This is a genomic window from Amycolatopsis sp. NPDC043889 (assembly GCF_056435645.1).
Map to the genome: position 1 here is coordinate 1 of NZ_JBWKEC010000040.1, position 55,411 is coordinate 55,411.

The window sequence follows — 55,411 nt, forward strand, 5'->3', positions numbered from 1 at the left end:
ACCCTGAGGGTAGTGAAGGAGGCCTTCACTACCTTCAGGCGGGCACGGGCACCGGTACCGAGTGGGTCACCGGGGTCGTGAGTGGCGATTCGGGTGAGAACCCGAATCGCCACTCACGACCACCTGTACCGACGCACTCCTGGAGACTTCTCCAACCATGCTGCTTGATCATGGAGACTCCTCCATAGCGAGCCATCGGCCCGCCCCTGTTTGCTGAAGGCATGAGCAGAACGGAAGTGCCACCGGGGACCGCCAAGGCCGTCCGGGTGGCCGCGGGGGATCTGGTGCGGGTGATCGACGTCGACGGCGGTCAGGTCGGCGACGTGTTCGCCTTCGCGGGCAACGGGACCGAACTGTCCGAGCACCACAGCGCGGCGCACACCCGCGCCGGGATCGACAGGCTGTTCCCCGCCGTCGGCGAGTCCTTCGTGACCGACCTGCGCCGCCCGATCCTGACGCTGGTCGACGACACCTCACCCGGCGAGCACGACATGCTCATCCCGGCGTGCGACCCAGCCCGATACGGGGCGCTGGGCGCTCCGGGCCACCGGTCCTGCGCCGCGAACCTGCGTGAGGCGCTGGCGGACGAAGGCCTCGGCTTCACGGGCCCGACGCCGCAGCCGATCAACGTCTTCATGCGCGTCCCTGTCGGCGAGAGCGGGCGGCTGACGTGGCTGACCGCGAACTCGCGGCCCGGCGACGCGGTGACCCTGCGCGCCGAGATGGACTGCGTCGTCGTGGTCTCCGCCTGCCCGCAGGATCTGGTGCGCATCAGCGACGCCGGACTCTCCCCGCTCGCCATCGAAACCATCCACAATGGAGGAACTCGGTCATGACGACCACCGTCGAACACCCCGCACTGGCCCCGATCGCGCTCGGCGGCCTCGCCCTGCGCAACCGCTACGCCGTCGCCCCGATGTCCCGCGTCTCGGCCGGCCCCGGCGGCACCCCGACCGGCGAGATGGCCGACTACTACGCCGAATTCGCCCGCGGCGGCTTCGGGCTCGTGTTCAGCGAGGGCACCTACCCCGACACCGCGGCCAGCCAGGGCTACCTCAACCAGCCGGGCCTCGCGCGGGACGAGCACGTCGCGGGCTGGCGAGTCGTCACCGCCGGAGTCCGCGCGGCGGGTGGCCGGATGATCGCCCAGCTCATGCATGCCGGGGCGATCTCCCAGGGCAATCCGCACCAGGACCACACCGTCGCTCCTTCGGCCGTCCAGCCGCGAGGGGAGATGATGCGCGCGTACGGCGGCTCCGGGCCGTGGCCGGTCCCCCGCGAACTCACCACCGCCGAGATCGACGACGTCGTCGACGGTTTCGCGGCCGCGGCCGTGCGGGCCCGTCAGGCCGGGTTCGACGGCGTCGAGGTGCACGCGGCGAACGGGTACCTCCTCGACCAGTTCCTCACCGATTACACCAATCGGCGCACCGACTCCTACGGCGGACCGGTCGCGAACCGGATCCGGCTGACCGCCCGCGTCGTGACCGCCGTCGCGGAGTCGGTGCCGGCACTGGTGACCGGGGTGCGACTGTCGCAGACGAAGGTCAACGACTTCACCTACCGCTGGCCCGGGGGCCGCGATGACGCCGAGGTGATCTTCGCCGCGGTCGCCGAGGCGGGCGCGCAGTACCTCCACATCGCCAGCGAGGGCCGGAACTGGCTCGAGACGGCGAAGCTGGCTGACGGCGGCACCATCACCGCCCTCGCCCGGCAGGTCACCGGGCTGCCGGTGATCGCCAACGGCGGGATGCACGACCTCACGCAGGCGCAGGAGGTGCTCACCGGCGGGCACGCGGACCTGCTCTCACTCGGGCACGGCGCGCTGGCCAACCCCGATCTGCCCGCCCGCGTCGCCGCGGCGGAACCCCTGGCCGAGTTCGACCGGGCGATGGTCTCCCCGACGGTCACGGTGGCGAACGCGCGCCGCTGGCGGGAGAGTCGGCAAGCGTGACTGAACCCAGCTGGCACGGCGGCGCGGCCGCGGTGGCGACCCTGACCTTCGACGTGGACGCGGAGTCCCCGATCCTCGCGCGAGGACGGGGCTACGCCGACCACCTCTCGACCATGTCCCATCAGGCGTACGGACCCCGGGTCGGGGTGCCGCGCATCCTCGACCTGCTCGACGAACTCGCCGTACCCGCGACGTTCTTCGTGCCGGGCTGGGTCGCCGAACAGCGGCCCGGCCTCGCCGCCACGATCGTGGAACGCGGGCACGAGGTGGCCCACCACTCCTACAGCCACCGTCCGCCGACCACGATGACCGCTGCCGAGCACCGTGCCGATTTCGAGCGGGGCATGGCGGTCTTCGCGGCACAAGGCATCGAGATCAGCGGACATCGTGCGGCGGGCTGGGAGTCCACTTGGGACACTCCGGCGCTGGTGGCCGAGCACGGGCTGAGCTACGACTCGTCGCTGATGGCCGACGACCGGCCGTACCTGATCGACACCGGGGCCGGCCGGATCGCGGAGCTGCCGGTGCACTGGTCGCTCGACGACTGGGAGCAGTACGCGTTCCTTCCCGCGCCGCAAGTGGGCTCGGTGATCACGTCCCCGGTGCGGGTGCTGGAGATGTGGCGCGCGGAGCTGGACGCGATGCGCCGCTACCGATGCCTGTTCAACCTGTGCCTGCACCCGTTCCTCTCGGGCAGGCCGGGACGGCTCGCGGCGGTGCGCTCGCTCATCGAGTTCGGGCTCGGCCTCGGCGACGTCCGGTTCGCCCGGTGCCGAGACGTGGCCGCCGCGGCGCTGGCCGACCCCGCCTTGCCCGCGGAACCCTTGCGGCGCCTCGAAATCGACCCGGCGGTCTACCCGGACTGAGCCGCCTCCAGTGCCAGGAACAGGTCGACCCGGTCCGCGGTCCGGCCGACGTCGCGGCCGGTCAGCTCGGTGACCTTGGCCAGCCGGTTGCGCAACGTGTTGACGTGCACGTACAGCGCCGCGGCGGTGGCCGCCCACTGGCCGTCGTGGTCGAGGAACGCCCGCAGGGTCGTCTCCAGGTCGCCGTCGCGGACGCGGTCGTGCTCGCGCAGCGGGCCGAGCAGGGCGTCGGCGAAGGTCTGCCGCCACTGCTCGTCGTGCGACTCCAGCAGCAGGCGATAGCTGCCCAGCTCCGCGAAACTCGCCGCGACCGGGCCGCTACGCCTGCCCCTGAGCGCGCGGCAGGCTTCGCGGCTGCGTGACAGCGGCACCCGCAGTTCGGCCGCGCCGGGCACGGGATCGGCGAGCCCGACGACCACGCGCCCTCCGGCGAGGCGGTGCGACACCGCCGCCGCCAGCCGGGGCGCGAAGGCGGCGGGCGACTGCCGTCCCGAACGGAACGGCAGCACCGCGACGACGTCCTGGCTGCCCGCCGCCACGACCGCGGGCAGCCCGTCCGCGAGCAGGAAGTCCGTCACGGCCTCCGCCATCCCCGGCGGGGTCGCGGCGTCGTCACCGGCGAACGCCAGCGCGATCACCGCCAGCGGCCCGTCAGGGTCGACGCCGAAGGCACGCAGCCTGCCGGGTACCTCCGCGGCGCGCTGCGCGCCGGACAGCACCATGTCCAGCAGTTCGACGGCGAACCGCATCTCGATCGCCTGCACCGCCTGATGCCGGGCCACCTCCAGGCTGAGGTAGCGGGCGGTCTGCTCCAGCGCGTCCCGCTCCTCGCGCGTCAGGTCGGCCACGGGCCGCAGGCACAGCAGCGCGGCGTCCGCGTCGCCGATCGCGCCCACGGGGAACAACGCCACCCGCGTCCCCGCGCCGAGATCCGCCTCCAATGGCGGTGGATGCCCGGCCAGCGCCTCCGCCGCGGCGCGCGACTGCCCGGCGTCCAGCCCGGCACCGGCCGACGCGAGTTCCCGGCCCATCCGGTCCACGACGGCCAGCGGAAGCTCGTGCTCACGACGGAGGACCGCGAGCACCCCGGACGCGCCCGCGCCTCGCGACAGCGCCGAGGTCAGCTCGTCCCCTCTGCGTACCAGAGACAGCAAAGCGTTCTGCCGGTCAGTGGCCTGGATCGCCGCCGCGGCACGGGTGACCGCCGTGAACGGCACCGCCACCGAGATCTCCAGCAGGGGCAACCCGGCTTTCCGGCAGGCGTCGGCGAGCTTCGGAGGAGTGTCGCGTTGCTCCACCCGCAGGCCGAAGATGATCCCCGCCGCTCCGGCGCCGGCCACTCGCGCGACGAACTCCGCCGGCTCGACGCGGTCCAGCCACAGGCCGTTGGTCAGCACGACCTCGTGTTCGCGCACGTACGGCCCGGGGTCGGGAAGCTCGGTGTTGTGCACCCACAGCACCTGTTCGGCCAGTGCCCCGTCGCGGCCGGGGACGACCACCCGCAGTTCGAGCGCCGGGTCGTCGGCCAGGGCCGCCAAGGTCAGCATGACTGTGAATATATCCAGCCGGGTACGTCCTTTATGGATGAACGGCCATTTCATCGTTTTGTCATGAGCGCTGGTTAGCGTCCCTCGAAGCCCCTTCAGGATTCGAGGAGAACCACTGTGACGGCTGTTTCCCGCACGATCGCCGAGCGCTACACCCTGCTCGAGGAGCTGGGTCGCGACGGGACGGCCGTGCTGTGGCGTGCCGAGGACGGGCCGGAGGGCGACCGGGTCGCGATCAAGGAGCTGCGGCTTCCCAGCCACGAGCCCGCCCTCGTCGAGCGGCTCCAGCGCGAAGCCCGTGTCGCGGTTGGTCACCCGTCGGTGGTGCCCGTCCACGACGTCGTGGTGACGGACGGGACGGCGTTCATCGTGATGGGCCCCGTGGAAGGGCGGACTCTGGAGGACGTCGCGTCCGCGGGTCCGCTACCGCCGCGGTTCGTGGCGGACATCGGCGGACAGGTACTGGGCGCGCTCGCCGCCGCGCATACGGCGGGCGTCGTGCACGGGGACGTGCGGCCCGCGAACATCCTGGTGGCTCCCGACGGCACCGTGAAACTGACCGGTTTCGGGATCGCCAAGGCCCTCGACCCGGCCGGCACCCCCGCGTTCCTCGCCCCCGAAACGATCGCGGGGCACGAAGCCGCTCCCCATTCCGATCTCTGGTCGCTCGGCGTGACGCTGCTCAGCGCGAGCGAGGGCGGGAACTTCTTCCAGCGGGCGAACGTCGCGGCCACGCTGTACGCCGTCGTCAACGAGCAGCCGCCCTTCAACCGGACCCCCGCGCCGCTCGCGGACGTCCTCCGCGGGCTGCTGGCGAAAGCGCCGCAGGCACGCATGCTGCCGGACCAAGCGCTCCCGCTGCTGGCACTGGCCGCGAGCGGGGTCGAAACCCCGGTGCCGCAGCCGCCTTCTCCCGGGCTCGAAACGCCTTCGATGCCCGCGATCCTGGCCGGCGTGGCGAGCATCCTGTTCGGCTTCTACGTCCTGACCGACGCGATGATGATCCACCAGGCGTACCTGTTCGACGTGTTCTGGCCGCCGATGCTGCTCGCCCGCGTCGGCATCGTCCTGGCGGGCGTGTTTTCGATCGTCGGTGGCGGTCTCCTGTTCGCCCGCGTCCGCCGCGGGCAGGTCATGACCGCCGTCGGCGCGGGGCTGACGTTACTCAGCCTGCTCCTGCTTCAGACGTTGGACGAACGGGAATACCTGGGCATTCCCCTGTATCCGGGGCTCGCTCTCGATCTCGTCGCCCTCGTCTTCGCCGCCGTGCTGGTCATCGGCGTGTGGCTGGTTCCGGCCAAGCGCCCTGCTGTGGGCTGATCCGCTCACAGCAGAGAAACCGGCGGACGGCCGGGCCCCGGCGGCATGGTCGGGGCATGACCGACTACGAGAAACAGCCACTCTTCGACCAACGGCTCCGGGAACGGTTCTTCAGCCAGCGTGTGCTGGTCCTCGACGGCGCGCTCGACGACGACAACGGCACGGTCCTCACCACCCAGCTCCTGTCACTGGCGAGCGAGGACCCGCGCAAGGACATCGCGTTGTGGATCCATTCGCCGGGCGGTTCGGTCCCCTCGATGCTGGCCATCCGCGACGTGATGCGGCTCGTACCGTGCGACGTCGCCACCCTCGCGCTGGGACTCGCGTGCAGTGCCGGGCAGTTCCTGCTTTCCGCGGGCACCCCGGGCAAACGGTTCGCCTTGCCGCACGCGCGGATCCTGATGCACCAGGGTTCGGCGGGCATCGGCGGTTCGGCCGTCGAGGTGGAGGTGCAGGCGGACGACCTGCGCTACACGCGGGACACGGTGCTCGGCCTCATCGCCGACGACACCGGGCAGCCCATCGACCGGATCTTCGCCGACTCGCTCCACGATCGCTGGTTCACCACCGAGCAGGCGCGCGAATACGGCTTCATCGACCACATCGTCGAGAGTCTCGACCAGGTCGTCCCCGTCCGCACGCACAAACTCGGCCTCGGCACGGAAAGGGGTGCGGGCGCATGAGCACCTACACCATCCCCAACGTCATCTCCCGCAGTCCCGCCGGCGAGCGGATCATGGACGTCTACTCGCATCTGCTGTCGGAGCGGATCATCTACCTCGGCACCGCGATCGACTCCGGGGTCGCCAACGCGCTGATCACCCAGCTGCTGTACCTGGAGGCGGACAACCCCGAGCAGGAGATCAACCTCTACATCAACACCGAGGGCGGCGACCCGTCGGCGATGCTCGCGTTGTACGACACCATGCGCTTCATCAAGGCGCCGGTGGCCACGACCTGTGTCGGCCAGGCCGTCGCGGCGGGCGCGATCCTGCTGGCCGCGGGCGAGGCGGGGCACCGGTTCGTGCTGCCCCACACCCGGGTGGTGCTGCACCAGCCCGCCGCGCAGGGCCGCGGCACCATCCCGGACCTCATCCTCCAGGCCGACGAGGTCGTGCGGGTGCGGACGCAGCTTGAGGAAATCCTTTCCGCGCACACCGGCCGCGCCGTCTCCGATCTCCGGCACGACACCGACCGGGACCGCGTGTTCGACGCTGCGGGCGCGGTCGCGTACGGGCTCGCGGACCGCGTTCTCGACGAGCGAGCTTAGGCGCTGTCCGGTAAGTCTGTCCGATGGGCTTCGTGACTTGCCGGACAGCACCTAGGCGGCCATGAGCACGGGCCCTCGCGGACGGCGGCCGACCGCGAGACCCGTGCTGCCGCCACGGCTGATCGTGCCCGCGATACCGAAGAGCAGATCCGCCAGGTCGATCCCGAGCGCGCCGGTGACCGCGGCGATCATCTCGCTGGACGGTTCCTTGCGGCCGCGTTCGATCTCGGACAGGTACTGCGGCGAGATCCCGGCGCGTTCCGCGACGTCGACGAGGCGGCCGCCCTGGTCCTCCCTCGCGGCGCGCAGGCTCTTCCCCAGCACGTCACGCCACAGCGGCTCCGGTTCGGGACGCTTCTGGTGGAAAGGGAGGATGTCCGCCATACGATCATCGTGACATTCCGCCAGGGCGCGCGTGCGCCGTTCCGCTCAAGGCGAAACCGAGCCCCGGAAGGCGCGCCGGTACGCGCCCGGCGTCGTGCCCACCTGATCGCGGAAACGCCGCCGGAGGTTCACGGCCGACGTCAACCCGACTCGGGTCGCGATCACCTCCACCGGCAAGCCGGTCTCCTCCAGCAGGGTGCGCGCCTCGGTCACGCGCCGCGTCAGCAGCCATGCCCCCGGTGTGGTCCCCAACTGGTCGGCGAAACGCCGGGCGAGCGTGCGGGGCGAGACATTCAGGTGCGCGGCCAGATCGCCCACCGACAACGGTGTCCCGAGGCGTTCGCCCGCCCACTCGAGGAGGCCGTCCAGTTCGTCGCCGGGCGGCGGCGCCGGGACGAACTGCGCCTGACCACCGTCGCGGTGCGGCGGCATCACCATGTGCCGGGCGACGAGGGCGGCGTGCGCGGCCCCGTGGTCACGCCGGACGAGGTGCAGGCAGAGATCGATCCCCGCGCCCGCCCCGGCACTCGTGGCGACGTCGCCGTGGTCCACGTAGAGCACATCCGGTTCCACGCGTACCCGCGGGAACTCTTCCCGCAGCCGGGAAGCACGCGCCCAGTGCGTGGTCGCCGCCCTGCCGTCCAGCAGTCCGGTGCGGGCCAGCGCGAAAACGCCGGAGCAGATCGTGACGAGCCGCGCTCCCCTGGCGTGCGCGCGCAGGAGCGCCCTGCGCACGGGGGCCGTCAAGGGTGCCTCCACCGGCGACCAGCCGGGGATGAGCACCGTGTCGGCGCCGGCGAGCGCGGACAGGCCCCGGGTCACGGACATCGCGTACCCGGCCGTGGTGGGCACCGGGCCGGGTTTCTCCGTGCAGACGTCGAATTCGTAGTACCGCGGCACCCCCGGGCGCTCCGTGCCGAAGACCTCGGCGGCGATCCCGAGTTCGAAGGTCGACTGCACGGGCCGCACCAGTGCCATCACGCGATGCATGGCAGGAAAGTACCCCATGGTGTCTTCCCTGACACTGTCCGGCGGCAGGGCGGTCGCGGCACGATGAAGTCATGCACCCCGAGATCCTAGCCCAAGAGGGCTACACTTCCTTCCCCGTCAAGGAATCCCCGGTTCGCGAGCTGTTCCCCGGGATCCGTCTTCGTCCACTGTGGACAGGAGCCGACGGCGCGCACGCCAACGTACTGGAAATGGATCCCGGCACCTCGTGGCCGCACCGCGACGTCCACGAACCGGGCCCCGAAGAGGTGTTCGTCGTCTCCGGCACCTTCAACGACGGTGCTCGCGACTATCCGGCAGGGACCTTCCTGCACGCTCCGGCCGGTTCGTGGCACGTGCCCGCGTCGGCGACCGGGTGCACGCTCTTCCTCTTCTACCCGGAGGGCTGAATCTCCAGGAACTCCAGAACCCGTTGCCAGGTCAGGGTCGCCGCGTCGAGCCAGCCGGGGAGCGCGCGGGTGGCGACGGTGGACCACTCGATCCGGTCCTTCAGCGTGAAACCGTCTTCGAGCGTGGACGCGGTCTCGCCGCGGTAGAGGTCCGGGGTGGTGACCTCGTGTCCGGCGGCGCGCAGCCGCTCCGCCGCGTCCAGCTCCGCCTGCCGTAACCCCAGTACCGAGTGGAACAGCACGACGTGGGTCATCCGACGACCGACAATCCACTCTCGGTCGCCAGGATCCCCGCGACCGAGACGGCTTGTTCGCCGGTGATCTTCGCGCCGCGCAGGGTCACCAACCCACGGACACCGGACAATCGCGAGCCGCGGAGATCGCAGTCCAGCGCGCCGGTCGCGGCGAATTCCGTGTCCGTGAACTCACAGTCCACAAAGGTCAGCAGGGACAGGTCGCCGGAGAACACCGTCTCCCGGAACGAACAGCCGGAGAACACGACCGAACCCTTCACCCGCTCGACCGTCACCGACGCGTAGTCGAACCGCGCGTTTTCGACGTAGAGATCGACGGCCGACGTGATCGCCACCCCCAGCCCGATCGCCCGGCAACGAAGGATTTCGACCCGGCGCGCGGTCAGTTCGCGGATCGCCGCGTTCGACAGGTCGACCCCTTCGAGGATCACGTCGGAGAGCGCCAACCTGTCGAGGCGCGCGTTCGCCAGGCTCACGTCGGAGACGAGGGAATGCGCGATCTCGCCGCCGCCACGGACCCCGTCCTGGTCGCCGCCGTCGAGACGGACCGAGTCGAAGTCGAACTCGCCCCGGAACACGGCGGGTTCGCTGTCGAGGCCGTCGCCTTCGACGGAAGGGCGCCGCACCTTGATGCCGTCGAAATCCCGGAAGTCCATGATCCGGACCGTACCGCAGCCCAGCGCGTGAAGGCCCCTTCCCTTCGCTGAGCCGAGGGAAGGGGCCTTCACGTGCTGGGCAGGCCGTAGGTCAGTCCCGGACACCCTTTACGGCGTCCTTGATCTTCTCGCCGGCCTGCTTGACGTTGGCCTTGCCCTGCTCGGTCTTGCCTTCCGCCTGCCACTGCTCGTTGTCCGTGGCGTCCCCGGCGGCTTCCTTGGCCTTGCCTTTGAGCTCTTCGACCTTGTTCTCGGCCTTGTCGTTCATCAGGGCCTCCCTTCGTTGTCCGCCGTCTCCGGATACCCCGCTTCCGCCTCCGGAAACGGCGGATCCGCTGTTCACCGGCCGTTCGCGACGGCCCCAGTAGGGGCGAACCGCTCCGCAGAGGGCGATGACCCGCTCACCGAGGCCGGGGTCCGGATTGCAGACAGGACAGCAGGCGTGGGCCGCCCGTTCGATTTCGGCCGTCATCCGCCACCTCCAGGTTCGGCTTGGTGTCCGGCCCTGTAGGTCGTTATACATACTTTCAGTCCTTTTCGCCGCAGGGCGGTACGGCATCGGATCCGAGTGCGACGCGTCCGCCGTCCCGAATCCTCCGCAAAGGGTTCACGAGGACGAATACCGCGCCACAGCAGATGATCCCTGCCGACAGCACCAGTCCGGGCAGCGTGCCGAAGACCGTGCCGACGAAGCCGGCGGCAAGGCCACCCAGGGTTCCGGTGCCGAAGACCACGGAGAGCGCGGTCCCGTTGACCCTGCCCATCAGTTCCGGTGGCGTGATGCGCTGAACCAGGCTCAGCACGTGGATGTTGAAGACCGAGTCGGCGAAACCGATGAGGAACTGGCTCACGATCAGCGTGGTCAACGCGGCTTCGTTTCCACCGATCGGCAACAGCAGGAAGCCCGATCCGGTCAGCAGGATCGAGGTGGCCAGCGTCCGGCCGAGGGTGATCCTGCGGGCGATCGCACCGGACGACACCGCGCCGAAGATCAGGCCGACCGTGCCGATCGCGAACGCGAGACCGACGGCCCCCGGGCTCAGCTTTCCGTCCCCGTAGGCGAAGACCAGTACCAGGGTGTTCCCCGTCGCCACGCCGAGATTCACCGTCGTGCTCGCGAACATCAGATTGCGCAGCCGGGCGTCCGACAACAGCATCGCCAGGCCCTCCCCGGCCTCTCTCAACGCCGATCGCGGCTCCCCGGCCCTCGCCGGGGGCGGCTCGCGGTGGCGCATCAGCGTCAGTGTCAGCAACGAAGCGAGAAAGGACAGGGCGTCGGCCAGGATCGCCAACGCGGTGCCGAGGATCTGCATCAGCCCGCCCGCGGCGCCCGCACCGCCGACCTCGGCGACCGCGCGAGAGGTTTGCAGCCGTTCGTTCCCCGCCACGATGCCCTCAGGTCCGGCGAGTACCGGCAGATAGGACTGGACGGCGATCTCGAAGAAGACCGTCAGGACGCCGACCACGCCGGCGACCACGAACAATTGGGTGAGGGTGAGAACGTCGAACAGGTAGGCGACCGGGATCGACCCCATCGCCACCAACCTGCCGGCGTCGGCCCCGATCATGGTCTCGCGAAGCGGCAGCCGGTCGACCCACACACCCGCCAGGGTGCCGATCAGCACGAACGGCAGAAATCTCAGCGCGGCCAGCAGTCCGACGTCCCATGCGGTCCCGCCGAGCCCGAGCAAGGCGGCGGTCGGCAACGCGATCCGCGAAACCTTGTCGCCGAACGCGCTGATCGTCTGGCCGATCCACAGGCGCCGGAAGTCGCCGGGGAACGCGAAAGATGAAGGCATCGAAATCCGATCACTGGAAGGAAAATCGAGCCTAAGATCCAATAGACGTCAAAGCCGGGTCGGTTATTCGAAGTCGAGGAGAGCGGGAAATGCCCCAGCGGCCGGTCGGTTCCGGGGGAATCGCGGGAATGATCCAGCTGCACCAGGCGGCGCCCCTGATCGAGCGACAGCACGCGATCATCGAGCTCCTGCGGGTTCGGGCGCCGCGCCGGGTGACGGGCGCGAGGCTCGCGGAGGGCACCGGGGTGAGCCTGCGGACCGTGGAACGCGACATCGCCCGTCTGCGCGAAGCGGGCGTTCCCATCACCATTCACCGCGGGCCGCGCGGCGGCTACGGCATCGACGCACGACCCGTGCTGCCGCCGATCTCTCTGACGCCGGGCGAAGCCTCGGCGCTCATAGCCTCCTTGGTCGCCGTCGGTCCGTACACCTCGGCGGTGGCACAGTCCGCGCTGGGCAAGATCCTCGAAGCGCTCACCGGAAATGACCTCCGGTAACGAGTGAACGGCCATCCCCCGATCGTGGCTCACCGGGCCCTGAATGGCCGATGTGCCTCTACGGTGTCCGGTTCCATCGTTCCGACGCATGGCTAGCGACTTGCAACGGCGCAAGATCTCGGGCGTCTTCGCCGCGATGGACGCCGACGGCGACGGTTTCCTTCAGGAGCAGGACTTCCAGGCGTTGGCCGAGCGCTGGGCACGGCTGCGCGGCCCGGGTGACGAGCGGCGCCTGACCGGCATCATGCTGAGCTGATGGGCGACGTTGCTGGCGGCCTCGGATCTGAACCGCGACGACAAGGTGACCCTGGACGAGGTCCTGCTGGTGGTGGACAAGCTCCCGGACATGCCCGAGGCCGTGACCGCGACCGCCGACGCGATCGACGAGAACGGGGACGGCCTGATCTCCGCGGCGGAGTACCGCCAGTTGATCGAGGTCTGGAACGGCCGCCCCGCCGACACCGACGCCACCTTCCCGCTGCTGGATTCCGATGGCGACGGAATGCTGTCCCGGGACGAGTTCGCCGCGCTGTGGCTGGATTTCTGGGCGGGTGACGACGCTGAGGCGCCGGGCACCCTGGTCTTCGGACCACTCGCGGCCTGACCCGTCGCGGCTTTCGGGCCGACCCGGCGTCCATACGGGCCAGACCCCGCCGGGTACCACGTCATGAACGCCCTGCCGGCTCACGATGGCGGACGTGGACGCCGTACGGGAAACCGGCTCGATGGTCTCGAGCGCCATCGCGCTGTGTCTGCGGGACCGGTGGACGGAAGCGACCGAACTGTTGGCGGAAAACGATTCCTGGCGCACGGAATCGGCGGTTTCCGCCATGTTGGGTGAACTCTTCGGCGGCCTGGCCGAGCTCTGGGACGGCCGTTGCGCGCGGTTCGGCGCGAATCTGACCGAGCGCGAGCGGTGGCCGTTGAGGACGGTGCCGCGGCACCGGAACGACCAAGTCACCTCGTACGTCACCGCGTTGCTGGTGCTGGGCGAACGAGCCCGCGCGGAAAAACTGCTCGCCGACGAGGCCTTTCCCGAAACCGGTCTGCGTGACAGCGATCGTTCGATACTCGCGGCCATGCGCGGCCGGCCCGCCCGCGCGATCGACTTCGCCCGCCGCTCCGTCGCCGACCGTTCGCGGCGCGGCTACGACATCGGCTCGGCCGCGGCGCACCTGTCGACCGTGTCGGTCCTGCTGTCACAGGGACGGTCCACCGAGGCACGGGGATTGCTGGCCGCCGCCCGCGCCACGGCGCCGACGCTGGCGCATCTGCTCGACATCGCGGAAGCCCGCGTCGACGTCGCGTCGGGCGAAACCGACCGCGCCGTCCGGCGCCTGCACGCGGCCACCCGCGGACTCGCCGTCGGCACGGACATCGCCTGGGCCGAACTCGCCGAGCTCGCGTTGCGAAGGAACGACCGCGCATCGGCGAAGCAGGCACTCGACGCGCTGGAGGACCTCGCCACCGCGATGCCGACGGGCCGGGTGTTGCTGCATCGCCATCTGGTCCGGGCCTGCCTCGGTGAGGAGCCCGCCGATGAATGCCTCTGGCTGGCCCGCGAACGCGACCAGCCGCTCGAACTGGCCGTCGTCACCGAACGCCTGGCCCGGCACCGCGCGTAAGACACGTGCGTGAAGCCGGATCTCGCGTGTTTCCAGCCGGAAGACGCGGTGCGGCCTCCGATCACGCGAGTTCCGTCTCCAGACACGCGAGTTCGGGTTCCGGTCAGATCACCCCGGCCCGCACCGCGTACGCGACGGCGTGCGGCCGGTTGCGCAGCTTCAGCCGTCCGGTGATGCCCTGGATGATGTGCTTCACGCTGCGTTCCGAGTAGCTGAGCTCGCAGGCGATCTCGACGGTGTCCTTGCCCTCGGCCATCAGCCGCAGGACGTCGATCTCCCGGGTGGTGAGCCCGGCGGTGTTGACGCCCATCGGGTCGAGCACCTCGCGTTGCAGCCGCTCGACGTGCTTGAGCAGTTCGCCGAGCAGGCTCGGCGGGAGCACTCCGCCGCCCGTGGCCGCCGCGCGGACGGCGTGCGCCAGCCGTTCGCCGGTCGTGGCCGACCGCGGCAGGACCGCCACCACCCGGCATTCGATGGCGGGCACGAGTTCCGCCTCGCTGATCTGGCTCACCACGAGTACCACCGGCTTGCCGTCCTCGGCGGCGAGCCGCCGCAGCCAGAGCACGATCTCCGGCGTCAGGCATTCGGCGGCGAACACCAGTACGTCGGTCTCGGCGCGCCGCTCCCAGTCCCTGATGTCGATCCCCTGCTGCGTGCCCAGCTGGCTGGCCAGGCCGGCAGTGGTGATCGGGTCGGGCGCGTGCACCGCCACGGTGATCTGTCGGGTTTCCGTGTCCACTTCGTCCCCTCCGCTTGTCCGCGGCCCCAGTCGGATGGGACACAGTCTGCGAAGGAGCTCTTCACGAAGTCTCCACGAGTTCTCAACGAGGCGTGAAGGACTTCGTGGCCTGCTGAAACGCGTCGACGTACTTGGGAAGCTCGTCCAGGATCTCGCGGAGCCTGCCCTCGGGTCCGGTGTAGTCCGGGTCGGCGAGAAGGGCGTAGCCGAAGGCCAGCGTCCGCCGAAGCTCGGTGATGCGGGCTTCGGCCTCATCTGCGTCGAGGACCAGCCTGCCGTTCCGGGCGAGGCTGAGCAGGACATCGCCGGCGAAGTGTTCCTGATCCTGGCTCACTGTCACAGCATGCACAGCCGCGCATGCCTTCGAACAGCGCCGGAGGACATTCTGCCCCTGGGAACGCCCGGCTTTGCCCGGTCGCCCCTCGCCTGAACGGGGTCTGAAACCCACATGAACGGACATCCGACTGTCCACGAACCGGCATGATCCGGGCTCAAGGGCCGAAACCCACACGGTGAGTGCCCGATTGATTGCGAAACCCACATCGCCGCCACTAGGCTTTCCGCTGAGCAGGACACTCTTTTTCGGCAGTCGGACGCACAGGCGGCAGGTCATGGACGAGGTTTCCTCGCTGACGGTGCGGCTGCTGGGCGGTTCCCCCGCCCGCCACGGCGGAGGCGAGATCGCGCTGGGTCCCGCCCAGCGTCAGGCGGTGTTCGCCACGCTCGCCCTGCGCGCCGGCCAGTTCGTCTCCCGCAAGGAGATCATCGACGCCGTCTGGGGCGAGCGGCCCCCGGACAGCGCCACCGGCATCGTGTACACCTACGTCTCCGCGCTGCGCCGCGCGCTGGAGCCAGCGGGCGAACCGCTCGTCGCCAGCCGTGCCGGCTACAGCCTCGACCTGCCGAAGCAGCAGGTCGACGTCCATGTCTTCGAAGCGGAGCTGGAGCGGGCCCGCGCGCACCGGCTCGCCGGCTCGCACGAACGGGAGCTGGAATCGCTTCGCTCCGCGCTCGGGCAATGGCGGGGTTCCGCGCTCGGCGGGATCCCCGGGCCGTTCGCCGAGACCCAGCGCACCCGGCTGAACGAGCTGCGGATGAGCGCGCTCGAACGCCAGGCCGAGGTCGCGCTGCGCCTTGGCGGCTACCGCGAGCTCGTGGGCGAGCTCGCCGTGCTGGTCGAGCGCCATCCGTTGCGCGAAGGCCTGCACCGGATGCTGATCACCGCGTTGTTCCGGTCAGGCAGGCAGGCCGAGGCGCTGGCCGCGTTCGACCGCGCCCGCGAGACGATCATCGAGCAGTCCGGTCTCGAACCCGGGCCGGAACTGCTCATCCTGCGGCAGCGGGTCCTGGACGACGATCCGGCACTGCACCAGCAGGACCGGCCGGCACGGCATCGGCAGGCCCATGCCGTGCCCGAACGACCGTCCACCCTCGTCGGCCGGGAGTTCGAACTCCGCCGGGTGCGCCGTCACCTGGCCGCACTGCTGGACGAAGGCCGCGGCGGGACGATCTGGCTGGACGGCGAGGCGGGCGGCGGCAAGAGCGCGTTCCTGGCGGAGGCCCTCGCCGACGCGAGGAGCCGCACGCGCTGGGTCGAAGCCGACGAGCTGACCGGCGCGGTCCCGCTGAGCCTCATCGCCGACAGCCTCGGCGGCGAAGCACTCGAAGATCTCGGCAAAACGGTCACCGAACTGTGCGAAGAAGGGCCGCGGGTGCTCGTCTTCGAAGACCTGCACTGGGCCGACGAGGAAAGCCTGCTCGCCTGGCAGCGGCTGCACCGGTTCACCGCGCACCTGCCACTGCTGCTGATCGGCTCGGCGCGGCCCCTCCCCCGGCGCCGCACCCTCGAAGTCCTCCGCTCGCGGCTCGACGGGGACGTCATCTCACTGCCGCCGTTCGACGGCCCGGCCGTCGCCGCGCTCGCCGAGGAAACCTTGGCCAGGGACCCGGGCGAAGACTTCCTCGGGTTCGCCGCCGGCTACAGCGCCGGGAACGTCGGCTACCTGTGCGAGCTGTTCGCCGGATTCGCCGACGGGCGCGAGCCCGACGTCACGCCGCACAGCAGGCTCGCCGCCGTGGTCGAAGATCATCTCGCCGCGCTTTCCGTGCCGTGCAAGCGAACGCTGAACTCGGCGGCACTGCTCGGCTCGTCGTTCACGGTCGCCGACCTGACGGGTGTCACCGGCCGCGAGCTGCGGGCGCTCATCGGAGCGGTCGAAGAGGCGCTCGCCGCGCGCGTGCTGGAAACCGAGGGAGAACGGCTGCGGTTCCGTGTCCCGCTGGTGCGGGAGGTGTTCGCCGCGAACACCCCGCCCGCCATCCGCGCCGTGCTGCACCAGGAGATCGCCGCGACCATGGCGGGCTCCGGCGCGCCCGCGGACCGCGTCGCCGAGCAGCTGCTCCAGGTCGGCGACGAGCTGACGGCCCGTTGGATCCCGCAGTGGCTGCTCGACAACGTCCGCGCGCTGCCAACCGGACCGGCGGCCGAACTGCTCCATTTGCTTTCCCACCAAAGAGATCTGACCGAGGATCAGCACCGGAGCCTGGCGGGCGAGCTCGCCGCGCTCCTTTTGCCCGAAACAGGGGCCACGCCCTCCTGGTCCGCGCGGCCCTGGTGCGCGCCGCTGCACACACTCGCCCGGGTGCGCGACCGAACCGCACCGAGGACGTCCTAAACTGCGGGGACACAGTAGTGATCCGGCCACTTTCGGTGCATGACGAGAAATGGAGCCGGCGTGACGAACGGGCTGCGCGTCGAGCTGCTCGGGCCGCCTCGTGCCTGGCTCGACGACGTCGAGCTGAAGCTCGGGCCCGCCCGGCAGCGCGCGGTCTTCGCCACCCTGGCGGCGCGCCGCGGCCAGGCGATCTCCCTCGGCGAACTGATCTCGGACGTCTGGGGCGAGTCGGCGCCCGCCAGCGCCACCGGCAGCGTCCACACCTACGTCTCCGGCCTGCGCGGCGCGATCCGCAAGGCAGGCGGTGAGGCGCACGAGGTCCTGAGTTCGTCCGGGTCGAGTTACGTACTGCGGCTGGACAGGGAAGCGCTCGACGTCAGCCGGTTCGAACAGGACGCGGCGGCCGCCCGGCGGCTGCTCGCCCACACCGATCAGCAGGGCGCGGCCGCCCGGCTCACCACCGCGCTCGATCTCTGGCGCGGCGAGGCCTACTCCGGCGTGCCGGGCCCGTTCGCCGAAGCGGAACGCGTCCGGCTCACCGAACTCCAGCTCACCGCCACCGAACTGCGCGCCACGGCCCTGCTCGGCATCGGTGACCACCGCGAAGTGGTGGCCGAACTGACCGCGCTGGTGCAGCGGCACCCGTTACGCGAGTCGTTGCACGAAACGCTCATGCGCGCCCTGCACGCCAGCGGGCGGCAGATCGAAGCGCTCAGCGCGTATCGCGAGGCCAGGCGAATACTGCGGGACGAACTCGGCGTCGAACCCGGTGCCCCGCTGCGTGAGCTGCACCAGCGCATCCTGGACGGCAGCGAAAAACCTGTCACCCGACCGAAACCGGTTCCGGTCCGCGTCGTGCCGCCGCCGGTCGCCAAGGCGATCGAACGTGGCGGCCAGGGCCGCCTGCCCGGCCGCGCCCGGCAGGTCGAGCGGCTGGACGGCTTCGTCACCGACGTGCTCGCCGGCCGCGGCCGCCCGGTCTGGCTCGAAGGCGAACCGGGCATCGGCAAATCGGAACTGCTGATCGCCGGGCTGGCGGGCGCCGCGGCGCGTGGCTGCCAGCTCGCCTGGACCGCGGCCGACGAGCTGCGGCAACGGTTCCCGCTGCAGGTGATCATGGAATGCCTCGGGGTGCACCACGGCGCGGCCGATCCGGCCAAGGCCAAGCTGGCAGGCGAGCTGCACGCCGAACCCGCGCACGGGAACTGGGGTCCCGCCGACCCGATCTTGTCCACTGTGGACAAATTGCTGGCGCTGGTCGACGAGACCTGCGCGGCGGGCCCGCTGGTGCTGGTGATCGACGACCTCCACTGGGCGGACGAGGCGAGTGTGCTGCTGTGGCAGCGGCTGGCCGCCGCCACCCGTCAGCTGCCGCTTCTGCTGGTCGCCGCCACGCGCACCGGGCACGGCCGCCGCGACCTCGCCCAGCTCCGTCGCGGGGTCGAGGCGAGGGACGGCGAGATCATGCCGGTCGAAGTGCTGACCGACGACGACATCGCCGCCGTGTTCGAGGTGGTCCTCGAAGCCAAGCTCGGGCCGAGCCTGCGCCCGCTGGTCCGGCGCGCGGCAGGGAACCCGCTTTACGCCAGGGAGATCGCGCACGACCTGGTCCGCACCGGCTCTCTGCGGATCAAGGACGGCGTGGCCGAGGTGACGCTGGACGGCACCGAGAACGCGCCGCGGTCGCTGCTGGCGGCGGTGGCCAGGACGCTGGAATGCCTCGACCCCGGCACAACCGAGATCCTGCGGACGGCCTCACTGCTCGGCGCGGAGTTCGCCGTCGAGGACCTCGCCGCGCTGGCGGACAAGGGCCCGCTGGAGGTCCTGCGGGAGCTGGAGCCCGCCACCACCGCGGGCGTCATCGAGTACGCCGGCGACAAACTCGCCTTCCACCATCCGTTCCAGCGTCAGGCGCTCTACGGCGCCATCGCGGAACCGATCCGTGCCGCGTTGCACCGGCGCGCCGCCGAGTCGCTCGCGCGCGCGGGCGCGCCGATCAAACGGGTCGCCGAGCAGCTGGCGGCCGGGCCGGTGCCGTTCGATCCGTGGCTGGCGGGCTGGCTCACCGCCAACCACGTCGCGGTGTCCAACCGCGCGCCGCATATCGCGGCCGACCTGCTCCGCGGCGCGCTCGACAGCACGGTGCCCACCCGCGAGCAGCGGGAGACGCTGATCGCGGCGCTGGTGCGCGTGCTGTTCCGGCTCGAACTGGCGCCCGAGGCGGAAGCCGAGCAAGCGGTGAAGACCGTCACCGACAAGGCGGATCTGGCGCAGATGCGGCATTTCCTCGCCGCGCTGCGGTACCGGCGGGGCGACACGCCTGGCGCGATCGAGGCACTCGCCGACACCGCGGACGACCCGTCGATGCCGGAGCTGTGGCGCACCAGCACCCGGACACTGCTCGCCAACTTCCGGCGCGGCACGCTCGCCGATCTCGACGAGACCGAGCGGATCGCGCGGGGGCTGCACGCCGAGGCGGCGGAGGCGGGCGAACGCTATCCCGCCGCGCACGCGCAGCAGACGTTGTGGCTCGTGCACTCGATCCGCCGCGAGCACGACCGGGCGCTGACCGCGATCGACGCGGCGCTCGAGACCACCGGCGACGAGTCCGACCTGGCGACCCTGCGGTTCGACCTCCTCGACAACCGCCTGTTCACCCTGCAGAACCTCGACCGGCTCGCCGAGGCCGACGCCACGCTGCACGCCGGGTACGAGACGGCCGCGCGGCACGGCCTGCCGACCGGTCCGCAGGTCTCGGCGGCCGTGCACTACTACTGGACCGGCCGCTGGGACGAGGCGCTGGCCGAATTGGACTCGGTCACCGAGGACGGCCCGGCGATCACCTTCTACGGTGTCCGCGAGCCGGGCGCCGCCGCCCTGCTGTTGCACGGGGTCGCCGCCCTCATCGCGGGCCATCGCGACGAACGCGTCGCCGTCCGCGCCCATCTGGAAGCGGCCGAGGCGCACTCTCCGTCGAACTCGTCCGAGCGCGAGAGCTGCGACTTCTACCTGGCGGCACAGGCGATGGCCGCCGAGCAACGCGGCGAACTCGACGACGCGCTGCGGCTGTTCGCGCCGGTGCTGCGCCCCGACTACGCCCGGATGATGCTGCGCCACCAATGGCTTCCCGACGTCGTCCGCGTCGCGCTCGCCGCCGGGAACGACGCCGTCGCACAGGACGCGCTCGCCGTCTGCGCCGAGGAGGCGAGCCAGGAGACCGTTCCCGCCAGGGCCACCGCGGCCGCTCTCCGGTGCCGGTCGCTGATCGACGGCGACCCCGAAGGCATGCTGGCCGCGGCCGATCACTACCGCGAGGTCCACCGCCCGATCGAACTCGCGGCCGCGCTCGAGGACGCCGCCGAACTGCTCGGCCGCGCCGGTTACCTCGAAGCGGCGACCCGTTCGCTCACCGAAGCGTGCGAGGTGCTCGGCGAGGTCGGGGCCACCTGGAGCATCCGCCGGGCGGAAAGCAGGCTGCGCCGCTACGGCGTGCTGAGCCGCGCCGAGCGGAGTCCCCGGCACAGCGGGGCGCTCTCGCCGCTGGAACTGCGGGTCGCGCGGCTGGTGGCGGCGAAGCTGTCGAACCCGGAGATCGCCGCCGAGCTGAGCCTGCCGCGGCGGACGGTGCAGTCGCTGGTGTCCAGGGTCCTGACCAAACTGCACGCCGATTCCCGGCTCACCGTCGGCGACCAGCTGCCGAGACGACTCGCGTGACCGCACGACCGAGGAGAACCATGACCCGCGTACTGGCCGGCTTGACGGCCCTTGTGCTGCTGCTCGCCGGCTGTTCGAGCACGCCGGAATCCGGCGGCCCGATCAAGCTCACCGTCGCCACCTTCGGCGAGTTCGGGTACGAAAAACTCTTCGACGACTACGAGAGGTCCCATCCAGGGATCACCGTCGAGGGCCGGGTCGCCGACTTCGAGACGCATCACCGCCAGCTCGCCACCGGACTCGGCGCCGGGCGCGGCAGCGCGGACGTGGTGGCGATCGAGGAGCAGTACCTCCCCAAGTTCCGCCAGTCGACGGACAAGTTCACCGATCTCTCCGAGTTCGGCGCGCAGGGCCTCCGCGAGCAGTGGCCTGCCTGGAAATGGGACCAGGGCACCGCCGAAAACGGGAAGTTCGTGATGGGCCTCGGCACCGACATGGGCAGCCTCGCGCTCTGCTACCGGCGCGACCTGTTCGCGAACGCGGGCCTGCCGTCCGACCGCGACCAGGTGGCCGCGCTGTGGCCGACCTGGGAGAAGTTCGCCGAAACCGGCGAGCGGTTCAGCGCGAAGGCACCGGACGACGTAAAATTCGCCGACTCGGCGGGCACCGTCTACACGGCGATGCTCAACCAGGCACAGGAAAACTACTTCTCCAAGGACGAGCGGTTCATCGCCGACACGAACCCGAACGTGCGCAAGGCCTTCGAGCTGGCGGGCGGGATGGCGCTGAAGAAGGAGACGGCCGCGGTCACCACCTTCACCCAGCCGTGGACGGTGGCGATCAAGCAGAGCCGGTTCGCCGCCATCACCTGTCCCGCGTGGATGCTCACCCAGATCGAAGAGGCGGGCGGACCGGAGCTCGCGGGTAAATGGGACGTCACCTCGGTTCCGGGCAAGGCCGGCAACTGGGGCGGCTCGTTCCTGACCGTCCCGAAGCAGGGCGCGCACCGCAAGGAAGCCTACGACCTCGCCGTCTGGCTCACCGCGCCCGAACAGCAAAAGCGGATCTTCCTGGAAAGCGGGCTGCTGCCGAGCGCGCTGGGCGCGTACCAGGACACCGCCGTGCTTTCCCACACCAGTCAGTACTTCAGCGGCGCGCCGATCGGCAAGATCTTCGCGGCCTCCGCCGAGGCCCTGCGGCCGAACTACCGCGGGCTGCGCGACGGCGAGGTGCGGCCGGTGTACGGGCACGCGCTCGGCCGCGTCGAAGAGGGGAAGCAATCGCTCGACCAGGCGTGGAGCCAGGCGGCGACCGAAGGCCGCGCCGCGGCCGCCAACTGAGCGGGGACGGCGTGACACGCAGGTTTCCGGCCGGGTTCCGCTGGGGCACGGCCACCGCGGCGTACCAGATCGAGGGATCGACGACGGTGGACGGCCGCGGACCGTCCATTTGGGACACTTTCACCGCACAGCCCGGCCTGGTGCTCGACGGCGCCACCGGAGACCCGGCCTGCGACCACTACCGGCGCTACCGTGAGGACATCGGACTGCTGAACGGCCTCGGCGTGCCCTACTACCGGTTCTCAATCGCGTGGTCGCGGATCATGCCGGACGGCCGCGCGGTCGAACCACGCGGCCTCGCCTTCTACGATCGCCTTGTCGACACCGTTCTGGAACACGGGATCACCCCGATGGTGACGCTCTACCACTGGGATCTCCCGGAAGCGCTGCAGGCGGAAGGCGGCTGGCCGCACCGTGACCTCGCGAGCCTTTTCGCCGACTACGCACTGACCGTCCACAATGTACTCGGTGACCGGGTGCGGCAGTGGACCACGATCAACGAGCCGTTCTGCGCCGCCTTCATCGGCTATGGCAACGGCGATCACGCGCCGGGCATCCGCGACGAGGGCGCGGCACTGGTCGCCGGGCACAACCTCCTGCTCGCGCACGGCAAGGCCGTGCAGGCGTTGCGGGCGAACGGCAGTGGGCAGGAAGTGTCCATCGTGCTCAACTTCGCCCCGGTGCTGACCGATGTGGACGACGCAGCGCACCGTGAGGCCGCACGCAAGTTCGACTTCCTGCACAACAGGTTCTTCCTCGATCCGCTACTGGGCCGCGGCTATCCGCCCGAGCTGCTGGCGGATCTGGCGCATCTCGGCACGCTGGAACCGGCGATCGCCGACGGCGATCTGGAGATCATCGCGCAGCCGCTGGACGTCCTCGGCGTCAACTACTACGCGCCCGCCCGCGCGGTCCCGCTCGAAGACCCCGAGGCCGACAGCAACTGCCCGCTGCCCGGTCTGCGCGGAATGGACGTCCAGCCGCCCCGCGGCGACCTGACCTCGCTCGGCTGGGAACAGCGGCCGGAGTGCTTCACCGAACTGTTGCTGTGGCTGCACGAACACTGCCCCGGCCTGCCGCTCGTGATCGCCGAGAACGGTGCCGCGTTCGAGGACGAGGTCGTCGACGGGCGGGTGCACGACGAGAAACGCGTGCGGTACTTCGCCGAACACCTCGCCGCCGTGCACGACGCGATCCAACGCGGCGCCGACGTCCGCGGCTACATGGCCTGGTCGCTGCTGGACAACTTCGAGTGGGCGATGGGCTACACCCAGCGGTTCGGCCTCGTGCACGTCGACTTCGAAACACAGGAACGGGTACTCAAGGACAGCGCCCGGTTCTACGCGGACGTGGTGGCGCGCAACGGGCTGTGACGGCGTTGTTGCCGGAAAACGGCGACGCACCGGTGGCTGCCGGTGGCCGGGCGCATGCCCTGTGGTCACACACTGCGGTTCGGCCTCAACCACTCAAAGACAGCACCCGGTTCAATGCGGATGCGGTGGCGCGCAACAACCTTCCGTCGTCGCCGAAAACGGCGACGCACTGGAATCGAAAACTGTCGGTGGTCGGTTGTAGCTTCTGTGTGTGGACACACGCAACGCCACTGTGGCGCTACTCAAGGAAATCACTGCTTCTGATGTGTTGAAGGAGGTCAATGCCGGGCTGGATTCGTTGGAGGACAAGGATGCTGTCGACGCGGCTGTCGCGGCGTCGGAGGGGATCGCACGGTTGGAGGCGGTCCGGTTCCGTGCGTTGGCTCAGCTGAATCGTCACCGTGGCGGGGCGTCGAGTGTGGTGCAGGAGGTCGCGTTCGCTCTGTCCGTTGTGGACGGTCATGCGGCCGGTCTGGTGTCGACTGCGGCGGCGTTGACCACCCGCCTGCCCCGGACACTCGGGCTGCTGGATCGCGGCGAGGTGGGTGGTTATGGGGCGATGAAGGTCGCCACCGCGACGGCGTGGCTGTCGGACGAGGATGCCCGCGCGGTGGACGAGGTGTTGGAGGACCGCCTGCCGGGTAGGAATTCGGATCAGATCCGGAAGGCGGCGAATCATGCGGCGGTGATGGCCGACCGTGACGGCGCGGCTCGACGGGCGGAGCGGCACCGTGGCGGGCGGCGGTTGTCGATCCGCCACGGCGAGACCGGGGTCGCCTCGATCGAGGTCGAAGACGGCCCGGTGGAGAAGGTCGCCGCGGCCTACACGCGGATCGATCGTGAGGCGCGGGCGCTCAAGACCGGGGACGAGACCCGCACCCTGGATCAGCTGCGCGCCGACATCGCCCTCGATCTGATGTTGGGCGGCCAGGGTGGCAAGGGGGAACGGTCCGAAGTGTTCCTGTACATGGACCTGAATACCTACCTGGGATTGAACGAGGATCCCGCCGAGTTGGCCGGACACGGCCACATCCCCGCCTCACTGGCCCGGCACATCGCGTCCGGGCCGGACACGGTGTTGCGGCGGATCATCACCGACCCCTTGTCGGGGCAGGTCCTGGATTTGGGCCGCGATCGGTATCGGCCGACGGCGGGACTGGGCGAGTTCGTTCGGGTCCGGGACCGGGAATGCCGAAGACCCGGCTGCCACCGTGTCGCCCAAGCCTGCGACCTCGACCACTCCGTGCCCTGGCAGCACGGCGGCCACACCGCCAACACCGAACTCGTCGACCTCTGCCGCCGCGACCACCGCCTGAAAGACGAACCCGACTGGATCTACCACCTCACCGAAGACGGCACCCTCACCATCACCACACCCACCGGACGCAGCTACCACAGCACACCACCACCACTGCACGAACCCCGCGCCGAAGAGCCACCGTTCTGAACCGTCACCGAAAAACGGCAACGTGTCCACAACCAGCGGCGCCGACCTGGTCGCCGGAATACGGCTACGGCCCGATCGGGCTGGACTCCGCTCGTGATCACGCCGTGGGCCTTCCTGACGCCGAAAACGGCCATGGCCCAGCCACTCGACACAACCGCGGCCGCACCAAGCGACAACACAACACCCTGCCCTCGCCGAAAAACGGCAACCACCCGGCCACGAGAACAGGGCCCAAACCCGACCGCGGTCGTCAGGCCCGCGGCGCCCCCCGCATCACGCCGTCGACCACCTTCCTGGCCAGCAGGATGAACAGCACGATCACCGGAAGCACACCGATGGTTGCTGCGGTGAGCATCAGCGAGTAGTCGGTGAAGTAGCCGCTCGCCAGCCGCGACAACGCCACCTGGACGGTCGGATGCGCGTTGGGGTCGAGCACGATCAGCGGCCAGAAGAAGTCGTTCCACGCGGTCATGAACGTCAGCATCGCGAGCACGGCGGCCTGAGGGCGGATGGCGGGCATGGCGACGTGCCAGAACAGCCGCGCCGCCGAACAGCCGTCGACGCGTCCGGCGTCGAGCAGTTCGCCGGGGATCGCCTCCTCGCACGCCTGCCGCATCCAGAACACGCTGAACGCGCCGATCAGCCCGGGCACGATCACCGCCTCCAGCCGTCCGTACCAGCCGAGTTCGCCGACCACGAGGTAGAGCGGGATGACGCCCAGCTGGGCAGGCACCATGGCGGTACCGATGACCACCAGGAAGAGCGAGTCGCGGCCCGGGAAGCGCAGTCGCGCGAAGGCGAAGCCGGCCATGCTGGAGAGCAGCACGTTCGACACGGTCACCGTGCCGGCGACGATCAGCGAGTTTTGCATCGCCAGCCAGAAGTCGACGGTCCCGAAGACCCTGCCCACGTTCTCGATCAGGTTGCCGCCAGGCAGCAATGGCGGCGTGGTCTCGCCGAGGGCGGAGTTGTCCTTCGAGGACACCACGAACGACCAGTACAACGGGAAGATCGACGCGACGGCGACGGCGAGCAGCAGCCCGTAGACGACGAAACCGGTCCGTTCCCTGGCCGCCACGGTCACTCACCGCCCCGCATCCGGCGCACGAGCGAGAAGTTGACCAGCGCGAACACGGCCGAGCACAGGAACAGCAACCACGCGATGGCCGCCGCGTATCCGGCGTCGAACTCGCCGAACCCCTTTTCGTACAGGTACATGGCGAGGGTCTGGAACTGCCGGTCGGCGCCGCCCGTCCCGTTGACGCCGGTGTCGTCGAACAGCTGCGGCTCCGCGAACAGCTGCAACCCGCCGATCGTCGAGACGACGACGGTGAAGGCGATGGTCGGCCGGATCGCGGGCACGGTGATGGACCAGAAGGTCCGCCAGCGCGAGGCACCGTCGAGCATCGCGGCGTCGTAGCGTTCCTGCGGCACGGATTGCATGGCCGCCAGGTAGAGCAGCGCGTTGTAGCCGGTCCAGCGCCACATCACCATCGTGCTCACCGCGACGTGCGAGGCGAACCGGTCCGAACGCCAGTCCACCGGGTCGAGCCCCACCAGGCCCAGCGCCCAGTTGACGACGCCGTAGTCTTCGGCGAACAGCTGACTGAACACCAGCGCCACCGCGACCACCGAGACGACGTTGGGCAACAGCGCACTCGCCCGCCACAGGGTCCGCGCCCGCAGGGGACGGTCGAGGAGCGCCGCGAGACCGAGCGCGGCCAGCAGTTGCGGGACCGTCGAAAGGACGAAGATGCTGACCGTGTTGAAGAGCGCGTTGTAGAAGTACTGATCCTGGAGCAGCACGGCGAAGTTGCCGAGCCCTGCGAATCCGGTGTCACCGTTGACCAGATGCCAATGGTGCAGCGCCACCCAGGCGGTGTAGAGCAACGGGAAAAGACCGAACACGCCGAAGAGGACGTAGAACGGCGCTGTCATCAGGTATCCGGCGAGCCGCTCGCCCGTACGCTTCAAACGATGATCACCTTGACGCCTGCCCGGCTGATGTCGTCGATCTCCTCCGGTTCGACGCCGCTGTCGGTGATCAGGGTGTCGACGTCGCAAAGGCCCCCGAACCGGGCGAAATGGTCGTCGCCGATCTTCGTGTGATCGGCCAGCAGCACCGTCCGCCGGGCGGACGCGATGGCCGCGCGCTTCACCATCGCCTCGGCGGTGTCCGGGGTTGTGAGCCCTCGCTCGACGGAAAGACCGTTGGTACCCAGGAAAGCGACGTCGACGTACGTGTCCTTGAGAGCGTCGAGCGCCCAGCCGTCGACAGACGCCATGGTGTGGCCGCGCAGTCGTCCCCCGACCAGCATCAGCGTGACGCCGGGCCGGTTGGCGAGGGTGAACGCGTTCGGCAGCGAAGGGGTGACCACGGTCAGCCCACGGTCGGCGGGGACGAGGTTCGCCAGCCGGGCCACCGTGGTGCCCGAGTCCAGCAGGATCGCGCCCCCGTCGGGGATCTGCTCCAGCGCCGCGGCGGCGATGCGGTCCTTTTCCGCGCTCATCACCGCGTCGCGGGCGTCGAGCCCAGGCTCGATGCCCAGCCGCTCGACGGGGATCGCGCCGCCGTGCACCCGTCGCACCGCTCCGCTGCGTTCCAGCGCCGTCAGGTCACGGCGGACGGTCTCGCTGGTGATCTCGAAAGCCGCCGCGAGCGTCGACACGTCGACCCGGCCCTTCTGCCGGGCCTGCTTGAGGATGGCGCGCTGCCGCTCTTCGGCGTACAACGGTCACCTCCTGCCTGGCGGATGAGCGGTCATGGCGACAATAGTTGGTTTCTCACCGGTCCGACAACGGAACCCCTCATCCGGAACACGACGCTCTGTCCATTGAGGACACAACGGGCGCGGCGTTTTCGTCGACGGTTGCCCGAAACTACGACAGGACTGCCCGTTTGGCCCGCAGGAAAGCCCGTTCCGTGTCGTTGGTGGCCAAGGCGATCGCCTCGTCGTAGGCGGCGACGGCGTCCGAGGTCCGGCCGAGGCGGGACAGCAGGTTCGCCCGTGTGGCGGGCAGATGGTGATACCCGGGCAGGTCCAGTCCCTCGATCGCGGCCAGTGCCGCCGCCGGGCCGTGCACCTCGGCGACGGCGACCGCGCGGTTGAGCGCGACGACCGGCGTCGGGGTGAGCCGCCACAGCTGGTCGTAGAGCGCCAGCACCTGTGTCCAGTCGGTCGACTCGCCGTCCGTGTGCACGGCGTTGATCGCGGCCTGCACCTGGTATGGGCCAGGACGGCCGAGGCGCAGGCATCGCCGCACCAGTTCGTGGCCCTCGGCGATCAGTTCCCGGTTCCACGACGACCGGTCCTGCTCCGCGAGCACCACCAGCTCACCTGAAGGCCCCACCCGCGCGGGGCGCCGGGCTTCGGTGAGCAGGAGCAGTGCCAGCAGCCCGATCACCTCCGGCTCGCCGGGCATCAGATCGGCGAGCGCCCTCGTCAGGCGCACCGCCTCCACGCACAGGTCCGTCCGCAGCAGGTCGCCCGACGTGGACGCGTACCCCTCGTTGAAGATCAGGTAGAGCACGGTGAGCACGGAGTCCAGCCGATCCGGCAGTTCACCGCTCCCCGGCACCCGGTACGGGATGCCCGCGTCGCGGATCTTCTTCTTGGCGCGGACGATCCGCTGGGCCACGGTCGGTTCCGGGACGAGGTACGCCCGCGCGATCTCCCCCACCTCCAGCCCGCCGATCAGGCGCAGGGTGAGCGCGGTCCGCGCGAGCGGCGAAAGCGCCGGATGGCAACAGGTGAAGATCATGCGGAGCTGGTCGTCGCGGACCGGCCCCTCCTCCCGCGGCTCGTCCTGGGGGTGCAGGAGCAGCGCCTGGGCGTGCCGGGCCTCGCGGGAGGATTCCCGGCGAAGGCGGTCGATCGCGCGGTTGCGAGCGGTGGTCACGATCCACGCGCCCGGATTGGGCGGCGTCTCCGCCCACTTCTCCACCGCCGTCGCGAACGCGTCCTGAACCGCCTCCTCGGCGAGCGAGATGTCGCCGAGGAGGCGGGTCAGGGTGGCCACACACCGGCCGTACTCCGCCCGGTAGATCCCGTCGAGATCCATCGGCGTCACCGAGACGGGTCGCCGAACGGCCGCACTTCGATCGGCTGCCCGCAGGCGAGCGCGCATTTCTCGGCCCAGGCCAGCGCCTGGTCGAGGTCGTCGACCTGGATCACCCAGAACCCGCCGAGCTGTTCCTTCGTCTCGGCGAACGGCCCGTCGGTGATCGTGATCGTGCCGCCTTCGGGGCGGACGACCGTGGAGACGTCCGAGTGCTCCAGACCGCCCACGAAGACCCAGGACCCGGCGGCCTTCATCTCGTCGGTGACCTTGCCCGTCCTGGCCAGCATCGCCCGGACCTCTTCCTCGGGCGCGTCCCGTTCGCTCTCGTCGAGCTGGACGGCGAGCAGGTACTGCCTCATGTCGGACCCCTTCGACGGCTCAGGAGATCATTCCACGGTGACGGACTTCGCGAGGTTACGCGGCTTGTCGATGTCGTGACCGAGGATCAGCGCCGCGTGGTAGGCCAGCAGTTGCAGCGGAATGGTGAGCAGGATCGGGTCGAGTTCCGGCTCCGATCGCGGGACCACGAACCGCGGCACGTCGAGATCGCCGAAGTCCACGTCGTCGTGGGTGATCGCCAGCACCTGCCCCTTGCGCGCCTTGATCTGCTGCATCGCGGCCAGGTTGCGGTCGGCGAGGTCGTCGGACGGCACGATCGCGACCGTCGGCAGCTCCTCGTCGATCAGCGCGAGCGGGCCGTGCTTGAGCTCCGAGGTCTGGTATGCCTCCGCGTGCCGGTACGAGATCTCCTTGAACTTCTGCGCGCCCTCCCGTGCCACTGGGAAGCCGCGGACCCGGCCGATGAAGAACAGGCTCCGCGCGTCCGCGCAGATCTTGGCGTGCTCGGCGATCCGGTCCTCCGCCTCGACGATGGCCGCGACCTGCTTCGGCAGCGCGCGGAGTGCCGCGACGATGCGCTGTCCGTCCGCGTTGGACAGATCGCGGACGCGGCCCAGCGCCAGCGCGATCATCGCGAACCCGACGGCCATGTTGGTGAGCGCCTTGGTCGACGCGACGGCGATCTCCGGGCCGGCGTGCAGGTACAGGCCACCGTCGCAGGCCCGCGCGATCGTCGATCCCACGACGTTCACGAGGCCGACCACCCGGCCGCCCTTGCGCTTGACCTCTTCGACGGCGAACGCGGTGTCCGCCGTCTCGCCGGACTGGCTGACCGCGATGTAGAGGGTGTCCGCTTCGATGATGGGGTTGCGGTAACGGAACTCGGACGCGGCCTCCGCGTCGGCCGGGACCCGCGCCAGGTCCTCGATCATGGTGGCACCGATCTGGCCCGCGTAGTACGCCGAACCGCAGCCGAGGATCTTCACCCTCGCGAAGCCGCGCAGATCACGGGGAGTCAGGTTCAGACCGTCCAAACGGGACACTCCGAACCGGTCGTCCAGCCGTCCGCGGATCATCCGCTCCAGGCATTCCGGCTGTTCCTGGATCTCCTTGTACATGTAGTGCCGGTGCCCGCCGAGGTCGAGGTCGTCGGCCTGGATGTCGATCGCCGTCGCGGCCTTGCCGGTGTCACTCTCGTCGACGGTGAAGGTGCGGTAGCCGGTGGCCGAGACGCTGGCGAACTCGCCGTCGTCGAGGTGCACCACCTGCGAGGTGTGCCGGACCAGCGCGGACAGGTCACTGGCCACGAACATCTCCCGGTCGCCGACGCCGATGATCAGCGGCGAACCGTTCCGCGCGACCACGACCCGGTCGGGGTGCCCGGTGTCGGTCACGGCGATGGCGTAAGTACCGGTGACGCGGGAGACGGCCTCGACGACCGCGTCTTCCAGTGTCTTGGCGCTCGACCGCGCGATCAGGTGGGCGAGCACCTCGGTGTCGGTCTCGGACGACAGCGTCACCCCGGCCTGGGTGAGCTGCTCGCGCAGCGCGTCGGCGTTGTCGATGATCCCGTTGTGCACCACGGAGATCCGGCCGTCCTCGGAGACGTGCGGATGGGCGTTCGCCTCGGTCGCCGGGCCGTGCGTCGCCCACCTCGTGTGCCCGATGCCGACCTTGCCCGCGAGCCGCTTGGGCAGCGCGGCCGTCAGATTCCGCACTCGCCCCACGATCCGGTGCACCTGGGCGCCTTTACCGCCCAGGACGGAGATCCCGGCCGAGTCGTAGCCGCGGTACTCCAGCCGCGTCAGCCCCTCGATCAGGATCGGGGCGGCGTTCTGGCCGCCGATGTAGCCGACGATTCCGCACATGACGAGTCAACCTCACAAAAGAAAACGGACGGGCGTGTTCCGTCAGCCGTAGACGATGCGGCGCAGTTGCCGCTCGGACAGGTCGGGAGGCGCGACGAGACGACGGCTCAACTCGCCGGCGATACGGGGGAAGATCTCCGGGTTCTTCCTGCCATCGGCCTGCAACCGGGCATGCCGCTCACGGACGTACTGCTCGACCGGCTGCCGGTAGAACGCCAGGACGTCCTCGACGACACGGGCGGCGATGGCCGTCGACAGACCCGTCGACAAGGCCACCTGCTCGACGATGTCCGCGTCCTCCACGGAGCCCATCATGCACATCGGGCTATCGAAACGCCAGTTCTTGCCCGAAATCGGGCAAGAACTGGCGAGTCACCCCTCGCGCTTAGTCGACTGAATGCGGCGGTGGGATGCCCGGCCAGTCCGTGAAGGCCTCCTTCACTACCCTGAGGGTAGGAAACTCGACCTTCATCCCTTGCCGCCCGCGAGACCGAAGTCCCGCAGTCAGTCGACTGAATGCGCGGCGATCAGTGGCCCCGGATCGCCTTCACCAGCCCGGCGGCCAGCTCTGCCCGTTCCACCATCGACTCGACCAGCAGGTACTCGTGATCGGCGTGCGCGCCGCCGCCGACGGCGCCGAGCCCGTCGAGGGTCGGGACGCCGATCGCGGCCGTGAGGTTGCCGTCGCTCCCGCCGCCGACGGCCACCCCGGCGACTCCGGGCAGCAGCCGTCGCGCGACGGCGAAGAGGTCCGCGGCCGCCGACTCGGGCATCGGCGGCCGGTGGATCCCGCCCCGCACCACGAGTTCCGCCCCTCGCAGGCGCGGGGTGAGCGCGGCGAACCCGGCTTCGACGCGCTCCTTCTCCTCGGCGGACTCGACCCGCACGTCGACCACGACGGTCGCGGACGCGGGCACGACGTTGCTCGCCGTTCCCGCCGAGGCGACCGTCGGGGTGACGCTCGTCCCGGCCTCGGGCCGGTCGAGCGCGGCGATCGCCAGCACCTGATGCGCGGCTTCGGTCAGCGCGTTGACCCCGGCCGCGGGCTCGAGGCCGGCGTGCGACGCCCGGCCGGTGACGACGACCTCGAGCGTGCCACAGCCCTTGCGGCCGATCTTGAGGCCGCCGCCGTCGGCCGCTCCTTCGAACACGAGCACCGCGCCGCACGCGCGGGCGCGCTCCTCGATGAGCGCGCGGGATTCGTGCGAGCCCGTCTCCTCGTCGGCCGTCACCAGGATCTCGACCCCGGTCCTGTCGCCGAGCGCGGCCAGGCCGTGGATCGCCTGCACCAGCCCGCCGAGCATGTCGAACACCCCGGGTCCGGTCACCCGGCCGCCGGTCACCGCGAACGGTCGGCGGGCCAGCGTGCCGACCGGGAACACGGTGTCGTGGTGCCCGAGGATCAGCACGCGCGGTTCGCCGCCGCCGGACCACCGGACGTGCGGTCCCGCCGCGCTCTCCACCAGGCTCGCCGTTCCACCGAGTCGAGCCTCGACGAGGGCGGCGAGCGCCTCGGCCGACGCCGTCAAAGCCTCGATGTCCCCCGAAGGCGACTCGATCTCGACGAGGGTCCTGAGGTCTTCGATCATCGCGTCGACAGTCATGCCGATACTTTCGCGCAGGCGAGAACGCCGTCGCGCATAGGATCGGGATCATGCTCGAAAACCTGCTCGCACCGGAGACCAGAGCCGATCCGTATCCGTTCTACCGCCAGGTCTTCGCCCGCGGCCCGGTGTTCGAGGCCGCCGACCGGTTCTTCGTGGTCAGCGGGTTCGAAGAGGCATCGGCGCTGCTGAAGAACCCCGCGTTCGGGCACTCGGAGCCCGAGGTACTGCCGGATCCGCACGAGAACGAGCCGGTCGACGAGCAGGGCCGGGTGATCCGGTCGTTCCTCGCGCTCGACCCGCCCGATCACACGCGGCTGCGGCGGCTGGTCTCCAAGGCGTTCACGCCGAGGATGGTCGAGCAGCTCGCCCCGAGGATCGAAGAACTGGCGAAGGAACTGGTGTCGAAAGCGCTCGAAATGGGCGAATTCGACCTGATAACCGAGGTCGCGAAGCCGTTGCCGGTCGTGGTCATCAGCGAGCTGCTCGGGGTACCGCTGGCCGACCGCGACCGCTTCGAAGGCTGGTCGCACGCCATGGGGCGCGCGCTCGACCCCTCTTTCCTGATCGCGAAGGAAACCGTCGCCGCGGCCGTCGCCGCCCGGCGCGAATTCGTCGCCTACTTCCGCGAGCTGGCGAAGGAACGGCGGAGGCGGCCGACCGGCGACCTGTTCTCCGATCTGGTGTCGGTGTCCGACGAGGGCGACCGGCTCAGCGAAGGCGAACTGGTGATCACCGCGATGCTCCTGCTGGTCGCCGGGCACGAAACGACGACCAACCTGATCGGCAACGGGATCCTCGCGTTGCTGAACCATCCGGGCCAGCACCGGGAACTGGCCGAAGACCGCTCGAAGATCCCGAACGCGGTCGAGGAGATGCTCCGGTACGACTCTCCCGTCCAGCTGACCACGCGGCTCGCGCTGCGGGACACGACCGTCGGCGGCCAGTCCGTCGGCGAGGGCGCACAGACGGTCGTGCTGCTGGGAGCGGCCAACCGCGACCCGCGCGCGCACGAGGACCCGGACCGCTTCGACGTCGGCCGTCCCTCGCCGAGACATCTCGCGCTGGGGCAAGGCATCCACTTCTGCCTCGGCGCCCCGCTGGCGCGACTGGAGGGCCGCACCCTGTTCGAGGCGCTGCTCGGCGCCGGCCGCGCCTTCCACCGGACCGCGGATCCGGTCTGGGTGAAGCAAGTGACGCTGCGCGGCCTCGAAAGCCTGCCGCTCGAATTCGCCTGACGGGTCAGGACTCGGGTGTCGCGAGTGTGGTGGGCCGGGTGCGGCCTCGCAGGGTGACGTCCTCCGTCGCCCTCCAGTGCGCAGCCTCGCCCTCGGCCGCCGACTCGATCGCCGTCCACGAAGCGAGCAACCGGGCTTCGACGTTCTTCGCCAGTTCGGTCAGCCTGGCGGCTTCGTTGACCGGATCGCCGATCACCGTGTACTCGAACCGCCGCGGGTCGCCGACGTTCCCGGCGACCACCTCACCCGTCGCCACGCCGATCCCCGCCGGGCATTCGGGTACCTCCGCCGCCAGCCTGCGCGAAATCGCCCGGCCCGCGGACAGCGCGAGGGTCGCGTGGTCCTCCAGCCGAACAGGTGCGCCGAAGATCGCCAGCGCGGCGTCACCGACGAACTTGTTGACCAGCCCGTGGTTGCGGTCGACCTCGTCGACCACCACCGCGAAGAACCGGTTGAGCAGGCCGACGACCTCTTCGGGCGGACGGCTGGCGGCCAGCGCCGTCGAACCGATCAGGTCGACGAACAAGACCGACACCGTCCGCACCGTGCCGCCGAGTTCGGTCGACGTGCGCATCGCCTCGCTCGCGACGTCCTCGCCGACGTGCCTGCCGAACAGGTCGCGCAAGCGTTCGCGTTCGGCGAGACCGACGGCCATCCCGTTGAAACCCGCTTGCAGCAGACCGAGTTCGGTGCCGTCGTAGACCGGGATCTCCACGGCGAAGTCACCGGCCCGGACCCGGCCCAGCGCGTGCTGCACCGACCGGATCGGGTTCACCACGGCGCGGGCGGTGAACACAGTCACCAGGAGACCGAAGACCAGCACGACGAGGCCGAGCGCGATGACCGAGATGGCGAGCTTCGTGGTCGACACGTCGCCGCGCACCCACGCCAGCACCGCCGTGACCACCAGCCCGGCCACCGGCACCCCGGTGCCGAGGCACCAGAACAGCAGCATCCGCAGGTTGACCCCGCCGCTGAGCGGCCGGTCCGGCGAGGTGCCCGCGAGGGCGAGGGCCGCGTACGGCCGCAGGATGAACTCCCCGGCCAGGTAGGCGATCGCGCAGACGACGATCCCCGCGAACGCGACCACGAGCAGCTCGGTGAGCACGACCCGCGGCTGCACCAGCGCGGCCAGCACACCGAACACCGCCGTCGCGACGCCCCACAACACCGCCTGGACCAGCGTCAGGCGCAACGGGACACGAAGGCTGGCCACGCGCTCCTCGTCGCTCGGCGTCCGGCCGTCGGCGGCCCAGCGCAGTGTCCGCAGCGCGCCGCGGGTGCCCCACAGCGCGCCCACGACGACGGCGGAGACCACGTAGACGGGGACCGCGATCGCGGTCACGCGGACGAGGTCGCCGGACATACCGGGCGCGGGCATGAGCAGCGCCGCCAGCCCGACCACGACCAGCGCGCCGATGACGTTGGTCGCGATCAGCGTCCCGGTGAGCAGCCCTTGGACGCGACGGCGCAACACGGCCGAATCCTGGTCGAGCGGGCCGAGCAGCCAAGAGCCGAACGGCCCCTGCCCTCGGCCCCGAACAGAGGAGTCGTTGTTGTCTGGTCGCACCCGTGTCCCGCCGTTCACCCGGTTTGAGTGAACGACTGTACACCGAAGCGGGCGCGGTCGTCAGCGGACGGTGCCGGAGCCGATCAGCGTGGTGGCATCGAGTTCGGTCACGCCTTCGGCCAGCAGCGAATCGAGGTAGCGCTCACGCACCTGTTCGACGACGCCGGGTTCGAGGTCGTCAAGCAGTCCGCGGAATCCGGAGCCGATGACGACCAGCCACGCGATCTCCGGTGTCATGGCCAGCCGCAGCTCGTTCACCACGACGTCCACATCGGACAGACGCCGCCCGGAAAGCCATTCGGAGTAGGGACCGGCTTGGTTGACGCGGTCGATCAAGCCCGGCTCACGCTCCGGCGGCGGGGAATCGGTCACCGCAGCCACCGCGCGGCCGAGATGGCGGCCGGCCGTCACCATGGACCCGCGGCGCCAGATCGTGAACACGGCCCGGCCGCCGGACCGGGCCCGGCCGATCAGCCGCTCGGCGCCGTCCGTCATGTCGGGAAAGAAGAAGATGCCGAGCGCGGATTGCACGACGTCGTAATCGCCGGTGTCCCACGCCGTCGCGTCGGCCTCGTGCGCGCGCAACTGCGGCAGCTCGGCCGAAAGGCGGCGCAGTTCGCCGATCATCGGCCCCGAAAGATCGATCGCGTCCACCACGCCACCGGCACCGACGGCACGCGCCGCGGGAATCGCCGACGCTCCGGTGCCGCAGCAGGCGTCGAGGACGCGGTCTCCTTCACCAATTCCGGCGGCCGCCACCGTGGCGGCGCCGATCGGTTCCCAGAGATGCCTGCCGAGCGAGGCGAAATCGGCGGCGGCCGCGTCGAAGGCCCGCTGGGTTCCCACTTTGCGAGAAGACATGCCGCGACGATAGCCGTTTCGCGGCCCGTACGAACCCGGCTGCGACGGACGGAGGCCGCGGAACCGTCCATCCAGTGGGCGAATCGCGCACCGTTCCGGCCCTAGCGTGGCCGGCATGAGGAAAACGTTGCTCGCGCTGCTCGGCGCGGCCGCCATGATGGGCACGATCGCCACCCCCGCAGCGGCGAGTGTCCAGGAGACCAGGGAATTCGTCGGGCACGGGTCGAGCGACTTCGGCCTCGCGCTCTTCTACGCCCGCCACGACGCCAGGACCCAGGCGGAGCGGGCCGGGTTCACCGACTGCGAGGGATACTTCAAGCTGGTCATCTCGCCCTACACGGCGACGGTCTTCTGGCGCTGCACGCGCTGAGACCTCGTGAGTGGCAAGGACGGTTCTAACCGTCCTCACCACTCACGAGACGTGCCCCACCCTGCCACCGCCGCCCTTGCTCGCCCCTGAAGTACATGGAGGCCTTCACGGACCTGCGACCAACTGCCACCACATCCAGTAGGTACCTAAGACACCCTTGGCACTAACCGTCCTTACCACTCACGACGCGGGAAAGCTCGGCGGTGCCGTCGAAAAGCGCCCGCGAGCGCGCCGTGATCCCGGCGTCCCTGGCGGCGAGCGCGGACGCGACGTCCTCCAGCCGCCGAGAGCGCCGCAGTTCCGGCATCAAGGCACGAAGCGGCGCGACGCGGTAACCGGCCAGCCGTAGCTGCTGCACGATCCGCGCGTCCCGCACCTGGGAAGGCGTGTACCGCCGCGTCCCCCGCTGATCGCGGCCGGGGACGACGAGCCGTTCCGTGTCCCAGTGCCGCAGCGTCGACGGGCGCACGCCGAGCGCCGACGCGAGCTCGGAGACGCCCATCGAGTCCGACCCGCGCACGTCTTCGATCGGCTCGCGGGAGATCACCCGGACGGCTTCCCTGGCCTCCCGGAGATCCGTGCGTTCGGCGTCGAGCCCGGCGTGGGCGGCGTCGAGAAGCGCGAGCACGGCGGGGAGGGGATCCCGGTGCACGGCGCGGACGATCTTCTTGGCCTCGACCGGCCCGACCCCGGCGGCGAGCGCGCGGTAGGCCAGCGCGGACCGGAGGTGGATCTCGCCGTAGGTCCGGTAGCCCGAGGCCGTCCGCGACGCCGCCGGGAGCACGCCGTCGCGTTCGAGGTTGCGCACCTGCTGGACGGAGTACCCCGCCAGGCGCGCGACCTCGGCCGTGCGCATCGATTTGAGACTTGGCACCTGCACTCCGTCGAAAACCCGCTCGAACCCTCCACAAGCACTTTAATGCCACGCTTGAGCACATGACCATCGAAGAGATCATCGGCCTCGTATCGGGCCTCGACGGCGTCCTGACCCTCACCCCTGGCCCTGGCGACGAATGGCCGGAACTCAGCTGGGGCGACGCGTTCTTCTATTACTCGCCCGACGGTGTCGTCCCGACGAACGTCCAGCCCTTCGCGACGATCGTGACCAAGAACTACCCCGGCGACGAGAGCTCGCGGCTGGACCGCCTGGGCACGTTCCGCGTGAACGTCCACGCCGGCAAGGAGGAGTTCACCCGGCGGCTCGGCCACACCCCCAAGGAGACGACCCCGGCCGACGCCTCCGGCACCGACACCCTGATCGCCCACCCCGTGTACGGGACCGCGGGCTGGGTGGCGGTGGTGAACCCGGCGTCGAAGACCGAAACGGCCGTCCGCGAACTGCTGGAAACCGCGTACCGGCTGGCTCGGGCCCGTTACGAACGACGGGCGGATTCCTCTCGCGGCTAGCGGAGCGAATATCGTTGGGCGGTGGGCCGGAACCTTCAACCCCGTGAGCGGCTCAGGCCGGTCGACCTGGCGCGCGAGCACGGCCTGTCCACGCAAGCCGTCCGCAATTACGAGGCGGACGGCATCCTGCCCGCCGCCGAACGCGGTCCGCAGGGCTATCGCACCTACACGCCACTGCACGCGCGAGCCTTGCGCGCGTTCCTCGCCCTCGTGCCAGGGCATGGCCACGCGACGGCGACGTCGATCATGCGGGCGGTCAACCAGGACGCGGTCGAGGAAGCTCTCCGGCTCATCGACGAAAGCCACGCCCAGTTGCTCGACGATCGCCGCACCCTTCAGGCCGTCGCGGCCGCGCTCCGCGATCTCGAGCCTGTGGCGCAGGAGCGGGGCGAGATGTTCGTCGGCCCGCTGGCCCGGAAGCTCGGCGTCCGGCCCGCCACCCTGCGCGAATGGGAACGAGCGGGTCTTCTGCGGCCCGAACGCGACCCGAAGACCGGCTATCGCGTCTACAGCGCGGCCGACGTGCGCGACGCGAAACTGACCCATCAGCTCAGACGCGGCGGCTATCTCCTGGAGCGAATCGCGCCGGTGCTCGACCAGGTCCGTTCGGCAGGCGGGGTCGTTCCGCTGGAGTCGACGCTGCGCGATTGGCACTCGCGTCTCTCGGCCAGGGGCCGCGCCCTGCTCTCCGGTGCCGCCGCGCTGGAGAGCTATCTCGACCATACCGGCGCGCACTGACACTTTTGCGCCAATGACACCTTCGCGCAATTGAATACGCGGGCATTCCACGTTTTCCGCATACGAAAGTAGGTCCGTGATCACGGATCCTACTTTCGGCGCTACGGCATGCCGTACGGGCGCTCGTACTGTGCGTGACGTCGAGATGAACCGCCCGGTCCCCTGCGCTTTCCGAACATATTCCGGCGGTTCGTCGTTCCCTCCTTATCGAAGGAAATTCGCATGCGAATTCGCGGACCCGTCATGCTCACCCTGCTGAGTGTCTGTGCCGGAATCGGCGCGCTCGCCGTGCCGGCGACCGCCGCGCCGGTCACCGCCTACGACCAGACGATGCTCGAAACGCTCGCCGCCCAGCTCAAGGTCAGCCCGCTTCAGGCCGCCCAGAAGCTGGACCACGAAAAGAACCTGATCGCATCGCTGGACAGCATCAGAACCCGCGGCCTCCACACGGACGGCGCGTACTTCGACGACGCCGGCGCCCTCGTGGTGAACGCCGACGCCGGCTCGGCCAAGGAGCTGCGCTCGGCCGGGCTGACCCCGCGCACCGGCGCCCGCGGCGAGAACGCGCTGAACGCCCTGTCCGCCAAGGTCGGCACGGTGATCGGCAAGGACGTCGGGCAGGTCCAGTCCTGGGGTCCGGAACTCGCGGCCGACCAGGTCGTCGTCACCGTGCAGCCGGGCGCCGACAGCGCCCTCGTCCGCCGTCTCACGGCGCTGCCGGGCGTGTCGGTCCAGACCGGTGTCGCCAACGGGAACACCACGCAGGCCGACGTCATCCCCGGCCAGATCATGGACCTCGTCCCCGGCACCAACTGCTCGCTCGGCTTCCCCGGCACCACCAGCAGCGGCAACAACGTGATGCTCACCGCGGGACACTGCGTCGAAGGCAACCCGGACATCCTCAACCGCAACGGCGTCCACATCGGCCGCGGCGTGGCCACCCAGTTCCCGTCGGCCGACATGGGCCTGATGGACATCGACGCCGAGGACACCGGCCGCGGCTACGTGGACACCCGCATGGGCACCACGGTGCGGATCACCGGCAGCTCGAAGGCACCGGTCGGCACCACGCTGTGCAAGGCGGGCAACACCACCGGCTGGACCTGCGGCAAGATCACCGCGTACAACCAGACCGTCCGCTACAGCGGCGAAAGCGTCGCCACCACCGGGCTGGCGAAGTCGACCGTCTGCACCGAGGGCGGTGACAGCGGCGGCGCCTACATCGCGGGCAACACCGCGCAGGGCATGACCTCCGGCGGCCCCGCCGACGGTCACGACTGCGGCTGGAACCAGGGCTCCAACGCCACGGGTTCGTACTCCTACTACCAGCCCGTCGTGGACGCGGCGAACAAGTACGGGGTCACGCTGACCCGTTCCTGACGAACGACGCGCGATGACCGGGGAGCGACCGCTCCCCGGTCATCGTCGTCTACCGGGAACTGAGGATCTGCTCGCGCAGGATGTCCGCGTGGCCGCCGTGCTGAGCGAGCTCACGCAGCACGTGCAGGTAGACCCAGCGCAGCGGAAGCGGGCCGCGCCGGTTCCCGTGGAGCAGGTCGTCCAGGCCGAGGGCGGCCGCCGCCTTCCGCGACGCCTCGCAGGCCTCGCGATACGCCTGCCGCACCGTGGCGATCGTGTCCTCCTCGTCGAGGATGAACGACTCGTCGGGCGTGGCGGGGAGGCCGATCTCGGTACGCGGGCGGCAGGTGACGGCTTCGTCGAACCACACCTTCTCCACGAAGGTCGCGTGCTTCACCAACCCGAGCAGGGTCGTCCGGGAGGGGACGAGTGACCGGCGGGCCTCCTCCTCGGTCAGCCCTTCCAGCGACTCGTCGAGAACACGACGGTGCTCGTCGAGGAAGACCTCGAACTGCTCGCGGAACGGGTGGTTGAGGACTTCCAGCGTGGACATGCGGGAAGCATCGCAAAAACCGTCGATCCCGGGCAACCACGTTGTCCTACTTCAGGAAGCCGACCAGTTCGGCGCTCACGAACTCCGGATTCTCCTCGGCGAGCCAATGGCCCGCCCTCGGCACCTCGACGGCGCGAGCCAGGTCGGCGACGCGAGGCGCCAGGGTGGCCTTCTGCGGCTCGAGCAATCCTTCCGCGGTCATAAGCAGGGTGGGAGTCGTGATGGGCTTCGCGCCGGCGTTCGCGGTCGCGTCCTGCGCAAGCGTGCGGTAGAGCTCGAAACCGCCGTGCAGGACCTCCGGCCTCGTGTAGGTGCGGGCGTACTCGTCGATCTCGGCGTCGTCGAACGGCGACGGCGCCCCTGGTCCGCCGAAAGCCGTCCCCGAGTAGGCGACCTGCGGATAGAACAGGGACAGGTACTCGCGGACGTCGTCGCCGACGACGGCTTCGGGAACCGTCTTCTGCGAGTGGAAGGCGATGTGCCAGCTCAGGTTCCGGTAGGCCGTCGCGTCGAGCGCGGGGCCAGGCAATGGCAGATCGAGGTACGCGAGTTTGGTGAGATCGCCGGGGAACTGCGCCGCGTATTGGAAGGCGACCGCGGCACCGAGATCGTGCCCGGCGATCCGGACGTCGCGCAGGCCGAGCCGTCCGGCGACGAGGCCGTGCACATAGCGGGCAAGGGTGGCCTTGTCGTAGCTGGGCGGCGAGCCCGCGCTGTCGCCGAGACCGGGCAGGTCGAGGGCGTACACCGTGAAGTGCTCGGCCAGCGCGGGCATGACCCGGTGCCAGCCGTACCAGGTCTGCGGCCAGCCGTGCAGCAGGACGAGCGGGGCGCCCTTGCCACCGGTGACGTAGTGCATCTTCACGCCGTCGACGTCGGCGAACTCGTGCCGGAACTGCCGAGCGAACGCCGCGTCGCCGCGGGTGACGTTCTCGTAGGGCGGGGCGGCGGCCGGGGGCGAACCGCAGGCCGTCAGCAGGACGAGGGCCGAGACGAACGCGGCAGCTCGGTGGAACATGGGGATCTCCGTTTCAGCGCCCGGTGGCGCCATCGATCAGTTCGCGCAGGATGTCGGCGTGTCCGGCGTGCCGTGCGGTTTCTTCGATCAGGTGGGTCAGCGTCCAGCGCCGTGATCCCCGGCGGGGTCCGGTCGCGGCGAGTTCGTCCCAGGAAGCGATCTCGGCGTTCGCCGCGGCGACGGCTTCCCGGTAGGCGGCGAGAATCGACGCTGTCGTGTCGTCCGGCCCCGGCTGGAACGTGGCCTTCCAGTCGGTGACGCGGTGGCCGAGCAGCCAGTGGCGTTCGACGTGGGTCAGGTGTTTGACCAGGCCCAGCAGATTCGTGCCGGACGGCACGCCGGGAGTGCGGGCGCGGTCTTCCGGCACCCCTTCGGCCTTGGCCATGACCGCGGCGCGGAGATAGTCGAGGAACCCGGCGAGGACGTCCTTCTCCCCGGCACCCGTCGCAGGCGGCCCGGCGTCGCGTTTACGGCTCATCGCCCGGCCCGCCGGAGCACCAGGACGTGGTCGATGACGGTCGCGGTCCGGCCCGCCGGGCCGGTGGCCAGGCGCTCCGCCGCCTCCGCGCGGTCGATCGACCAGTCCATCGGGTCGAGCTCCAGTTCGGCCGCCACCTCGCCGGGAGTGGGGTACTCGGCGTCCTGGTCCCACGACCAGGGCGCGGCGGAGCCGTGGTCGACCACGACCAGCCGCCCGCCGGGATTCACCGAGCCCGTGGCGGTGCGCAGGACGCGGGCCCTGTCCAGTTCGAACGGTGTGTGGAAGTACTGCGCCGACACCAGGTCGAAGGCGCCGTCAGGGAAATCGTCGGCGAGATCGACGCGGAGCGCTGTGATCGGCGCGCCGCGTGCCTGGAGCGAGCGCACGGCCGCTCCGGAGATGTCCACCGCGGTCACTCGCCACCCTCGCGCGGCCAGCCACAACGCGTCTCCCCCGCCACCGCAGCCAAGGTCGAGCGCGGTGCCCGGGGCCAGCGGGCCCGCGATCTCGGCCAGTCTCGCGTTCACCTTCGGTGCTTCGGCGACGCTCCGTTCGTAGAGTTCGTCCCAGAATTCCGTCGCGTTCATGACCGCCACCTTCGCCCCGGAGCATCCGAATTGGCACGAAAACTTGCCGACCTGGCAAGATCGGCGACATGGACGAGACGGACGAGGTGCTCGACGCGGTCGGTCCCCGGCTGCGGGCGCTGCGCAAACACCGGGGCCTGACCCTGGCCGAGCTGTCGGCGACGACCGGGATCTCGGAAAGCACCTTGTCGCGGCTGGAAAGCGGTGGCCGCCGTCCCACGCTGGAGCTACTGCTGCCGCTGGCCCGCGTGCACGGCGTGCCGCTCGACGACCTCGTCGGCGCTCCCCGGACCGGCGATCCGCGCATCCACCTCCAGCCGATCCACCGCCACGGCATGACGTTCCTGCCGCTCACCCGGCGGGCCGGCGGGGTGCAGGCGTTCAAGATGCTCATCCCCAGCCGGGCCGAACCGGCGGAGCCCACGCCGCAGACCCACGGCGGTTACGAATGGGTGTATGTCCTCAATGGACGGTTGCGGCTGGTGGTCGGCGACCGCGACATGGTCCTGCCGCCCGGCGAGGCCGCCGAGTTCGACACCGCGCTGCCGCATTGGCTCGGCTCGGCCGACGGGAAGGCCGTCGAAACCCTTGTCCTTTTCGGACCGCAGGGTGAACGCGCTCATGTGCGGGCGCGCTAGAGCCAGTCGTGTTCGCGGGCGTACCTCGCGGCCTGGTGCCGGGTCTGCGTCTGGGTCTTCTGCATGGCGTTCGAGAGGTAGTTCCGCACCGTGCCCTGCGCGAGGTGGAGCTGGGCGGCGATCTCGGCGACGGAATAGCCCTCGCTGGTCACCCGCAGCACTTCCAGCTCCCGCTCGGTCAGGGGACAGTCGTCGACGACGGCGAGCGCGGAGACGTCGGGGTCGATCCAGCGTTTGCCCTGATGCAGGGTGCCGATGACGAACGTGATGTGCGACGGCTCGGCGGCCTTGCTCACGAAGCCCTGGACACCGAGTTTGAGGGCCTTGCGGAGTACCCCGGGCTTCGCGTGCCGGGTCAGCATGAGGATGACCTGGTTCGGCCGGGTGCGGCGGATCTCCGCGACCGCGCCCAGCCCGTCCACCCCGGGCATTTCGAGGTCGATGACGAGAACGTCGGGCTCGTGCCGCAAGGTGGCCTCGACGGCTTCTTCGCCGTTCTCCGCCTCGGCCAGGACAGTGATCTCGCCTTCGAGCGGGAGCAACGCGGCCATCGCCTTGCGCAGCAGGGCTTCGTCGTCAGCGAGCACGACCGTGGTCATCGTTCCTCCCCGCCCGGGAAGGACGCGGCCGTCACGAACTGCCCGTCTTCCTGTTGCACCGTCAGTTCACCACCGTCCGCGACGACACGCTGTTCGAGCGCGGCCAGCCCCCGGAGTTCGGGCAGCGGCGCTCGCTGGGCACCGTCGTTGACGATACTGATGCTCCATTCCGACAGCGTGATCCGCACGCGGGTGGCCTGCGCGTGGCGCAGGATGTTGGTCGTGGTCTCGCGCAGGACCTGGCCGAGCAGCCTGCCCGCCGCCGGATCGACGTCCGCCTCCCGGTTGACGCGCACGCGGATCCCCGCGGCTTCGAAAAGGTTCCTCGCGTTCTCCAGTTCGGCGGAAAGGTTGAGCCGGCGCTGGGCGTAGGCGAGTTCCTTCGTCTGGGTGATCGTGTCGGCCACGAGCGCGTGGATCTCCCCCAGTTCCTGTTTGGCCCGCTCGGCGTCGATGTCCACCAGCTTCCTGGCGAGCGCGGCCTTGAGCTTCACCACGTGCAGCGTGTGGCCCTGGATGTCGTGCAGGTCGCTCGCGAACCGGACGCGTTCCCTGATCACGGCCAATTCCGCCTCCCGCTCGCGCGACTCTTCGAGCTCCTTGACGACGTCGTAGAACCGCTTGTTGGGGAACATGAGCCCGAGCACGACGGCGGTGATCGCCGCGGGGACGAACACGAAGCTGACCAGCTCACCGGAGACGTCCTCGTGGGAGACCAGCAATCTCAGCGCACCCACCCCCGCGACGTACGCGACCAGCGCGACGGCCGCCGCGATCCGGTGGCGGGGCATTTGGGGAACGACCAGGGAACCCACGAGGAAGACGCCGAAGAACGACGAACTCCCGCCTGCCACCAGCACCGAGAACGGCCACACGGCCGCCGTGACGACCAGGCACGGGATCGCCACCCGCAGGACCTCGCCCGCCGCCCACCGCACGAAGGCCACCATGGCCGCCAGCACGCCCACGCCCAGGACGACCGCGTGCCACCAGGTCCGCGCGTCGGACACGACCACGATCACCCCGCCGACGACCAGCAGCGGGAAGAACATGGTGAGGTTGAGCCTGCGCAGCTTTCCCTTCGCCGGCTCGCTGTCCACATCAGACATGAGTCCAGTATCGGCCCTCCGCCGCCGCGGACAACAGTGACACCACGTCATATCCGATCATGACGTGACCGCACTGGTCGGCGCGCGGCCGAGCGGCTGAAATCGTGCCATGACTTCGACAGCAATCGACGTTGACCGCCTGAACCTCAAGTACGGCGACTTCCACGCCGTGAAGGACCTGTCCTTCCAGGTCCGGCAGGGCGAGTTCTACGCCCTGCTGGGCACGAATGGCGCCGGGAAGACCTCGACCCTGGAAACCCTGGAAGGACACCGGAACCCGACGTCGGGCACGGTGCGCGTGCTGGGCAAGAGCCCGCGGGACCGCGCCGCCGTCCGCCCCGAGATGGGCATCATGTTGCAGGAGAGCGGTTTCTCCCCGGATCTGACGGTGAAGGAATCGATCCGCCTGATCGGGAGCCTGACCCGGCGCACGGACCGGCTCGAACGGGTCCTCGGCATCGTGGACCTGACCCGCAAGGCCGGCACGAAGGTGTCCCAGCTTTCCGGTGGCGAGAAGCGGCGGCTCGACTTCGCGACCGCGGTGTACGGCTCGCCGCGGCTGGTGTTCCTGGACGAGCCGACGACAGGTCTGGACATCCAGTCCCGGGACGCGCTGTGGGACGCGGTCGACAAACTCCGCGAGGACGGTTCGACCATCGTGCTCACCACGCATTACCTGGAAGAGGCCCAGCAGCGCGCCGACCGCATCGGCCTGATGCACCGGGGCACCTTCCACCAGGAGGGCACGGTCTCCGAACTCACGCGGACGCTGCCCGCCGTGATCCGGTTCTCCCTGCCGCCCTCGGCTCCGGCGTTGCCGCTGCAGGGCAGGCGTGAACACGACGGGAAGTTCGTCATCGAGACCTTCGGCCTGCAGAAGGACCTGCACGTCCTGCTGCGGTGGGCGCGGGACAACGCGGTCGAACTGCGGGACCTCGAAGCGGGCCCGACCCGGCTCGACGACGTGTTCCGCGCCATCGACAACGACTAGCCACAAAGGACTCTCATGCTTTCGATAGCCCGTAGCGAACTGATCCAGATCTTCCGGAACCGCTCGGTCCTGATCACCAGCTTCGTGATGCCACTGGCCATCTCCGCGTTCTTCGTCTACCAGCACGAAGTCTTCGCCAAGATCGGCAGTCTCGGCTACATCGCGGCGATCGTGATGTTCACCGTATGCGCGTTCGGCCTCTACACCAGCGCGGTGACCACACTGGCCTCGCGGCGGCAGAACCTCTTCCTCAAGCGCTTGCGCTCCACCGCGGCGGGTGACGCGTCCATCCTGGCCGGCCTGGTGCTGCCGGTCACCGTCATCTCGCTCGTCCAGGTGACGGTGATCATGGTCGTGCTGGGCGCGATCACCGGAGCACCCGCCGACGTCGCCCTGCTGGTGGCGGCGGTGCTCGCCAGCGTCGCCATGATGATCGGCCTCGGCCTGGCCACCGCGGGCCTGACCAACTCCCCCGAGCACGCCCAGGTCACCACCTTGCCGGTCAGTCTCGGTGTGATCGCCGTCGCCAGCTGGGTCGGCATCTCCGGTACCGACGAGCTGACCTTGCTCAAGCGGCTGCTGCCCGGCGGCTCGGCCACCGAACTCGCGGTCAACGCCTGGAACGGCGGCGTGGCCATCACCGATTCACTGCTCTTGCTCGCTCCGACGCTGGCGTGGGTCGTCGTCGCCGTCGTCCTGGCGTCGCGGCTCTTCCGCTGGGAGCCGCGCCGATGACCGTCCGAAGTGGAGGAACACTCATGCGCAAAGCCCTCCTTCCCGTTCTCGCCATCGTGCTGGTGGCCGCGGCGACCCCGGCGCTCGCGTCGACAGCGCCGAATTGGGGGCCGTGCCCGGAAGAGGCGGCGGGCCTCGGACTGGAGTGCGGCACGATCCAGGTCCCGCTGGACTACCGCGACCCCGGCGGCAGGACCATCGAGATCGCGATCTCCCGGCTGGCGAGCACCGAACCGGAGAAGCGCCGCGGCGTACTGCTCACCAACACCGGCGGCCCCGGCGGCGAAGGGCTGGCCTTTCCGGCCACCCTCAAGAAGTTGAACATCCCGCAGGAGGTGCTGGACAGCTACGACGTCATCGGGATGGATCCGCGCGGGGTCCACAACAGCACGCCGGTGACGTGCGGGCTGTCCCTCGCGGAGCATCCGACCAACATCCCGACGTACGCCAGGAACTCGGCCGACGTCACGACCGAGGCCCAGCGGGTCGCCGCCGTCGCCGCGAAATGCGGCTCCTCGGCCACCGCCCCGCTCCTGCCGTACATGACCACCGCCAACACCGCCCGCGACATGGACCGGGTGCGCGAGGCGCTCGGCGAGCGGAAGGTGAACTACTTCGGTATCTCGTACGGCACGTACCTCGGCTCGGTGTACACGTCGTTGTTCCCCGAGCGCAGCGACCGGTTCCTGCTCGACAGCGCGACCGGCCCCGGCGGCTGGGACGCCTCCTTCTCGCGCCTGTTCGGCCAGGGCGTCGAAGACCGCTTCCCGGACTTCGCGAAGTTCGCCGCCTCCAAGCCCGAATACGGCTTGGGCCGGACGTCGGCGCAGGTGACGGCGAAGTACTTCGAGCTCGCCGCGCGGCTGGACAGGACACCGAGCCCGGACGGCTACAACGGCCAGGTGTTCCGCCACGTCACGTTCGCCGATCTCTACTACGACAAGAAGCTGCCGCACCTCGCCGAAACCTGGCGCGCGCTCGACACCGGGAAGCCCGTCCCTTCGTCCTCGTCCAGTGCGGGCTACCCGTCGGACAACTACATCGCGAGCCAGCTGCACGTGATCTGCAACGACTCCGACTGGCCGGAGGACGTCGAGACCTACCGGCGCAACGTCGCCATCGACCGCTTCCGCCACCCGCTGTTCGGCGCCGCGGCCGCGAACATCACGCCGTGCGCGTTCTGGCCTTCCGAACCGATCGAACCGCCCGTGAAGATCACCGACCGCGGCCCGTCGAACGTCCTGATCGTGCAGAACCTCCGCGACCCGGCCACTCCGCCGGCGGGCGCACGGAAGCTGCGTCAAGCCTTCGGCGACCGGGCCAGGATGGTCACCGTCGACCAGGGCGGACATCTGGCGTACCTGTACAAGGACAACCAGTGCGCGAACGACCTCGCGACGGAGTTCCTGGTCGGCGGGACGCGACCGCGGGATGATTTCGCCTGCTGATCCGCGTCCGTCAGCGGCAGGTCCCGGTCCGGGCGGGTCGTGACCGGCCCTCTCGTACAGGACTGTGTGGATTTTGGGGCGTTGGATGACCCGAAATCCACACAGTCGTGCGTGATCGGCCCGGTCACGCACATTCGAGCCAGTGCTGTGGCATTCCGAAGGGCTCGTCGCTGGCGTGGCTGACAGGCAGATCGAACACGAGTTCGTAATTTTAAGCGAGAAGCGAAACGCCGAACAACACCGAAGGATGAATCGACCACAAACGTCGAATCACTCAGCGCGAAGCCCCGCGATCAGTCGACTAAACGCGAGAAAGACCAAGCGCCCCGGGCCGGAGTTCCCGGCCCGGGGCGACCCCCAGTTCAGGTCCCGGTTCAGCGGTCGCGTTCCTTGGCGAACAAGGACTTCGACCACACATACCCGGCGACCGAGAGCAGGACGCACCAGCCGATCGCGAGCCAGCCGCTGCTGCCGATCGGAGTGCCGAGCAGCAATCCGCGAAGGGTTTCGATGACCGGCGTGAACGGCTGGTAGTCGGCGAACCAGCGCAGCCACGCGGGCATCGAGTCGGTGGGCACGAACCCGCTGCCGAGGAACGGCAGCAGCATGAAGATCATCGGCGTGTTGCTGGCCGTCTCGACGCTCTTGGCCGCCAAGCCCAGCGCCACGGAAAGCCAGGTGAGCGCGATGGTCAGCAGCAACAGCAGGCCGGCGACCGCGAACCATTCGCCGACTCCCGCCGTCGGCGAGAAGCCGATGAGCAGCGTGACCCCGAAGACCACGGCGAGGGCGATCGTCGTCTGGATGAGCGCGCCGACGACGTGCCCGGTCAGCACCGACGCCTTGCTGATCGCCATCGTGCGGAACCGCGCGATGATGCCTTCGGTCATGTCCGTCGCCACGGAGATCGCGGTACCGAGAGCGGCGCTGCACACGGTCACGAGCAGGATGGCGGGCGTGACATAGCCGACGTATTCGGCTCTGCCGCCTCCGCCGCCGAGCCCGTTCCCGAGCGTGCCGCCGAAAACGTAGACGAACAGCAGCAGGAACACGATCGGCTGGCCGATCAGCATGAGGGTGAGCGACGGATACCGTCGCATATGCCGGATGTTGCGGCGCAGCATGGTCGCCGAGTCGCGCATCGAAAGGGACAGGGTGCTCATCGGGCCATCTCCTTGGTGGCGTCGGTCCGGTGACCGGTGAGGCTGAGGAACACGTCGTCGAGGTCCGGCGTGTGCACGGTGAGGCTGTCGACGGCGACGGCTTCGGCGTCGAGGCGGTCCAGCACGGCGCGAAGGGCGGCGACGGTGCCGTCGGTCGGCACGCGAAGCGCCAGCGCTTCTTCGTCCGAAATGGACACTCGAAGTACGCGAGTGGCGTCACGCAAGGAAATCGCGTCAGGGAACTTCAGCTGCATATGACCGCCGGGGACGCGTCGCTTCAGCTCGTCGGGCGTGCCCAGCGCGACGATCCGGCCGCCGTCGAGGACGGCGACCCGGTCGGCGAGCTGATCGGCCTCCTCCAGGTACTGCGTGGTGAGGAAGATCGTCACGCCGCTGTCGACGAGGTCACGGATGATCTCCCACATCGTGCGGCGGCTGCGCGGGTCGAGGCCGGTGGTCGGTTCGTCGAGGAAGATGACCTTCGGGTCGCCGATCAACGTCATCGCCAGGTCGAGTTTGCGGCGCATGCCACCCGAGAAGGTGGACGGTGCCTTCTTCGCGGCGTCGGACAGTTCGAACCGTTCCAGGAGTTCGGCGGCGCGCTTGCGCCCCGCACGACGCGGCAGATGGTGCAGATCCGCCATGAGGAACAGGTTCTCCTCGCCGGTGAGCAGATTGTCGACGGCGGAGAACTGGCCGGTGAGGCCGATGGCGGCGCGGACGCCGTCCGGGTCGGTGCCCAGATCGGCTCCGGCGATGGTCGCCGCACCGGCGTCCGGAGTGACCAAAGTGGACAGGATGTTGACCGTGGTGGTCTTGCCCGCCCCGTTGGGGCCGAGCAGCGAGAAGACGGTGCCGGTCGGGACGTGCAGGTCGATGCCGTCCAGAACGACCTTGTCGCCGTAGGACTTCCGCAGTCCGGTCGCGGAAATGGCCGGGTGTCTCATGGGTATTCCCTTCAGGAACGGTGGACGACGATGTCGCCGACGGAGGTACCGGCGCGGACTTCGACCTTGTCGGCCGCGTCGCCGGGCGCGGTGGCGGCGGTCATGTCGTTGATGACGCGGCCGAAGCGGGTGTTCACGTCGAGCCAGGCCGCGCTGCCCTCGCGGATGCCGACCTCGATGTCCCCCAACGACGTCTCGAGGGTGAGCGTGCCCCGCGCGGCGTCGAGCACCCGGACCGAACCGTTGGCGGTCTTGGCTTCGACGCCGCTTTCGGCCTTGTCGACGGTGATGTCGCCGTTGGCCGAACGGATGCGGATCGCACCGGCGGCGGCCCCGATCGTGGTGGGCCCGTTGGAGTTCTTGACCACCGCGGTGCCCTCGATCCCGCCGACGTGCACGCGGCCGGAGCTCGTGCTGATGTCGGCGTTGCCCTCGGCGTGCTCGACGACGATGTTCCCGGACGCGGAGTGCAGCTTCAGCTCCCCGGTTCGGTCGAGGTGGATGTGCCCGGTCCCGGACCGGTAGCGGCAGCCGCCGATCCGCCCGGTCACGGTCAGGTCACCGAGCCCGGTACTCCCCTGCACCCGGGAACCGGCGGGCAGTTCGATGGTCACGTCGATCGACCTCGTCCGGTTGGAGAAGTCGAGCAGGCGCATCTTCGGCGCACGGACGGTCAGTGTGCCGCCGGAGAATTCGACGACGGTCCGCTTCGCCGCGTCGACGTCGGAATCGTTGTTCTCGTCGAGCGGGGCCACTTCGACGACCGTGTCGGTGCGGTCGCCGGCGACGATGCGGACGTTGCCGACGACCGGCTCGAGGTCCGCGAGAATGGGTTCCGGGGTGGCGAAAGAAGGCATGGTTGTCCCCTCGAAGGTGATGTGATCGGTGTTTGTGCTGGTCTTCGGGGTCTAGCTGACCCAGCCGGTGTAGCGCTGCGAACCGCGGTGACCGCCGCTCTCCGGGACGGGCGGCGTGGCCCGGTCCGACGGGTTCAACGCCGCGGACGCGGCACGCACGAGCCACGCGTTGACCGAACGGCCTTGCGCGGCCGCGGCTTCCTCGACGCGTGTCTTGAGGTGTTCCGGAAGCCGGAAGTTGATCCTGGCCGTCGCTCCTTCGTCCTCCGGCAGCGGCGCCGCCGGAGGCTCGGGCGCGGCGGCCGCGACAGGCTCGGCCTGGTCGACCGCGGGCAGCGCGACGGCGAAGCTGGCTTCCCCGGCACGCAACCGGACCTCGACCGAACCCGGCGCGAGGTCACGGGTGATCTCGTCCGACGCGGCGGACAACGCGTCCAGCAGCGCGAGACGAATGGCCGACGCGAGCGGCGCGGTCAGGCGTTCGGCGAGCGCGCTCGCCTCGGCTCCCCCTGCCTCGGCGGCGACGGCGAGTTCCCGGCGAACGTTGTCCACAAAGGGCGTCAAATCCATGATGCCATCATGGCACCATCATGGCACCGCGGCAAGGCCAATTTGGCGCCACAATGTGCCAAAGTGGCGTCAATGCAGGTCAGAGCCGGTTTTTGCCCCTTCGGCCAGTCTCCGCTGGCGGGGGAAGCAGGACGCGGGCGTACGCGTTGCCGGGATCGTTCACGGCGGGCCAGAATCGCCACGAGCCGCGCGGAAAGGAAGCGACCCGCCATCGAGTGTGGGGGTCACCCGAGGCGGGCCGCTACCCGGTTCCCACCGTACAAGAGCACCACTCGCTCATGCGGGCAACGCTTTTTGTCCCTGCGGCTCTTGACAAATCGAAGATCCACAGTGGACAGAAGAGAGCATATGCGACCAGTTCGGGTGAGCGTCTGCGCACTGGACCCCATCACCAAGGCCGGAATGGTCGACCTTCTCGAAGCGCGCCCGTCCGTGCAGGTGGCCGCAGACCGGGCATGGGACGAAACCGATGTCGTCGTCGCCGCGTTCGACCGGCTTTCCGGCGACGCGGTCACCGCGTTGCGTGCGGCCACCGCCGAATTCGGCGAGCCGATCGTGCTGGTGACCGACCGGATCGAGGAGGGAGGTCTCGCGGTGGCGGTGGCGTGCCGGGTGGTCGCCATCCTGCCGAGGTCGGCGATGACCGACTCCCGGGTGGCCGACAGCGTCCGTGTCGCCGCGTCGGGCGCCGTGGGCCCACCGCGGGAGCTGCTCGGCAGGCTGGCCGAACACGCCGAGCGGCTGCACCGGGAGATGCTCGCGCCGAACGGGCCCGCCGGGGCGGCGCTCTCCTCACGGGAGATCGATGTCCTCCGCCTGATGGCCGACGGGCTCGACACGCAGGAGATCGCCACCGAACTCGCCTATTCGGAGCGAACGGTCAAGAACGTCATCTACGCCGTCACCGACCGGCTACGGCTGCGGAACCGGTCGCACGCGGTGGCCTACGCGATCAGGGAAGGGGTCATCTGAAGACGCTCAGATGAGACCCTCGCGCAGCGCGTACGCCACGACATGGGTGCGGTTGCGCAGATTGAACCGGCTGAGCAGGCCGTGCAGGATGTTCTTCACGGTCCGGTCGGAGTAGGCCACCCGCCGGGCGATCTCGGCGGTGTCGAATCCTTCCGCGAGCAGCCGGAGCACTTCGGTCTCGCGCGGCGACAGACCGCTGAGCGTGAGCTCGCGGGGCTCGAGGACTTCCTTGTGCAGCCGCGAAATCCCGCGGAGCAGGCTGCCGAGCTGATCGGCGGGAAGATCGCCCCGGCCGGCGTGGGCGTCGGCGACCGCGCGCAGCAGCCGCCCCGGCGTCGCCTCGGAGCGCGCGACGACGACGGCGAGCCCGCGTTCCACCGCGGCCCACAGTTCGGCCTGGTTGGGCTCATCGGCCACCAGGACCAGCCGCGCGGACCCGGCCGGGATACGCCGCGGGTCGTTCCCCGCGACGGCGACGAGGACGTCGGCCCGCGCCGGGTCTTCGCGCAAGCTGATGCCGGGCCCGTCGCCGAGCGCGCTGCGCAGCCCCGCCCGCACCAGCGGATCGGCGGCGTGCACGGCGACCCGGATCTCCTCGGTCCGCACGACCGGGCGGACGGGCGTCGTCATGATCGTCGACATGCCTTCCAGGTAACCGGCCCGCGAGAAGGCCGGACAAGCGGAAGCAGGGGGCAGCTTTTCGTCATCGGAAGCCTGCCGGTTGAATGGGCCGCGGTGGAGGCGAACGAAAAGCGGTCGGTGTTCGGCAAGCTCCTGCTCGAACACCGGCGGGCCGCGGGGTGGACACAGGGGCGCCTGGCCGAGGCCTCCGGCATCAGTGTCCGTGCCCTCCGCGAGCTGGAGCGCGGCCGCGCGCGAGCCGCCCAGCAACGCTCCGCCGAGGTGCTGGCCGACGCGCTCGGCCTGACCGGCGGCGACCGGGAGTTCTTCCTGACCGTCGCCAAACAGGGACGTCGCCGAAATCCGGCGCTGGCCGCCCAGGCCGCGGCGACGTGCGCGCTGCCCGCGCCCACCGCGGATCTGTCCGGCCGCGAAAGCGAGCTGGAGCAGCTGTCCGCGAAGGTCGCCGAAGGTGGTGGCGTGGTCGCGATCGTCGGGCAGGCCGGGGTCGGGAAGACCGCGCTCGCGGTGACCGCCGCGGATCTGTGGCGCGCGGAGTTCCCGGACGGGGGCTACGCGGTGGACCTGCGCGGGATGGACGAACGACCGCTGAGCGCCGGGACCGCGCTCGACCGGCTGCTGCGCGCGCTGGACGTCGCGCCGGGGCAGGTGCCCGCCTCCGAAGCCGAACGGTCGGCGTTGCTGCGGATGCTGCTCGAAGGCCGCAAAGTCCTGCTGCTGCTCGACAACGCGGCCGACGAAGCGCAGATCCGGCCACTGCTGGTCACCGGGCCCGGCTCCCTCACCCTGATCACCTGCCGCCGGACGCTCGCCGGGCTCGAAGGCGCCCGGTGGCTCGGGCTCGAAGCGCTTTCGGACGACGGCGCGACCGGCCTGCTCGCCAAGATCGTCGGCGCCGACCGGGTGCGGGCGGAGCCCGCCGCGGCACGCGAACTCGCCGAGCTGTGCGGGTATCTGCCGCTCGCGCTCAGGATCGCGGGCAACCGGCTCGCCACCCGGCCGCAGTGGTCCCTGGCCCATCTCGCCGAGCGGCTGCGCGACGAAAGCACCCGGCTGCGCGCGCTCGCGGCGGGCGATCTGCGGCTGCGCTCGGCTTTCGACCTGTCCTACCGCGCGGTCTCGCCCGAGGCTCGGCGGCTGTTCCGGTTGCTGGCGACCGTGCCCGGCGCCGACTTCGGTCTCGAACTCGCGGCCGTCGTCTCCGGCGCGTCGCCCGCCGACGTCCGCGACCAGCTCGACGAACTCGTCGACGCCAGCCTCCTGCAGACCACGGCGGAACCGGAGCGGCATCAGTTCCACGACCTGATCCGCCTGTTCGCCGAGGAACGGTTCGAGGCGGAGGAAGACCCGGCCGCACGGGACACCGTGCTCGCCCATCTGCTCGGCAAGGCGGCGGAGGCGGCCAGGCTGTTCTACCCCAAGGCGCCGGAGACCGGCCGGTTCGGCTCACGGGAAGAGAGCGCCCGCTGGCTGGACGTCGAAGGCGGGAACTGGGTCGCCGCGCACCGCGTGGCGGCACGGAAGGGTATGCATCGGGAGGTCAGGGACCTCGCCGTCGCGTTGCACTGGTACTCCGACGGGCGGAGTGCCCAGCGGCCGTGGTGGGAGATCTTCTCGCTCGGCGCGGCCGCGGCGAACGCGCTCGGCGACGCCGGGGCCGAGGCGAAGCTGCTCAACTTCGTCGGCTGGGCCGCCAGCGTCTGTCTCGGCGACGACGAGGGCGCTGTGGCGGCGCACCGCCGCGCGCTGGACATCGCCGCCGGGATCGGCGACCGCGTCGAGCGGACCTGGGCGTCCATCTATCTCGGCCAGGTGCTGCGGTTGACCGGAAGAGACGATGAAGCGTTCGAGTTCGCGAAGCGCGGGTACGAGCTGGCGCGCGAACTCC

Annotated in this window: 56 protein-coding genes and 1 pseudogene (1 of these 57 cut by a window edge); 26 read left to right on the forward strand and 31 right to left on the reverse strand. The window is 70.0% G+C overall.

Annotated elements, in window-relative coordinates:
• Positions 1-221 precede the first annotated feature (221 nt).
• The 3 genes from AC0685_RS39135 to AC0685_RS39145 are packed head-to-tail and all read left to right on the forward strand — an operon-like array spanning position 222 to position 2,820.
• Entirely contained in the window at positions 222-836 is a 615-nt protein-coding gene (locus AC0685_RS39135) for a DUF1989 domain-containing protein (protein WP_478230115.1), read from the forward strand.
• Positions 833-1,954: an oxidoreductase gene (locus AC0685_RS39140; protein WP_478230116.1), complete on the forward strand. Its 1,122-nt coding sequence runs from the start codon at positions 833-835 to the stop codon at positions 1,952-1,954. The genes AC0685_RS39135 and AC0685_RS39140 overlap by 4 nt, the downstream gene beginning before the upstream one ends.
• Complete coding sequence (locus tag AC0685_RS39145; protein ID WP_478230117.1) at positions 1,951-2,820, forward strand: polysaccharide deacetylase family protein; 870 nt, start codon at positions 1,951-1,953, stop codon at positions 2,818-2,820. Before AC0685_RS39140 ends, AC0685_RS39145 begins: the two co-directional genes overlap by 4 nt.
• On the opposite strand, the gene AC0685_RS39150 is transcribed toward AC0685_RS39145, so the two are convergent.
• The gene (locus AC0685_RS39150; protein ID WP_478230118.1) at positions 2,808-4,367 is read right to left on the reverse strand and encodes a helix-turn-helix domain-containing protein; all 1,560 of its coding nucleotides are present in this window, start codon (positions 4,365-4,367) and stop codon (positions 2,808-2,810) included. The genes AC0685_RS39145 and AC0685_RS39150 overlap by 13 nt on opposite strands.
• 117 nt (positions 4,368-4,484) lie before the next feature.
• On the opposite strand from AC0685_RS39150, the gene AC0685_RS39155 reads away from it, so the two are divergent.
• Genes AC0685_RS39155 through AC0685_RS39165 form a run of 3 tightly spaced genes read left to right on the forward strand, consistent with a single transcriptional unit; the run spans position 4,485 to position 6,957 of the window.
• Entirely contained in the window at positions 4,485-5,687 is a 1,203-nt protein-coding gene (locus tag AC0685_RS39155; RefSeq protein ID WP_478230119.1) for a serine/threonine-protein kinase, read from the forward strand.
• 56 nt (positions 5,688-5,743) lie between these two features.
• Positions 5,744-6,370: a ClpP family protease gene (locus tag AC0685_RS39160; protein WP_340688205.1), complete on the forward strand. Its 627-nt coding sequence runs from the start codon at positions 5,744-5,746 to the stop codon at positions 6,368-6,370.
• The gene (locus AC0685_RS39165) at positions 6,367-6,957 is read left to right on the forward strand and encodes a ClpP family protease (RefSeq protein WP_016335566.1); all 591 of its coding nucleotides are present in this window, start codon (positions 6,367-6,369) and stop codon (positions 6,955-6,957) included. Before AC0685_RS39160 ends, AC0685_RS39165 begins: the two co-directional genes overlap by 4 nt.
• A gap of 51 nt (positions 6,958-7,008) precedes the next feature.
• On the opposite strand, the gene AC0685_RS39170 is transcribed toward AC0685_RS39165, so the two are convergent.
• Positions 7,009-7,341: a helix-turn-helix domain-containing protein gene (locus AC0685_RS39170; RefSeq protein WP_125682088.1), complete on the reverse strand. Its 333-nt coding sequence runs from the start codon at positions 7,339-7,341 to the stop codon at positions 7,009-7,011.
• A gap of 45 nt (positions 7,342-7,386) precedes the next feature.
• On the reverse strand, positions 7,387-8,331 hold the full coding sequence (locus tag AC0685_RS39175) for a GlxA family transcriptional regulator (protein WP_478230120.1): 945 nt from the start codon (positions 8,329-8,331) through the stop codon (positions 7,387-7,389).
• A 71-nt stretch (positions 8,332-8,402) separates the two neighbouring features.
• Between AC0685_RS39175 and AC0685_RS39180 the strand changes: the two genes are divergently transcribed.
• Entirely contained in the window at positions 8,403-8,738 is a 336-nt protein-coding gene (locus tag AC0685_RS39180; RefSeq protein ID WP_478230121.1) for a cupin domain-containing protein, read from the forward strand.
• On the opposite strand, the gene AC0685_RS39185 is transcribed toward AC0685_RS39180, so the two are convergent.
• The 4 genes from AC0685_RS39185 to AC0685_RS39200 all read right to left on the reverse strand — a co-directional run bounded on the left by AC0685_RS39185 (position 8,723) and on the right by AC0685_RS39200 (position 11,447).
• Positions 8,723-8,992, reverse strand: coding sequence for a hypothetical protein (locus tag AC0685_RS39185; protein WP_478230122.1), 270 nt, complete (start codon positions 8,990-8,992; stop codon positions 8,723-8,725). The two genes, AC0685_RS39180 and AC0685_RS39185, sit on opposite strands and share 16 nt — an antisense overlap.
• Positions 8,989-9,648, reverse strand: coding sequence for a pentapeptide repeat-containing protein (locus AC0685_RS39190; RefSeq protein ID WP_478230123.1), 660 nt, complete (start codon positions 9,646-9,648; stop codon positions 8,989-8,991). The genes AC0685_RS39185 and AC0685_RS39190 overlap by 4 nt, the downstream gene beginning before the upstream one ends.
• A 91-nt stretch (positions 9,649-9,739) precedes the next feature.
• Positions 9,740-9,916: a CsbD family protein gene (locus AC0685_RS39195; RefSeq protein WP_340688199.1), complete on the reverse strand. Its 177-nt coding sequence runs from the start codon at positions 9,914-9,916 to the stop codon at positions 9,740-9,742.
• A 259-nt stretch (positions 9,917-10,175) separates the two neighbouring features.
• The gene (locus AC0685_RS39200; RefSeq protein ID WP_478230124.1) at positions 10,176-11,447 is read right to left on the reverse strand and encodes an MFS transporter; all 1,272 of its coding nucleotides are present in this window, start codon (positions 11,445-11,447) and stop codon (positions 10,176-10,178) included.
• 89 nt (positions 11,448-11,536) lie between these two features.
• Here AC0685_RS39200 and AC0685_RS39205 point away from each other — a divergent pair, with 89 nt between their 5' ends.
• The 3 genes and pseudogenes from AC0685_RS39205 (at position 11,537) to AC0685_RS39215 (ending at position 13,569) form a co-directional block, all read left to right on the forward strand.
• On the forward strand, positions 11,537-11,944 hold the full coding sequence (locus AC0685_RS39205; RefSeq protein WP_478230125.1) for a helix-turn-helix transcriptional regulator: 408 nt from the start codon (positions 11,537-11,539) through the stop codon (positions 11,942-11,944).
• Between the two features lie 88 nt (positions 11,945-12,032).
• Positions 12,033-12,548, forward strand: a pseudogene (locus AC0685_RS39210) (EF-hand domain-containing protein).
• 94 nt (positions 12,549-12,642) lie between these two features.
• A complete protein-coding gene (locus AC0685_RS39215) occupies positions 12,643-13,569 on the forward strand; it encodes a hypothetical protein (RefSeq protein WP_478230126.1) in 927 nt (308 codons plus the stop codon).
• A 103-nt stretch (positions 13,570-13,672) separates the two neighbouring features.
• On the opposite strand, the gene AC0685_RS39220 is transcribed toward AC0685_RS39215, so the two are convergent.
• Both AC0685_RS39220 and AC0685_RS39225 read right to left on the reverse strand, forming a co-directional pair.
• On the reverse strand, positions 13,673-14,308 hold the full coding sequence (locus AC0685_RS39220) for a helix-turn-helix transcriptional regulator (protein WP_478230127.1): 636 nt from the start codon (positions 14,306-14,308) through the stop codon (positions 13,673-13,675).
• Positions 14,309-14,390: 82 nt separating this feature from the next.
• A complete protein-coding gene (locus tag AC0685_RS39225; RefSeq protein ID WP_478230128.1) occupies positions 14,391-14,642 on the reverse strand; it encodes a hypothetical protein in 252 nt (83 codons plus the stop codon).
• 277 nt (positions 14,643-14,919) lie between these two features.
• On the opposite strand from AC0685_RS39225, the gene AC0685_RS39230 reads away from it, so the two are divergent.
• The 5 genes from AC0685_RS39230 (at position 14,920) to AC0685_RS39250 (ending at position 24,797) form a co-directional block, all read left to right on the forward strand.
• Positions 14,920-16,983: a BTAD domain-containing putative transcriptional regulator gene (locus AC0685_RS39230; RefSeq protein WP_478230129.1), complete on the forward strand. Its 2,064-nt coding sequence runs from the start codon at positions 14,920-14,922 to the stop codon at positions 16,981-16,983.
• A 60-nt stretch (positions 16,984-17,043) separates the two neighbouring features.
• On the forward strand, positions 17,044-20,697 hold the full coding sequence (locus AC0685_RS39235; protein WP_478230182.1) for a BTAD domain-containing putative transcriptional regulator: 3,654 nt from the start codon (positions 17,044-17,046) through the stop codon (positions 20,695-20,697).
• A 20-nt stretch (positions 20,698-20,717) separates the two neighbouring features.
• Positions 20,718-21,977 (forward strand): ABC transporter substrate-binding protein, encoded by a 1,260-nt coding sequence (locus AC0685_RS39240; RefSeq protein ID WP_478230130.1) that lies wholly within the window; start codon positions 20,718-20,720, stop codon positions 21,975-21,977.
• Positions 21,978-21,988: 11 nt separating this feature from the next.
• Positions 21,989-23,350 carry a GH1 family beta-glucosidase gene (locus tag AC0685_RS39245; RefSeq protein WP_478230131.1) on the forward strand — a complete coding sequence of 454 codons (1,362 nt, stop codon included), beginning with the start codon at positions 21,989-21,991 and terminating at the stop codon, positions 23,348-23,350.
• Positions 23,351-23,561: 211 nt separating this feature from the next.
• A complete protein-coding gene (locus tag AC0685_RS39250) occupies positions 23,562-24,797 on the forward strand; it encodes an HNH endonuclease signature motif containing protein (protein ID WP_478230132.1) in 1,236 nt (411 codons plus the stop codon).
• 250 nt (positions 24,798-25,047) lie between these two features.
• Here the strand turns inward: AC0685_RS39250 and AC0685_RS39255 are convergent, their stop codons facing one another.
• The 8 genes from AC0685_RS39255 to AC0685_RS39290 all read right to left on the reverse strand — a co-directional run bounded on the left by AC0685_RS39255 (position 25,048) and on the right by AC0685_RS39290 (position 32,670).
• A complete protein-coding gene (locus tag AC0685_RS39255; protein ID WP_478230133.1) occupies positions 25,048-25,875 on the reverse strand; it encodes a carbohydrate ABC transporter permease in 828 nt (275 codons plus the stop codon).
• A 2-nt stretch (positions 25,876-25,877) separates the two neighbouring features.
• Positions 25,878-26,771, reverse strand: coding sequence for a carbohydrate ABC transporter permease (locus AC0685_RS39260; RefSeq protein WP_478230134.1), 894 nt, complete (start codon positions 26,769-26,771; stop codon positions 25,878-25,880).
• The gene (locus AC0685_RS39265) at positions 26,768-27,529 is read right to left on the reverse strand and encodes a DeoR/GlpR family DNA-binding transcription regulator (protein ID WP_478230135.1); all 762 of its coding nucleotides are present in this window, start codon (positions 27,527-27,529) and stop codon (positions 26,768-26,770) included. Before AC0685_RS39265 ends, AC0685_RS39260 begins: the two co-directional genes overlap by 4 nt.
• Before the next feature lie 148 nt (positions 27,530-27,677).
• A complete protein-coding gene (locus tag AC0685_RS39270; RefSeq protein ID WP_478230136.1) occupies positions 27,678-28,859 on the reverse strand; it encodes an RNA polymerase sigma factor in 1,182 nt (393 codons plus the stop codon).
• 5 nt (positions 28,860-28,864) lie between these two features.
• Positions 28,865-29,218 (reverse strand): YciI family protein, encoded by a 354-nt coding sequence (locus AC0685_RS39275; RefSeq protein WP_478230137.1) that lies wholly within the window; start codon positions 29,216-29,218, stop codon positions 28,865-28,867.
• A 27-nt stretch (positions 29,219-29,245) separates the two neighbouring features.
• A complete protein-coding gene (glmS, locus tag AC0685_RS39280) occupies positions 29,246-31,066 on the reverse strand; it encodes a glutamine--fructose-6-phosphate transaminase (isomerizing) (RefSeq protein ID WP_478230138.1) in 1,821 nt (606 codons plus the stop codon).
• Between the two features lie 42 nt (positions 31,067-31,108).
• Positions 31,109-31,381, reverse strand: coding sequence for a hypothetical protein (locus AC0685_RS39285; RefSeq protein ID WP_478230139.1), 273 nt, complete (start codon positions 31,379-31,381; stop codon positions 31,109-31,111).
• 212 nt (positions 31,382-31,593) lie between these two features.
• On the reverse strand, positions 31,594-32,670 hold the full coding sequence (locus tag AC0685_RS39290; protein ID WP_478230140.1) for a M20 family metallopeptidase: 1,077 nt from the start codon (positions 32,668-32,670) through the stop codon (positions 31,594-31,596).
• 50 nt (positions 32,671-32,720) lie between these two features.
• Here AC0685_RS39290 and AC0685_RS39295 point away from each other — a divergent pair, with 50 nt between their 5' ends.
• On the forward strand, positions 32,721-33,908 hold the full coding sequence (locus AC0685_RS39295; RefSeq protein WP_478230141.1) for a cytochrome P450: 1,188 nt from the start codon (positions 32,721-32,723) through the stop codon (positions 33,906-33,908).
• A gap of 4 nt (positions 33,909-33,912) precedes the next feature.
• Here AC0685_RS39295 and AC0685_RS39300 read toward each other — a convergent pair whose 3' ends face one another.
• Positions 33,913-35,478, reverse strand: a complete 1,566-nt coding sequence (locus AC0685_RS39300) for an adenylate/guanylate cyclase domain-containing protein (RefSeq protein WP_478230142.1) — start codon at positions 35,476-35,478, stop codon at positions 33,913-33,915.
• A gap of 60 nt (positions 35,479-35,538) precedes the next feature.
• A complete protein-coding gene (locus AC0685_RS39305; protein ID WP_478230143.1) occupies positions 35,539-36,339 on the reverse strand; it encodes a class I SAM-dependent methyltransferase in 801 nt (266 codons plus the stop codon).
• Between the two features lie 115 nt (positions 36,340-36,454).
• On the opposite strand from AC0685_RS39305, the gene AC0685_RS39310 reads away from it, so the two are divergent.
• Positions 36,455-36,709 carry a hypothetical protein gene (locus AC0685_RS39310; protein WP_478230144.1) on the forward strand — a complete coding sequence of 85 codons (255 nt, stop codon included), beginning with the start codon at positions 36,455-36,457 and terminating at the stop codon, positions 36,707-36,709.
• A 163-nt stretch (positions 36,710-36,872) separates the two neighbouring features.
• Here the strand turns inward: AC0685_RS39310 and AC0685_RS39315 are convergent, their stop codons facing one another.
• Positions 36,873-37,583, reverse strand: coding sequence for a MerR family transcriptional regulator (locus tag AC0685_RS39315; protein ID WP_478230145.1), 711 nt, complete (start codon positions 37,581-37,583; stop codon positions 36,873-36,875).
• Positions 37,584-37,645: 62 nt separating this feature from the next.
• Between AC0685_RS39315 and AC0685_RS39320 the strand changes: the two genes are divergently transcribed.
• The 3 genes from AC0685_RS39320 to AC0685_RS39330 all read left to right on the forward strand — a co-directional run bounded on the left by AC0685_RS39320 (position 37,646) and on the right by AC0685_RS39330 (position 40,234).
• The gene (locus tag AC0685_RS39320; RefSeq protein WP_478230146.1) at positions 37,646-38,116 is read left to right on the forward strand and encodes a DUF6194 family protein; all 471 of its coding nucleotides are present in this window, start codon (positions 37,646-37,648) and stop codon (positions 38,114-38,116) included.
• Between the two features lie 21 nt (positions 38,117-38,137).
• Positions 38,138-38,854 carry a TioE family transcriptional regulator gene (locus AC0685_RS39325; RefSeq protein WP_478230147.1) on the forward strand — a complete coding sequence of 239 codons (717 nt, stop codon included), beginning with the start codon at positions 38,138-38,140 and terminating at the stop codon, positions 38,852-38,854.
• 222 nt (positions 38,855-39,076) lie between these two features.
• Positions 39,077-40,234: a S1 family peptidase gene (locus AC0685_RS39330; protein ID WP_478230148.1), complete on the forward strand. Its 1,158-nt coding sequence runs from the start codon at positions 39,077-39,079 to the stop codon at positions 40,232-40,234.
• 49 nt (positions 40,235-40,283) lie between these two features.
• Here the strand turns inward: AC0685_RS39330 and AC0685_RS39335 are convergent, their stop codons facing one another.
• The 4 genes from AC0685_RS39335 to AC0685_RS39350 are packed head-to-tail and all read right to left on the reverse strand — an operon-like array spanning position 40,284 to position 42,852.
• Entirely contained in the window at positions 40,284-40,766 is a 483-nt protein-coding gene (locus AC0685_RS39335) for a DinB family protein (RefSeq protein ID WP_478230149.1), read from the reverse strand.
• 46 nt (positions 40,767-40,812) lie between these two features.
• Positions 40,813-41,784, reverse strand: coding sequence for an alpha/beta fold hydrolase (locus tag AC0685_RS39340; RefSeq protein ID WP_478230150.1), 972 nt, complete (start codon positions 41,782-41,784; stop codon positions 40,813-40,815).
• Positions 41,785-41,797: 13 nt separating this feature from the next.
• A complete protein-coding gene (locus AC0685_RS39345) occupies positions 41,798-42,262 on the reverse strand; it encodes a DinB family protein (protein WP_478230151.1) in 465 nt (154 codons plus the stop codon).
• Entirely contained in the window at positions 42,259-42,852 is a 594-nt protein-coding gene (locus AC0685_RS39350; protein ID WP_478230152.1) for a class I SAM-dependent methyltransferase, read from the reverse strand. The genes AC0685_RS39345 and AC0685_RS39350 overlap by 4 nt, the downstream gene beginning before the upstream one ends.
• A 68-nt stretch (positions 42,853-42,920) precedes the next feature.
• Between AC0685_RS39350 and AC0685_RS39355 the strand changes: the two genes are divergently transcribed.
• The gene (locus tag AC0685_RS39355; RefSeq protein ID WP_034323876.1) at positions 42,921-43,490 is read left to right on the forward strand and encodes a helix-turn-helix domain-containing protein; all 570 of its coding nucleotides are present in this window, start codon (positions 42,921-42,923) and stop codon (positions 43,488-43,490) included.
• On the opposite strand, the gene AC0685_RS39360 is transcribed toward AC0685_RS39355, so the two are convergent.
• Together AC0685_RS39360 and AC0685_RS39365 are read right to left on the reverse strand one after the other, a co-directional pair.
• Positions 43,487-44,089: a response regulator gene (locus tag AC0685_RS39360; protein ID WP_478230153.1), complete on the reverse strand. Its 603-nt coding sequence runs from the start codon at positions 44,087-44,089 to the stop codon at positions 43,487-43,489. The two genes, AC0685_RS39355 and AC0685_RS39360, sit on opposite strands and share 4 nt — an antisense overlap.
• Positions 44,086-45,189 carry a sensor histidine kinase gene (locus tag AC0685_RS39365; RefSeq protein ID WP_478230183.1) on the reverse strand — a complete coding sequence of 368 codons (1,104 nt, stop codon included), beginning with the start codon at positions 45,187-45,189 and terminating at the stop codon, positions 44,086-44,088. Before AC0685_RS39365 ends, AC0685_RS39360 begins: the two co-directional genes overlap by 4 nt.
• 118 nt (positions 45,190-45,307) lie before the next feature.
• On the opposite strand from AC0685_RS39365, the gene AC0685_RS39370 reads away from it, so the two are divergent.
• Genes AC0685_RS39370 through AC0685_RS39380 form a run of 3 tightly spaced genes read left to right on the forward strand, consistent with a single transcriptional unit; the run spans position 45,308 to position 48,372 of the window.
• A complete protein-coding gene (locus AC0685_RS39370) occupies positions 45,308-46,189 on the forward strand; it encodes an ABC transporter ATP-binding protein (protein ID WP_478230154.1) in 882 nt (293 codons plus the stop codon).
• Positions 46,190-46,204: 15 nt separating this feature from the next.
• Positions 46,205-46,924, forward strand: coding sequence for an ABC transporter permease (locus tag AC0685_RS39375; protein ID WP_478230155.1), 720 nt, complete (start codon positions 46,205-46,207; stop codon positions 46,922-46,924).
• 23 nt (positions 46,925-46,947) lie between these two features.
• A complete protein-coding gene (locus AC0685_RS39380) occupies positions 46,948-48,372 on the forward strand; it encodes an alpha/beta hydrolase (protein WP_478230156.1) in 1,425 nt (474 codons plus the stop codon).
• Between the two features lie 374 nt (positions 48,373-48,746).
• Here AC0685_RS39380 and AC0685_RS39385 read toward each other — a convergent pair whose 3' ends face one another.
• From AC0685_RS39385 to AC0685_RS39400, 4 genes are read right to left on the reverse strand one after another with little or no spacing between them, the layout of a single operon-like run.
• Positions 48,747-49,535 (reverse strand): ABC transporter permease, encoded by a 789-nt coding sequence (locus AC0685_RS39385; protein ID WP_478230157.1) that lies wholly within the window; start codon positions 49,533-49,535, stop codon positions 48,747-48,749.
• On the reverse strand, positions 49,532-50,482 hold the full coding sequence (locus tag AC0685_RS39390) for an ATP-binding cassette domain-containing protein (RefSeq protein WP_478230158.1): 951 nt from the start codon (positions 50,480-50,482) through the stop codon (positions 49,532-49,534). Before AC0685_RS39390 ends, AC0685_RS39385 begins: the two co-directional genes overlap by 4 nt.
• An 11-nt stretch (positions 50,483-50,493) precedes the next feature.
• Complete coding sequence (locus AC0685_RS39395) at positions 50,494-51,339, reverse strand: DUF4097 family beta strand repeat-containing protein (protein WP_478230159.1); 846 nt, start codon at positions 51,337-51,339, stop codon at positions 50,494-50,496.
• 51 nt (positions 51,340-51,390) lie between these two features.
• Positions 51,391-51,909, reverse strand: a complete 519-nt coding sequence (locus tag AC0685_RS39400) for an Arc family DNA-binding protein (protein ID WP_478230160.1) — start codon at positions 51,907-51,909, stop codon at positions 51,391-51,393.
• 402 nt (positions 51,910-52,311) lie between these two features.
• On the opposite strand from AC0685_RS39400, the gene AC0685_RS39405 reads away from it, so the two are divergent.
• Entirely contained in the window at positions 52,312-52,881 is a 570-nt protein-coding gene (locus tag AC0685_RS39405; protein ID WP_478230184.1) for a helix-turn-helix transcriptional regulator, read from the forward strand.
• A gap of 6 nt (positions 52,882-52,887) precedes the next feature.
• Here AC0685_RS39405 and AC0685_RS39410 read toward each other — a convergent pair whose 3' ends face one another.
• On the reverse strand, positions 52,888-53,523 hold the full coding sequence (locus AC0685_RS39410) for a helix-turn-helix transcriptional regulator (RefSeq protein WP_478230161.1): 636 nt from the start codon (positions 53,521-53,523) through the stop codon (positions 52,888-52,890).
• A 93-nt stretch (positions 53,524-53,616) separates the two neighbouring features.
• On the opposite strand from AC0685_RS39410, the gene AC0685_RS39415 reads away from it, so the two are divergent.
• Positions 53,617-55,411, forward strand: partial view of an ATP-binding protein gene (locus AC0685_RS39415; RefSeq protein WP_478230162.1) — the 5' portion only. 479 nt of this gene lie beyond the right edge of the window; 1,795 of the gene's 2,274 nt are visible here — the first part of the coding sequence; it begins with the start codon at positions 53,617-53,619; its stop codon lies beyond the right edge, outside the window.

What these genes read in the sequence shown, in the direction of transcription:
- AC0685_RS39135 (WP_478230115.1), top strand. Translation starts at nt 222, where the DNA reads ATGAGCAGAACGGAAGTGCCACCGGGGACCGCCAAGGCCGTCCGGGTG.
- AC0685_RS39140 (WP_478230116.1), top strand. Translation starts at nt 833, where the DNA reads ATGACGACCACCGTCGAACACCCCGCACTGGCCCCGATCGCGCTCGGC.
- AC0685_RS39150 (WP_478230118.1), bottom strand. Translation starts at nt 4,367, where the DNA reads ATGCTGACCTTGGCGGCCCTGGCCGACGACCCGGCGCTCGAACTGCGG.
- AC0685_RS39160 (WP_340688205.1), top strand. Translation starts at nt 5,744, where the DNA reads ATGACCGACTACGAGAAACAGCCACTCTTCGACCAACGGCTCCGGGAA.
- AC0685_RS39165 (WP_016335566.1), top strand. Translation starts at nt 6,367, where the DNA reads ATGAGCACCTACACCATCCCCAACGTCATCTCCCGCAGTCCCGCCGGC.
- AC0685_RS39170 (WP_125682088.1), bottom strand. Translation starts at nt 7,341, where the DNA reads ATGGCGGACATCCTCCCTTTCCACCAGAAGCGTCCCGAACCGGAGCCG.
- AC0685_RS39175 (WP_478230120.1), bottom strand. Translation starts at nt 8,331, where the DNA reads ATGCATCGCGTGATGGCACTGGTGCGGCCCGTGCAGTCGACCTTCGAA.
- AC0685_RS39180 (WP_478230121.1), top strand. Translation starts at nt 8,403, where the DNA reads ATGCACCCCGAGATCCTAGCCCAAGAGGGCTACACTTCCTTCCCCGTC.
- AC0685_RS39185 (WP_478230122.1), bottom strand. Translation starts at nt 8,992, where the DNA reads ATGACCCACGTCGTGCTGTTCCACTCGGTACTGGGGTTACGGCAGGCG.
- AC0685_RS39190 (WP_478230123.1), bottom strand. Translation starts at nt 9,648, where the DNA reads ATGGACTTCCGGGATTTCGACGGCATCAAGGTGCGGCGCCCTTCCGTC.
- AC0685_RS39195 (WP_340688199.1), bottom strand. Translation starts at nt 9,916, where the DNA reads ATGAACGACAAGGCCGAGAACAAGGTCGAAGAGCTCAAAGGCAAGGCC.
- AC0685_RS39200 (WP_478230124.1), bottom strand. Translation starts at nt 11,447, where the DNA reads ATGCCTTCATCTTTCGCGTTCCCCGGCGACTTCCGGCGCCTGTGGATC.
- AC0685_RS39205 (WP_478230125.1), top strand. Translation starts at nt 11,537, where the DNA reads ATGCCCCAGCGGCCGGTCGGTTCCGGGGGAATCGCGGGAATGATCCAG.
- AC0685_RS39230 (WP_478230129.1), top strand. Translation starts at nt 14,920, where the DNA reads ATGGACGAGGTTTCCTCGCTGACGGTGCGGCTGCTGGGCGGTTCCCCC.
- AC0685_RS39240 (WP_478230130.1), top strand. Translation starts at nt 20,718, where the DNA reads ATGACCCGCGTACTGGCCGGCTTGACGGCCCTTGTGCTGCTGCTCGCC.
- AC0685_RS39270 (WP_478230136.1), bottom strand. Translation starts at nt 28,859, where the DNA reads ATGGATCTCGACGGGATCTACCGGGCGGAGTACGGCCGGTGTGTGGCC.
- AC0685_RS39275 (WP_478230137.1), bottom strand. Translation starts at nt 29,218, where the DNA reads ATGAGGCAGTACCTGCTCGCCGTCCAGCTCGACGAGAGCGAACGGGAC.
- glmS (WP_478230138.1), bottom strand. Translation starts at nt 31,066, where the DNA reads ATGTGCGGAATCGTCGGCTACATCGGCGGCCAGAACGCCGCCCCGATC.
- AC0685_RS39285 (WP_478230139.1), bottom strand. Translation starts at nt 31,381, where the DNA reads ATGATGGGCTCCGTGGAGGACGCGGACATCGTCGAGCAGGTGGCCTTG.
- AC0685_RS39290 (WP_478230140.1), bottom strand. Translation starts at nt 32,670, where the DNA reads ATGACTGTCGACGCGATGATCGAAGACCTCAGGACCCTCGTCGAGATC.
- AC0685_RS39295 (WP_478230141.1), top strand. Translation starts at nt 32,721, where the DNA reads ATGCTCGAAAACCTGCTCGCACCGGAGACCAGAGCCGATCCGTATCCG.
- AC0685_RS39305 (WP_478230143.1), bottom strand. Translation starts at nt 36,339, where the DNA reads ATGTCTTCTCGCAAAGTGGGAACCCAGCGGGCCTTCGACGCGGCCGCC.
- AC0685_RS39310 (WP_478230144.1), top strand. Translation starts at nt 36,455, where the DNA reads ATGAGGAAAACGTTGCTCGCGCTGCTCGGCGCGGCCGCCATGATGGGC.
- AC0685_RS39320 (WP_478230146.1), top strand. Translation starts at nt 37,646, where the DNA reads ATGACCATCGAAGAGATCATCGGCCTCGTATCGGGCCTCGACGGCGTC.
- AC0685_RS39330 (WP_478230148.1), top strand. Translation starts at nt 39,077, where the DNA reads ATGCGAATTCGCGGACCCGTCATGCTCACCCTGCTGAGTGTCTGTGCC.
- AC0685_RS39335 (WP_478230149.1), bottom strand. Translation starts at nt 40,766, where the DNA reads ATGTCCACGCTGGAAGTCCTCAACCACCCGTTCCGCGAGCAGTTCGAG.
- AC0685_RS39340 (WP_478230150.1), bottom strand. Translation starts at nt 41,784, where the DNA reads ATGTTCCACCGAGCTGCCGCGTTCGTCTCGGCCCTCGTCCTGCTGACG.
- AC0685_RS39345 (WP_478230151.1), bottom strand. Translation starts at nt 42,262, where the DNA reads ATGAGCCGTAAACGCGACGCCGGGCCGCCTGCGACGGGTGCCGGGGAG.
- AC0685_RS39350 (WP_478230152.1), bottom strand. Translation starts at nt 42,852, where the DNA reads ATGAACGCGACGGAATTCTGGGACGAACTCTACGAACGGAGCGTCGCC.
- AC0685_RS39355 (WP_034323876.1), top strand. Translation starts at nt 42,921, where the DNA reads ATGGACGAGACGGACGAGGTGCTCGACGCGGTCGGTCCCCGGCTGCGG.
- AC0685_RS39360 (WP_478230153.1), bottom strand. Translation starts at nt 44,089, where the DNA reads ATGACCACGGTCGTGCTCGCTGACGACGAAGCCCTGCTGCGCAAGGCG.
- AC0685_RS39370 (WP_478230154.1), top strand. Translation starts at nt 45,308, where the DNA reads ATGACTTCGACAGCAATCGACGTTGACCGCCTGAACCTCAAGTACGGC.
- AC0685_RS39375 (WP_478230155.1), top strand. Translation starts at nt 46,205, where the DNA reads ATGCTTTCGATAGCCCGTAGCGAACTGATCCAGATCTTCCGGAACCGC.
- AC0685_RS39380 (WP_478230156.1), top strand. Translation starts at nt 46,948, where the DNA reads ATGCGCAAAGCCCTCCTTCCCGTTCTCGCCATCGTGCTGGTGGCCGCG.
- AC0685_RS39385 (WP_478230157.1), bottom strand. Translation starts at nt 49,535, where the DNA reads ATGAGCACCCTGTCCCTTTCGATGCGCGACTCGGCGACCATGCTGCGC.
- AC0685_RS39390 (WP_478230158.1), bottom strand. Translation starts at nt 50,482, where the DNA reads ATGAGACACCCGGCCATTTCCGCGACCGGACTGCGGAAGTCCTACGGC.
- AC0685_RS39395 (WP_478230159.1), bottom strand. Translation starts at nt 51,339, where the DNA reads ATGCCTTCTTTCGCCACCCCGGAACCCATTCTCGCGGACCTCGAGCCG.
- AC0685_RS39400 (WP_478230160.1), bottom strand. Translation starts at nt 51,909, where the DNA reads ATGGATTTGACGCCCTTTGTGGACAACGTTCGCCGGGAACTCGCCGTC.
- AC0685_RS39405 (WP_478230184.1), top strand. Translation starts at nt 52,312, where the DNA reads ATGGTCGACCTTCTCGAAGCGCGCCCGTCCGTGCAGGTGGCCGCAGAC.
- AC0685_RS39410 (WP_478230161.1), bottom strand. Translation starts at nt 53,523, where the DNA reads ATGTCGACGATCATGACGACGCCCGTCCGCCCGGTCGTGCGGACCGAG.